Here is a 45634-nt window from a genome sequence, read left to right as displayed (position 1 = left end):
GCAAGGGTCGAAATCGGCATAAATACATCTGCCTGACATGGCTACTCGATTGCTGAGGTGCAAGCTGCAATACCATCATGGCAGCTACAGCGCGCGGTAGCTCTATCTATAAATCTCGACAGCTTCGAGTCACCGAACGCTTCATGCTAGCTTCATGCTAGTCTTCTCAACCAATGTCAGCTTCCAACCCGTCGTCCAATCCCACTAGGCCCAAACCCACTCGCAGCCCTAGCCAGCGGGCCGGCACAACGCCGACCTCACCCCAGGTTGCAATTCGCCCGATTCAACGTCCGCCAGGGGCCGAACAACCCCTGCATCGGCTCGACGATCTGCTCACACGGCTCTATCGCCATCGCGGGCTCGACGGCGGCCTGGATCATCGCCTCAGCGCCCTGCATCCGGTCAGCCAACTGCTCGGCGTCGATCCCGCTGCCGCCTTGCTGGCCGATCACATCCAAGCCCAGCGCCCACTGCTCATCGTCGGCGATTACGATGCCGATGGTGCCACTGGCACCGCGGTGGCCCTGCTCGGCCTGCGCGCGCTCGGCGCCGGTCCGCTCGATTTTCTTGTGCCGAGCCGCTTCGCCCAAGGCTACGGACTCAGCCCCGCCGTGGTGGATATCGCCGCCGAGCGCCGGCCCGATCTACTCATCACCGTCGACAATGGCATCGCCAGCCATGCCGGCGTGGCACGCGCCCGCGAACTCGGTCTGCCGGTATTGATCACCGACCACCACCTGCCCGGCCCCGAGCTGCCCGAGGCCGCCGCCTTGGTCAACCCCAATCAGCCCGGCTGCCCCTTCCCCAGCAAGCACCTGGCCGGGGTTGGGGTCATGTTCTACCTGCTCATCGCCACCCGTGCTGAACTGCGGCGTCGTGGCTGGTTCCAGGGACATCGCAGCGAGCCCAATCTTGCTGAACTGCTTGACCTAGTCGCCCTTGGCACCGTCGCCGATGTGGTGACGCTCGATGCCAATAACCGCATCCTGGTCGAGCAGGGTCTCCGCCGCATCCGCGCCGGGCATTGCCGACCGGGTCTGCGCGCGCTGCTCGAGATCGCTGGTGTCGATCTAACGCGCACGAGCGCCCGTGATCTCGGCTTTGCCGCCGCACCGCGCCTGAATGCCGCCGGTCGTCTCGAGGACATGAGTGCCGGCATCGCCTGCCTGGTCACCGATAAGCCAATCGAGGCGATGCGCCTTGCCCAGCGGCTGCAGGCCCTCAACCAAGAACGCCGCGCCCTCACCCACAGCATGGGCCTCGACGCCGCGCGTCTCATCGCCGAGATCCTCGCCGAGCAGGACGCAATGCTCGCTGTCGAGACGGGCGACGCCGATGCAGCGAATGCCGATGCAAAGCATGCAAGCGAAGCAAACGCCGACGCCGGGAGCGCCGATGGCGCCGGCGCTAGGCATGCTGATCGGCCTGCAGCTGAACACTCGGAGCGAGCGAGCGCCACGCGCGCAGGCGGACGCCGCAAAGGCGGACTCGAGGCCGGCCTCTGCCTGTTCGCTGAGGACTGGCACGAGGGCGTCGTCGGCATCCTCGCCGCGCGCGTGCGCGAGCGTTGCCAACGCCCGGTGATCGCCTTTGCTGTCGGCGGCGACGGCCTGCTCAAGGGCTCCGCGCGCTCCATTGAGGGGCTGCATCTGCGCGACTGCCTGGCCGCTGTTGATCATGCCCATCCCGGACTCATCACCCGCTTCGGCGGACATGCCATGGCCGCCGGCCTGAGTCTCCCGCGTGAAGCACTCGAGCCCTTCAAGCAGGCCTTTGCCGACGCGGTCAGCGAAGCACTCGGACCCGAGCCAACCATCCCAGTGCTGCACTCCGACGGTGCCCTCGGCCCAGCACTGCTCACCCTACCTACTGCCGAGGCCCTACGCCTGGCCGCGCCTTGGGGCAAGGGTTTCAGCGAGCCGCTGTTCGACGGCCTGTTCGAGATCAGCGCCCCGCGCCTGCTCAAAGACCGCCATCTCAAGCTCCGCGTGCGCCCGGCCCAAGGCCCACCGCTCGAGGCCATCGGCTTCAACCTCGCTGATCAGCATCCGCGCGGAGCCACCCGCGCCCAGATCGCCTACCGCCTTGATGTGAACGACTACCGCGGCCTGCGCAGCCCGCAACTGCTGATTGAACAGCTGGTGCCGATTGCCGAATGACAGACGAGTGGTGAGTAGTGAGTGACTGGTGAAAACGTGGATGCGCGCTTGGGCTGACTTAACGCATACTCAGACGCAGCGTCTCGGGGGTACAACAAGGCACCCTTTATCACCGCTCTGACCATCGCCCTCTCTGCAATGTCTGAACAGCCCGCTGCCGCCTTCCAAGACCTCGACCCTGAACTGCTAGGCGACGGCCCCTCCAAAGGCCTGCGCGAGACGACGCTGCTCAGCCGTGATGCGCGCCTGGCCGGGCGGCCGAAGTTGTGCAGCGACTGCGGACTCTGCGACAGCTTCCTGAAACCCGAGATGGCGCGCACCTGCGTCTTCGTGCGCAACCAGACCGAGGCCATCGAGCAACGGCTGTTTGGGCGTCACCGCCGCGACGGCGACGAACTGCGCTTCGGCGTCTATCGCGACATGCAGATCGCGCGCATGAAACCGCCGGTGCCGGGCGCACAGTGGTCAGGCATGGTCACCACGCTCGGGGCACGGCTGCTCGAACGCGGCGAGGTCGAGGCGGTGATCACCGCTGCCACCATGCCCGGCACCCGCTTTGCCCCGCGCCCGATCCTCGCCCGCACGCCGAATGAGGTGCGCGCCAGTGCCGGCAATAAACCGGCCCTCTCGCCCAACCTCGCACTGCTCGATGAGGTGCGCGCCAGCGGCGTCAAGCGCCTCGCCTTCATCGGCACCAGCTGCCAGGTGCACATGCTGCGCGCAGCCCAGCCACAGCTCGAGACCGAACTTGGCCTGGAGCGGCTCGACGTGATCGGCATCCCCTGCAGCGACAACGTCGCCTATCCGGATCTGGTCTATTTCTTGGATCAGGTCTCCAAATCGCCGCAGACCATCGTCCACTACGAGTTCATGCAGGACTACAGCCTGAAGATGCGCCATGAGGACGGCCAGATCGAGCAGCTCAACTTCATCGACTTCCCGATGGACAAACTCGACGGCGTCTTCCCCTCGGCCTGCCTGTCCTGCTTCGACTATCCCAACAGCCTCGCCGACATCACCATCGGCTACATGGGCGCACCGCTCAGCTGGCAGTGGGTACTGGCACGGACCGAGCGCGGTGAGGCGCTGTTGGAGATGCTCCGACCCGACCTCGAATTCAAGCCCGCAAGCAGCGCCGGCGATCGCCGCCGCGGTATGCCGCGCTACCTGCAGATGCTGGCCAATCCACCCGGCAAGCCACCGAAGCCGATCCGCATGCTGATCGCCTGGCTGCAGCGCAACCGGGGACCGCGCGGACTCGAGTTCGCCCGCGCCATCATCGAGATGAAGCTGTTCCGCAACCTGCAGCATGTGCGCGAGCGTTTCGGCCGCTTCGAGCAGCGCATCGTGCCCGCGCATGTCTACCGGGCACTCGCCCCCTACGCGAACGACTACGCTGAGACCTTCGGCCGACCGTTGGCGCCATCGCCAACCACAGCTGCTAGGCGGCGCAGCGATGAGACTCTATCCGACGCATGAAGCTCCGGTCGACCAGGTGGCGTTCGGCAGCGCGATCAATCGCTGCGTTGTTGATGTGCTGGGCCACAGCGACGACCGCACAAGGGTTACCAACACCAACCGCCGCCCCAGATGCCCCGGCCGCAGCCCCCCAGGCCATCAACAAAACCGCGCCGCTGGCTGAGCAGATCCAAGTCGAAGCCAGCACCGACCGACAGCAAACAGTGGTCGGTCAGCAGATCGTCCTGCGCGTTCTCGTCATCGGTAACGGCCCGTTACCACCAGGTCGGCTGATCCCGCCGAACCTCGACGCTGTTGACCTCCTGATCTTGGGAGAAGACCGCCGAATCGCTCGCCATGCCAGCAGCACCAAGCGTGCTGGCGATACTGATCGCGCCAAAGACAGCGCGAGTTCCGAAAGCAGCAGTGGCAGCAGTGATAGCAGCAGCAACGCTAGGAGTAGCAACAGCAACGGTATAGACGGCCTGCACGAGCGCTGGATCTACGAACGTCGCTATGCGCTGTTTCCTCGCAGCACCGGCCGTCTCGAGATCCCTCCCTCGGTCTATTCAGCCTGGCGCCCCGGCACTGACGCACCCGAGGCACTTCGTTCTAAGGCCCTCAGCATCGAGGTCAGGCCGGTGCCACCGCGACCAGCGGATGTCGCTGCGGACAGTCCCTGGCTGCCAGCAACAGCGCTGAGTCTGAACGAGGCTGGCGCAAGCGCCGTGCGTTTGGCCCCCGGCCAGGTGATCGAGCGCATGCTGACCATCGAGGCCGTTGGGCTACGCGCCGAAGATCTGCCGCCGATTCGCCCCCCAATCCCCTTGCAGCTAGAGGTGCGCAAAGACGCACCAAGACTCTGGAACAAGCGCGAACCTCAAGGAGTAACCGGATATCGAACCGAGCGTATCACCCTCAGCAGCACCGAGCCTGGCCTCTACCAACTGCCCGCCGTCACCCTCGACTGGTGGGATGTCGACACCCAGCGCTGGCAGCAGGCAAGCACGCCTGAATGGCAGCTTCAGGTCGCAGCGTTCGAATCAGCCTCGCGCCGTCCCGCCCCAGACTGGCGTCGTGACGCGGCCGACAGCCAGCCAGACACAAACAGCAGCCAAGCGCCAGTGGCATCAGTGCCCCAGCAACCCTGGTTGGTCGCCTATTTTCCTTGGATCATCGGCACGTTTGGGCTGCTACTCATCGCCTGGCTGTTATGGCGGCTCTATCATCGCAGCACCCCAGGGCCAAGCCATCCGGCAGGACATCGGACAAGGCCTTCTTTAGCCCAAACCCGATCGACTGGTCCTCGGCACCCGTCGCCGAGCGGCTCAGGGACTTAGAACTCAGGCGTTAGGGCGCCCATGCTACCGCAGGACATTTTGCGTTGAGCTCACCGAGAACACTCCTCGACAATGCCGCTCAGAAACTGCCGAGTCCCAACGGGGTCGCACTGGCGATCATGGAGCTTTGGGAAGACGAGCAGACCAGCGTCGAGCAGCTCTCGCAGCTGGTCAAGTCCGATCCTGCCCTCTCCGGGCGGTTATTGAGACTCGCCAATTCCGCTGCCATGGGCACGTTCACCAAGGTGAGTTCTATCCCAGCGGCCATTGTCAAGGTGGGCATGAAGACGGTTGGGCAGCTTGCAGTGGCGTTTTCTCTGATCGATCAATATCTTGATGATCATTGCAAGTCATTCGACTACAACAAGTTTTGGTTGCAGTGCGTACTCACGGCGCTGATTTGCAGAGGGCTTGGTCAACAAACCGCCCTAGCGCCACCAGATAATCTCTTTTCCTGCGCGCTGATGATGCGCATCGGTTTGCTCGCCTTCGCAACCATCTATCCCGACGAATATTCCAGTCTGCTCGATAGCCAGCCAGAGAACCTCACCGCGGCAGAGTGCGATCAGTTCGGCTTCGATCATAATGAGCTCTCACTCGAGATGCTGTTGGATTTCGGGGTTGCCGAAGAGCTAGCGGAACCAGCCCGCTTTCATGAACGTCCAGAGGCGTCTGGTTTCGCCGAAAAGTCGCCCGAATACAAGCTCACTCAGCTTTTCCATCTCGGGTTTCGCCTCTCCGACTCGGTGCTGCGAGTGGGAGCGGAGATCACCCAGAAACGCCTGACAACCTGGCCACAGGTGCGCCGTTTCGGACTCACCGCCGCCCAGATCGGCGAGGTGCTCGATGAGAGCGTGACTGAGTGGGAAGACTGGTCAAAGCTGCTCCGGTTACCCGCCCCAGAAGGCCGCCTACCCTCCGGCTCTCCAGGCGAGACACCCAATAGGGTCGAGCTCAAAGAGCCACAAGCAGATCAATCGCACATCGTCCAAGCGGCGATCGACTCAGCCCTCAACGTCGTGCTGATCAGTCGCACCGGCAAGCAACATCCGCTGAACAAGCTCTTCGACGAGCTCAACGTGGTCGCCTGGGTGTTTGAGGATCAGAAAGAAATGCTGCGGCTGTTAGTCGAGATGAGGCCACATTTGCTGATCATGGACGACTACGGTCACGCTGAGCTGCATGCGAAACGCGAAAAGCTCTGCCGGCTGATCCGTTCGACCGAGTGGGGGCGAGCGATCTACATCATGGCACTGTTCGGAGACCATGAGCGCGATCGGATCGCCGAGGCATTTCGTGCGGGTATCGATGCCGCCTACATGCGAACTGACCTGTCATCACAAGAGCTTGACGCGCGCCTCGAGGCGGTGCGCCGATCCGCGGACGCGCATCTCCAGTACCAAAAGGATCGTGTCGAACTGCGTCGCATCGCCAACCAGTTAGCGATGAGCCAGCGGCGCGCTGAGGTGCTCTCCCTCACCGATCAGCTCACCGGATTGCCCAATCGGCGCTCGGCCCTCGACGCCATGGAACAGGCCTGGCATCAAGAGGCTCATCCAGAGCGACCGATGTCGGTGATCATGATCGATATCGACCACTTCAAGCGCATCAACGATACCTTTGGGCATGCGGCGGGCGACAAGGTCTTGGTCGACGTAGCGGCAACGCTGAAACTGGATCTCAGCCAGCACGACAGCGTTTACCGCATGGGTGGTGAGGAATTCCTGTTCCTGAGTACGAGCAGCACCTTTAAGCAACTGGTCCTGAATGCCGAGCGGCTCCGGCGCCGGGTTGCGGCCTTAGCGATGAGCGTCGAAGCAGAGACCATCAAGGTGACCATCAGTCTCGGCGTCGCGCAGCGTTCTGAGGAGCATGCGCGCTACGATATGCTGCTGGTTCATGCTGATCAGGCCCTGTACGCGGCCAAAGCCATTGGCCGGAACCGCATCAACGTCTACCGCAACAAGCAGATCATTCCGTTGCCGCGCCCTGGTGAGCAGGCATCCTGAAGCAAACGCTGCATCCCAAGATGAACGACGGGCTTACAGGCATCCTCAGGCTGCGGCCGGCTCTTGCTCAGCCTCGATGAGGCGTTTCAGATTCTGCACGGTGCGTCGCGCACCGTCCTGAACCGCGCGTCGGATCAGTTTTTCGAACGGCCGCATCATCAAATCCAAGCGCCTCAGCTCAAAGGTGAAGGTCAGCTGGGTGCCGTCATCCTGATTTGGAACAAAGCGATAATCGACAAGAAAGCTCGGTGACTGACTCTCGAAGGTCAACCTTGCCGCCGGCTGCATCTGCGTGATCCGGAAAAGGGACTCGGTGCGCCGGCCCTGGTCGACACGGACTTGCCGGCCAACACTGCCGACCCGCAACGGACCCTCGGTCGCGATCTTCAGCTCCTTGACCTCAGGCGACCAGCGCGGGTAATTCTGCGCAAAGTCTTCGGCAATAAAGCGGTAAACCGACTCTGGAGAGCGTTCGATCTCGATCCTGACTTGCGCTTTGACCATGGTTGCACCTCCGCTGAGGTTCTTGGCGCCTCACCCCTAGCGATGGAGCGCTTGTTTCACGGTGACCAGTCTCGGATGATGGGCACTGCGACCCCAGTTTAACCGGTTGAGTTCCTTTGATGAGCGCCCGAGCTCAGACCATGAGGATGTCTTCCGCCGTACCGCAAGGCACTGAACCCGATGAATCCACAGGCCATCGACTCGACACCAGGCTCGACCCATTCCAAGCAGCCACGCTCACGCCTCGACAGCCTCTATGATCTGGTCACAGGAGACGAGGATGCGCGCGTCTGCAAGGATATCCCGAGCGCATCCTGTCACGACCAGCCGCGCAACTTCTTCGCCTATCTACTCGCCAACCTGCTGACCAAGGTCGCTGACGAGCTAGCCAGCGCCAAGCTGGTGCTGCCCTGGCTCATCGGCTGGCTCGGAGCCCCGGCATTGATTGTCGGACTCCTGGTGCCGATCCGCGAGGCCGGGGTGCTCGTCCCTCAACTCGCAGTTGCGGCCTATATCCGTCGCCTTCCAGTGCGCAAGTGGGTCTGGATCATCGGCTCCCTGGCATCGGCCATCGCGCTCGGGCTGATGGCAGTGGCCGCGGCAACCACCACCGGTGCCCTCGCTGGCTGGCTGATCGTTGGACTGCTCATCGTCTTCAGTCTTGCGCGTGGGCTCTGCTCGGTCTCGGCCAAGGATGTGCTCGGCAAGACCGTCTCCAAGGCGCGGCGTGGCAACCTAATGGGACTCTCAGCCGGCATCGCCGGCGCCCTGACCTTGGCGCTCGGCCTTTATCTCAAGCTGCTTGGCAATGGCGCCACCGACGACATCCTCTTCGTGCTCTTGCTCGGCGGCGCGGCGCTCCTCTTCGTGCTGGCGGCCGCTGTCTTCGTGCTGATCCGTGAGCAGCCTGGAGCCACTGCAGGCGGCGGCAATGCCCTCGCCGCGGCGCTCGAGAGCATCGGCCTGCTTGGTTCCGACGCGCTGTTTCGTCACTTCGTGCTGGTTCGCACCGCGCTCCTGAGCGTCGCGCTCGCACCACCCTTCTACGTGCTCCTGGCCCAGCAGGAAAGCGGCAGCGATCTTGGCGCGCTCGGCCTGCTGATCATCGCCAGCGGGCTCGCCAACAGCATCAGCGCGCCACTCTGGGGCCGCTTCAGCGATCGATCGGCGCGGCTGGTGATGGTCGCCGCAGCCGCCCTCGCTGGCCTGCTCGGCATCCTGACCTGGGCCTTGGTGCAGTTCAACCCCAACTGGCTGTCCGGGCTCGGATTCGCGGCACTCTTTCTGGTGCTGGGTATCGCCCACGCCGGGGTCAGACTTGGGCGCAAGGTCTACCTGGTCGACATGGCCAGCAGCGAAACCCGGGCCTCCATGGTCGCCGTCAGCAACACCGTGATTGGCGTCGCGATGCTCGCCGGTGGCCTGATCGGCCTACTCGGCGATCTCTACGGCACCGCCTTCGTCATCCTAGCGCTCGGCATCGTCTCCATCGCCGCTGCCCTCTCCGCCCTAAGCCTGCGCGAAGTCTCAGAACCGGGCTCATGAAGCTTCAGAACCGCACTCGTATAGATTGACTGCTATGACCACTCCCTCTCAGGAAAAAGACTGCTATTTTTGCAAGGTTTCGCGCGGCGCAGCCGACCCTTTCATCTTCGAGAACCGATCATTTCTTGGCATCTTTGACGCTCATCCTGCAAACCCCGGTCACGCCTTAGTGATCCCGAAAAGGCATGTCGAGTCCATCTTTAGCCTGAATGACGCAGAGCAGGCGGACTATTTCGATGCGATTCGCGGAGTCAAGCGCGTCATTGAAACAACCGACCTGACCGACCTCTATCAAGAGATGCTCAGGCGAGACGACCTGAAAGATCGCCCCAAAGATCACATCGAAGCCATCCTGCGCCTGGATTTCATCGGCCGCAAACCCGACGCCTATACCGTCGGCAACAACGACGGACGGGCAGCAGGCAGAAGCATCGACCACCTGCATCTGATCATCTTGCCCCGCTATCGAGGCGATGTCGACAATCCCAGAGGCGGCATTCGCAACCTCATACCGCACAGAGCGCATTATCAACGACGATAGCCGCACAGATGCCGAACCCGCCCATTGGACGATGGGTCAAGATACTCAGATGTGTAAAGACACTCACCGGGTCTGCGGAGCCAAACATGATGCCTTCGCGGGTTGACCCATGGTGACGATGCGCCGAACGAAGCCAGGCCCAGTTTCATCCTCTCAACAGACCGACCAGTCGGACCAGTCGGACCAGGCAGATCGGCAATCGATAGCGGCTCGGTATCCTCTGCTTCAGCCTCGCCCAAAGGATCAGCTCAGTCATCCGCGCAATCGTAGCGGCCGTCAGACCCTGAAGCGTCGCGGCGCTTGGAGGCACCCGATCCTGCTTAGCCTCGTCAGCGTCGGACTCTTGGCCGCTGGCCTGTTCCTAGGCGGCTGGTGGCTCGCGGGTAAACCCTGGCCCTTGACGAACTGGCGCTGGCTGGACTCGCGCCTCGCCGATACCGAGCCAGCGCCGCTGCGCGCAGCGCTCGATCGCTCCGCCTTCGCACGTGCTGAGAGCGAGGATACCGAGGCTGCTTACCAGACCTATCTTGAACGCTGCGAGACGCACAGCTGTGCCTATCGTGGCGCGGCCGAGGCGCGGATCGCTGCGCTGCATCACTCCGCCGCCCAAGCCGCGCAAACGGCACAACTGCAGCGCAGGGCAGCCGACCTGGATGCCTACAGCCAAGCGATCCGCGCCGATACGAAAACCGCCTACCAAATCTATCTCGACCGCTGTGCCACACACGGCTGCCGCTTTCGGGCACAGGCGGAACAACAGCTCGACGCCTTGCAGAGCAGGTCCGCACGCTTGGAACAGCAATCAATACTCGCGCGCGAAGCGGCCGAACAGGTGGCACGCGCAACCGAGCTTGAGCAGCAGATCGAGCAGCTCACGGAGGCGCTCGACCGAACCGCGTTTGAACGCGCCAAACGCGCCGACACCGAAACTGCCTATCGGAGCTACCTGGATCAGTGCGATGCCACCGGCTGTTGGCACCGCGAGCCAGCCGAAAACCGCCTGGCTCAATTGACCGCGCAGAGGCGCCGCTTTGCCAACGAGCCCGAGATGGTGGCGCTTGCAGCAGGTTGCTTCGAAATGAGTCACCCGATGGGCAGGGCCAGCAAGAGGGCCAGTCGCTCACAACAGGTCTGCGTCGATGCGTTCAAGATCGCCAGACACGAGATCACCTTTTCACAATACGACCTGTTCGCGCGCGCCACCGGTCGTGATGCACCGGATGATGAAGGCTGGGGGCGAGCGCATCGGCCCGTCATCAACGTCAGCTGGGAGGACGCTACGGCCTATGCCGCCTGGCTGGCTGAGCAGACCGGCCGCGGCTATCGCTTGCCGACCGAGGCCGAGTGGGAATATGCCGCGCGCGCGGGGACCGAGACGACGCGCTTCTGGGGCAACGCCCCCAACGAAGCCTGCACATACGCCAATGTGCATGACCAGGTCTCGCGGCGCGAGAACGGGCTATCGTCGCCCCATCATGCCTGTGACGACGGTTACGCCACGACCGCTCCTGTCGGAGGCTTCAAGCCCAATGCCTGGGGACTCCATGACATGTTGGGCAACGTCTGGGAATGGACCTGCTCGGTATACAGCGGCGAGTTTGACGGCATCGAGCAACGCTGCGCGAGCGCAGGCCATGCCGGATTCCGATCAATCCGCGGCGGCGCGTGGCATAGTGGGCCGAGACAGATCGCCTCCGCTGCGCGCAGCGGAGCCTTACCGGACAAGATGTACGGTGGCCTCGGCTTTCGGGTGGTGGAAGATTAGGTTGCCTGCAGCTAGAACACCGCGTGCGAGCGATGCACGTACTTGGTCAGCTCCACGTACTGGGCATTCATCCGACGCAGGATATCTTGGCTGACCTGGATGATGTTGCACATCACCCGATAGACCAACCAAGGGTCTTTGTCGATCAGGCCTTCAAAGGCCTCGCGCTCAAGACTGCACACTTGGGTGCGCCCGAGCGAGCGTAGCGTGGCGGTATGCGGCTGCCCGCTGATGAACCCCATCTCACCGGCGAGATCACCCGTGCGCAGGACGTGGATGGTCGTGAACTCGCCCTTGCCCAGGTCGCGGGTCACGGCAATGGCGCCCTCAGCGATGATGTGTAGGCTGTCCTCGACATGGCCCTCGGCGATCAGCAGCTGCTGGTCGGCAAGCCGTCGGCAATAGGCAATGCCAGCCAGTACCTGCACCTGATCATCCGTCAGCCCGGTCGTCAGCGGCGAGTGGCGGAGGTAATTGAAGTCGCTCTCTTCGGTCATCGATCCTAATCCTCGTTACAGTCAAATCCGGTCGTACAGTCAAATTCGGTCGGCGTGCGATTCGCGCGGGGCGCTTCGAGACCGCCGCTTCCAGCTCAGTGCCGATGCGCGTTACGGCAAGCACAACCCATCTTCGCTCTGGCCTTGGCGGCGCGCCAGGAAATACTGCAGTAGGGCCTCGGTCGAGGCGTCATGCGTCGCGGTGATCTCACCTGCTTCAAGCTCGCCGATAATCACGTTGGCGAGCTTCTTGCCCAGCTCGACGCCCCACTGATCAAACGAGTTGATCCCCCAAACGATGCCTTGGGTGAAGATCTTGTGCTCGTAGAGCGCAATCAGCGCGCCCAAGCTGTGCGGCGTGAGCTGTTCCATCAGGATCGTGGTCGTCGGCCGGTTGCCGTCGAATTGACGGTGCGGCGCCAACCGCTCGGCCTCGGTCTCTGACAGTCCAGACGCCATCATCTCGTCCTTCGCCTCCTGCAGCGTGCGCCCACGCATCAGGGCCTCGGTCTGCGCCAGGCAGTTGGCGATCAGCAGCTCGTGATGCCGGCCGAGCGGGTTATGGCTCTTGATCGGCGCGATGAAGTCACAGGGGATCAGCTCGGTGCCCTGATGGATCAGCTGGTAGAACGCGTGCTGGCCATCGGTGCCGGGCTGCCCCCAGACCACCGGACCAGTATTGTAGTCGACCGGCTGGCCGTCGCGGGTGACGTGCTTGCCGTTGCTCTCCATGTCGCCCTGTTGAAAATAGGCCGGGAAGTATTGCAGGGACTGATCATAGGGCAGGATCGCTTGGGTCTTGGCACCAGCAAAATCGACATACCAGATCCCGAGCAGGCCCATGATCACCGGCAGGTTCCGCTCCAACGGCGCCGAGCGGAAATGTACATCCATCTCATGGGCGCCAGCCAACAGCTCGGCGAAACGATCGAAGCCCACCGCCAGCGCGATCGGTAGCCCGATCGCCGACCAGAGCGAATAGCGCCCGCCGACCCAATCCCAGAATTCGAACATCTGATCAGTATCGATGCCAAACTCGGCGACCTTCTCCGTGTTGGTGGAGACGGCGACGAAGTGATTACGCACCGCGCCATCGTCACCCAACGCATCGACCAACCAGCGCCGCGCGCTCTGGGCGTTGGTCATGGTCTCTTGGGTGGTGAAGGTCTTGGAGGCGACGATGAAGAGCGTCGTCTCCGGGCTCAGACCACGCAGGGTCTCGGTCAGATGAGTGCCATCGACATTGGAGACGAAGTGCGGGCGCAGCTGCGCGGACTGATACGGCTTGAGCGCCTCGCAGACCATCTTCGGCCCCAGGTTCGAGCCGCCGATACCGATGTTGACCACATCGGTGATCGCCTGGCCGGTATGCCCCTTCCACTCGCCGGAGCGCACCCGCTCGCTGAAATCTTGCACCCGCGCGAGCACCTGATCGACCGCGGGCATCACGTCCTCGCCGTCGACCAGCGTGCGCAGGTCGCTGCGATTGCGCAAAGCGGTGTGCAACACAGCGCGGTCTTCGCTGAGGTTGATGTGCTCGCCGGTGAACATCTGCTCACGCCAGTGCTCAAGGTCAACGGCTCGGGCCAGATCGAACAGCAGCCGCAACGTCTCCTCGGTGGCGATCTGCTTGGAGAAATCCAGGTGCAGACCCGCCGCATCCGCGGTCATCCGCTCGGCACGCGCTGGATCATCAGCGAACAGATCGCGCATGTGCTGCGAGCGCATCTGCTGCCAGTGCTGTTGCAGTGCCTGCCACGCGGGGGTTGAGCTTACGAGTGCCATCTGTCGGACTCCCTCGGCTGAGTGGATGGTCGATGGGGTGATCAATGGACTGATCAATGGACTGATCAATGGTCCGCGATTGTACGCTGGCAGCGTTCAGTATGCCGCCACGGCTGCAACTTTCTCGGCGCCAAGTTTCTCAGCACTCAGTTTCTTGGCACTCAGTTTCTTGGCACTAGGGTCGCGAAGGAACCTCAACCACAAGGTCTGCTTCAAGGACGGCACTCGGGACGGCACTCGGGACGGCACTCGGATAGCCTGCGCCTTAACAAGTCTTTACATCTCTTCGAGCTTACCTGATGTAGGCTACACCTCAGATTCGGGGCTGTACAAACCCGGTCAGTTTTCAATCATCGATCAGGAGCATCCTCATGAATCAGCCTCAACCTGTGCAAGCCTCGGGCTCAGTCCAGGCCATCGTCATTGATGAGTTGACAGCTGCCGTTGTCCCCGTCCTGCAACGCCGGCTACGCGACGCGCTCACAACGAACGGCCCCGATTTGGTTGTCGATTTAGAACAGGTCCAAGTCATCGACACTGCTGGCATCGGATTGTTGATCGCAGCAAAAAACAGTGCTGTCGAGCAACAGGGGCAGCTTCGCCTGGTCAACGTCCCCAGCGCCGTCTTTAATCTCCTTAAGACCATGCGCTTGGCCGGCTGCCTCAACGCCGAACCCGCTAGCAACGACTCGGACGAGGATCTCGAACGCTACTTCGAGGAAGCGCGAGCCGCTTGATCCGGTAGTCTGGGTCAGGGAGACTCAGCACCAGCAGGCTCATAAGAAGCGGCGGACCTCAGATACTGGAACGTGCACGCCACTGATCGGCGAACGAAGGTCTTCAGGCTAAAGCGGTCGTCAGTCTAAAACGCGGACGGTCCGAAACAGTCGCTGCTGCGCGCCGGGCAACGGAGTACCGGTCGCGTACCGCATCCGTCCAGTGTGACTGCAGCGACCGCTCATCGCTCTTTAACCCCCAGCGCCACCCTCACTACGCCCGAAGACTGGCGTTGAGCCCCCAAAGAGCAGCCTCCAGCTCAGCCTGCTATACCCTCACCTATCCGTTCGTTTCAAGCTCCTATCCGTTCGTTTCAAGACTCTTTGCGACGGGTCACTTCGTCAGCGATACAGGCGCTCTATCATTGTGACTCCTGATCATTGCGGCTCCTGCGCGCTCCTGCGCCCCCTCCGCGGCAACGGTCGCACTTAGGGGACTAATGCTCATCATGACGCGGCGCCACCGCCGGACAATGAATCCTGTGTGATTCACGTCAACGCAGGACCAGCCGAAAACCGAGAACCAGACGATGGATGAGCTGCTACAAGAGTTCATTAACGAGGCGCAGGAGCATCTTGCTACCATTGAGGAAGATCTCCTCACCATCGAGGAGGATGGCGCCAGCGCGGATAAAGAGCTGATCAACAAGGTCTTACGCGCCGCCCACTCGATCAAGGGCGGTAGCGGCTTTTTCGGCCTGGTCCAGGTGAAGGAGTTAGCGCACGGGGCCGAGACCATCTTGGACATGCTGCGCAGCGATACGATGACGCCTAACGCGGAAGTCATCAATCTATTGTTGAATGCCTTCGACACGCTGCGCACGATGCTCGATGATCCGGCCAGCAGCGAGCAGGCCGACAATGCAGCGCTGTTGCAGAGCCTAAACGACCTAGCGTCGTCCTATCTGCCCCAAGCGCAAAAGGCCTCGCTCAACGAGGATCAGATCTTCGACTCGCCGCTCGGCCCGCTCAGCTTGCCCAAGGTCGATGTCGATCGAGTGGTCCGCGATGCCCATTCCATCTACCTGGTGGAGTTCGACCTGGCTGAGGATATTGAAGGCAAGGGCAACGACATCTTCCACTTTTTCGACAGCCTGTGGGACAGTGCTGAGCTGCTCGACTGCATCGTCAATACCCAAGTCGTCGGCACCTTAGAGCATGACCTGGTCCGCCCCCTCCCCCTGCAGTTGGTGATCGCAACCCCGCTGGAGAAAGCGCCGATCAGCCACCTCTTTGCTGACATTGACCTGAACCGCATCCATCAGCTGCTCGGGCCAGCACTGGCACCAGCGCCGGAGAGAGCGTTTTCCACCCAAGCGCTCACTGATCCCACGCCCACCGCACTCGCGCAACCGGCAGCGCAGCAGCCCCCGGTGCCAACATCCGAGCGGGCGTCGAAACCAGAGCCAACGGCGGATGCCGAGCGCTCCAAAATGAGCGCAGACGACACCCTCCGAGTCAGCGTCAAGCTCTTAGAAGACCTGATGAATCTAGCCGGAGAACTGGTGCTAAGCCGCAACCAGCTGCGCACCGCGGTGGCAATGGATGATCGCCTGTTGCTCTCGAGCGTGGATCAACGCATCAACCAGATCACCGCCGAACTCCAGGATGTGATCATGCAGACTCGGCTGCAGCCGATGGGGAATGTCTTCGCCCGCTTTCCTCGGGTGGTGCGGGATCTCTCGCAGACGCTCGGCAAACAGGTCGATCTGCAGATCATCGGCAAGGAAGTAGCCCTGGACAAGACCCTGATCGAGGGGCTATCCGACCCTTTGACGCACATGCTGCGCAACGCGGTTGACCACGGCTTGGAGAGCGAGCCAGAGCGCCGCCGCAAAGGCAAGCCACCCATCGGCCAGCTGCGCATCGAGGCCCGCTACGAGGCTGGTCAAGCCATTGTCGAGATCGCCGACGACGGCAAAGGCCTCGACCCCGATGCACTCGCCGCTTCAGCGGTGCGCAAAGGGCTGATTGCGCAGGAAAGCATCCAGGGCATGTCGATGCCAGACAAGCAGGCCTTGATCTTCCTGCCTGGCTTTTCGACCGCTGAGCAGGTCACCGATGTCTCAGGTCGCGGCGTCGGCATGGATGTGGTCAAGACCAACCTCGACCGACTCGGCGGGCAGGTCGAGATCCACTCCGAGCTTGGTCAGGGCACCAGCTTTCGCATCAAGCTGCCACTCACCCTCGCGATCATCCCCTCGCTGATCGTCTCGGTGGAGCAGGAGCGATTCGCCATCCCGCAGGCCAATATCGAAGAATTGCTGCGCCTGCGCCCGGAAGAGGTCAGTAAGCGCTTGGAGATCGTCGGTGATCGCGAGGTCTTGCTGCTCCGTGATCGCGTCCTGCCACTGATTCGTTTCACCGATGTGCTGGGTATCCTGCCAACCTATCAGGTACCTGGTAGCGATCAGCGCGAGATCGATCGACGCACTCGCATCGCTGACCGACGCGCGCCGAAGCTTGGACTCGACCAAACCGTCTCAGTGCAGCCGCCGGAGAACAGCGCGCCTGCTGAGCCTGCATCCTCAAGGGCCGAGCAGGTCTTGCCTCGCCAAGGCCGCGAGCGTCGTCGTTCGGCGGCCTCTGCGGTTGAAATCGCCATCGTCACGACCGGAACCCTATCCTACGCCCTCGCCGTCGGCGCCTTCCACGACACCGAAGAGGTGGTGGTCAAACCGCTGGGCCGTCGCTTGAAGCACCTGCACGAATACTCCGGAGCCACGATTCTCGGCGACGGTACGGTGGCTTTGATCCTGGACATCGCTGGCCTGTCGGCCAAGGCCGGCGTCACCTCCGTCTCGGGCTCAATGCGTGCCGCTCAATTGGCGGCCCAAGCCGAGACCCGACGCTTGCGCGATGTCTATTGGCTGCTCCTGTTCCACAATGCACCGGATCAGCCCTGCGCCCTGCCGCTCGACACGGTGCAGCGTATCGAGCGCATTCGCCCTGAGCAGATTCACCACTTCGGCAACCGCCGAACCATGCACTATCGCGGTGGCTCTTTGCCCCTGATGGCCATTGCCGATGTCACCGGCTCTGGTTCGATCGAGACCTCCTCTGATCTCGTGGTCTTGGTCTCAAGCGTCGCGGGCCGCGAGGTCGGCCTACTCGGGACACTGCCGGTCGACGTGGTCCAAACTGAGGCCGCGATCGATCAACGGACGCACCGGCAGCCTGGCATCACCGGCTCGACCATCTTCCAAGAGCGAACCGTCTTGATCGCCGACATGCACGAACTGGTCACCGCGGTCCAGCCTGACTGGCATGAGACAGCAGGCGAAGACACCCAGGAACAGGTTGGCGATGGCGTCAACGTGCTTCTCGCAGAGGATTCCGACTTCTTCCGCGCACAGATGAAAAAATTCCTCGAGGAGTCTGGCTACAACGTCTGGGACGCAGCCGACGGCGAAGCGGCTTGGGCGCTCTTGCTGGACAAACTCGACACTGTGCGCGTGGTGATCACGGATATCGAAATGCCACGCTTAAATGGCTTTGAGCTCGCCAGCCGCATTCGAAACGATAGCCGCACCGCAGCACTGCCGATCATTGCCGTGACCTCATTAGCGGGCAACGAAGACCTCGCGCGCGCTAAAGCCGCAGGCATCGAGCACTATCAAATCAAGCTTGACCGAGAGCAACTGTTGGCCCAGGTCGGGCAGCTCAGCCAATAGGCTGCGATCCATATCACCACCTCATTCACCAAAACACCGAAACACCATCAAGGCAGCACTACCGATGATTGGCCTCAACAACATTAGCATCAATGCCAAACTGCTTACCGGCTTTCTGTTTGTCGCCACGGTGACCATGATCGTTGGTGGAGTCGGGATCTATGGCAAGAACCAGATCCAGCAAAGTCTGAGTTATGTCGTCGATGTCCGCATCCCTGATCTTGATGCCTTATCCCAGCTCAATACTCAGCGCATGAGCATCCGCGCTCAAACCCTGGACGTTTGGATCGATGAAAATGCTGAGCAGCAAGTTGCCCTGAAATCCTACAGGCGTATTCAGAAAGAGCGTAACGAGAGCTGGGAGCTTGTTGACTCGGCCTGGGAGCGTTTACAACAGACACCGCGCGTGACTGAGCGTACTCAACAACTCATGGAAGAGCTAAAAGTCACCTATCAGCAATGGCGTGATCACTACCAAGAGCTTGACCGCTATCTCGACGGTTTTGTCAATAGCAATAACGACCTTCAGCGCGCATCGCTTTATCGTCAGTACCGCACCGCAGTCGACCACATGATCCCCACGTCGGAACGCCTGGGCTTACTCTTCGAACAACTGATCGCCGCTGAAGACGAGTACTTTTCCGAGATGACAACGGCTTCGGTGGCGTTTGCGAAGCAGCTCGAATTCGTCATGCTCATCGTCACCGTGATTGGCGTCTTGTTAGCGATCAGCCTGGGACTCCTGCTCAATCGTCATATCGCTGGACCAATGAAGCGAATCTCCTCACTACTGGCAACCATGGCAGAAGGGAATTTTTCCGCTGCCGCCGACAGCAACGATGTTCGTCGTGGCGATGAGCTTGGAGATCTCGCGAAAGCGGCCGCGACCTTGATCGCCAACATCCGCCAGATCATTAGTGACATCACCGGTAATGCGCAAACCGTGGCATCCTCGGCAACGGAACTGGCCAGCATCAGCACCCAATCTGAGCAAAGTGTGCAAGAGCTCTCGAGCAGAACCAATACAGTTGCTGCTGCGGCCGAGGAGGCCAGCGCCAACACCGCTTCGGTCGCCGCTGCGATGCAGCAGGCGACAACCAGTCTCTCTTCAGTGGCCAGCGCGACCGAAGAGATGAGTGCGACCATTGGCGAGATCGCCTCCAGCTCAGAAAAGGCGCGCTCTATTAGCACACAAGCCGGCACCCAGGCCAGCCAAGTCTCACAACTGATGCACAAGCTCGGCGATGCCGCGCAAGAGATTGGGCAGGTGACCGAGACCATCACCGACATCTCTTCGCAGACCAATCTCCTCGCGCTGAATGCCACCATCGAGGCCGCTCGCGCCGGCTCTGCTGGCAAAGGCTTTGCCGTCGTCGCCAATGAGATCAAAGAGCTCGCGAAACAGACCGCCACCGCAACCGAAGACATCAAGCTCAAGATCAGCGGTGTCCAGAACAGCGCCGGCAGTGTGATCACCGACATCGAGCAGATCACCGGCGTCATTGGCGAGATCGGTCATATCGTATCCAGCATCGCCTCGGCGATCGAGCAACAGGCAACGGTCACCCAGGACGTCGCGGGCAATATCGCGCAAACCTCAGAAGGCGTGCGCATGGCCAATGATCAGGTGAGTGAGATCTCGACCGTATCTGGCTCGATTGCCCGCGATCTGGCAGCAGTGACCATCGCCACCGACGAGATCCGAACTGGCGGCGAACAGGTCAGCGCGAGTTCTGCAGAATTGTCGCGCTTAGCGGAAGAACTCCAGAGCATGGTGAAAAAGTTCTCGATGTAATGCGACCCCTGATTTAATGGGCGCTTTTACCGAACACTTTTGGCGGGCGCTTTTTCCAGAGGCCTTTACCCTGCGTTTTTACCAGATACTGTTGCCGGATACCCTGACCAGATGGATGAGAACCGCCACGCTTTAAAGGCTATTTCCATGAACGCTACCAGCCCACCAAAAGAAAAACAATTAGTCACCGCGTTCAGACTCTGTGGCGGGCTTTTCGCCATCAATGCCCAACTGGTGCAGGAGGTGATTCGAGTCGGAGAGTTGACGCAAGTCTATGGCGCACCCGACGAGGTGGTGGGCATCCGTAATTTGCGTGGGCGCATCGTCACGGTGATTGACGCTGCTGCTCACCTGAATCTTGGTCGCGTCGAGATCAGCCCGGAGGCTCGGCTATTGATCATTGAGCACCAGCAGGAACACTATGGCTTTCTTGTCGATCAAGTCATCGAAGCCCTCGACCTGGATCAGGATCAGATCGAGCCAGTCCCGAGCAGCCTCGAGCCGGCACTGCGCTCCCGCCTGCTCGGGATCTGGCGCCACACTGACGAGTTGACAGCGATCCTTGATCCAGAGGTGCTGTTCAGATGGCCAGAGAAACAATGAACGTGCTGGTGGTCGATGACTCCAGCCTATTCCGCCGAGTCATCACCGAGGCGCTGAAGACATTTCCAGAGGTCGAGACCATTAGTCAAGCGCCCAATGGACGCCAAGCGTTGCAGAAACTGCAAGCGCTGCAGCCAGACCTGATCACGCTGGATATGGAAATGCCAGAAATGGATGGCTTAGCGGTGCTGGAGGCGCTGAAGACGCTGCCGAATCCGCCGATCGTCATCGTCTTGAGCACCTTGACCCACAAAGGCGGCCACCTGGCCATCAAGGCGATGAAGCTGGGCGCCTTCGACTTCATAACCAAGCCGAGCGCGACCAACGCTGAGCAAAGCCTCAACCTCCTGCGTGAAGAGCTTGCGCCGCGCTTGAAGGCGCTCAGGGTGCGCGTCAATGTGCGCCAGATCCTGCATGCGCAGCCGCAACGTCCCCCATCGAGCCCGCCTAGCCCAGGCGCAACGGCTGCCAAACCACCAGCAACGAGCGCCGGTTTGCCACAGGCCGGCCCGGCGGTCAAGAGCACTGACCCAGCAGCATTCCGCAACTCGGCACCGCAGACTGAGGCAGCGCCAACCCCGGCTCGCCAGACTCGATTGCCTCCGCCCGAGATGGTGTTGATTGGTGTGTCCACTGGCGGCCCCAATGCCCTTGATTGTTTGATTCCAGCATTGCCCGCGACGCTAGCGGTACCGGTCCTGATCGTGCAGCACATGCCACCCATCTTTACCAAGTCATTGGCCGAGCATCTCGCTGAGCGCAGTGCGCTCAAGGTCTACGAGGCCGAGCACGACAGGGTCGCCGAACCGGGCTCGGTCTATATCGCGCCAGGCGGGCGCCACATGCGACTTGCGCGCTCAGAACAGGGGCAGAAGATCATCCAGATCACCGATGCAGCGCCGGAAAATCATTGTCGTCCTTCGGTCGACTATCTGTTTCGCTCGGCCGCCACTCACTTCCCCGGCCGAGCCATCGCCTTGATCCTGACCGGGATGGGCAGTGATGGCACCCTCGGCTTACGTTTATTGAAACGCCAAGGCTGCTTTGTCATCGCACAAGACGAAGCCAGCTGCGTGGTCTATGGCATGCCCAAGGTTGCGATCGAGGCTGGCGTGGTAGACAGCGTGTTGCCCCTCGACGCCATTGCTGATCGTGTGATCGCCCGTGTATCGGGGCGCGATCGGTGACCATTCCACCCCTCCAGGAGGATGAGCTATCCGCTTGGAGTAGCTATGTTGCCAGCCTGTGCGGCGTGCGACTGGATGCCAGCAAAGGCTATCTGATCGAGTCCCGTCTGGGTGCCTTATTCCGCGAGACCCAGTCGCGCGGATGGCGAGAACTGCTGCAGAAGATCAAGGCCGATCCGAGCCGGCAGTTGCAGGCCAAGGTCATCAGCGCCATCACCACCAACGAGACCTCGTTCTTTCGTGACCAGGCACCCTTCCAGCTCTTACGCCACAAATTGCTCCCGGAGCTGATCGATCGACGCAATCGCGAGCGGATCAAGCCAGTCCCGATCCGTATTCTCAGTGCCGCCTGCTCGACCGGCCAGGAGGTCTACACGACCGCGATCGTCCTCAAAGAGGTGATCGGAGACCTCAGCGGCTATGACATCCGCCTGCTCGGGCTCGACGTGTCTCAGGAGGCCATTGCCGCGGCCAGCTATGCACATTACACGCAGCTCGAGCTGACCCGAGGGATCTCGCCACTGCAGCTCAGCCGCTATTTTGAACCATCAGGATCGCACTGGAAGGTGCGTGACGAACTGCGCGCAATGGCCAGCTTCCGTCAGGCCAACCTGCTCGAGCCGATCTCGATCCCGGGCCGTTTCGACATCATCTTTTGTCGCAACGTCGCTATCTACTTCGATGAGCCGAACAAGATCCGCCTCTTCAAGACCCTCGGCCGCCTCCTCGCACCAGAGGGCGCACTGATCATCGGCAGCACCGAGTCCATCTCCGGCCTCTGTCCAGAATGGGAGCCGCAACGCTATCTGCGCACGCTGTATTACACAAAGAAACAGTGAAGCCAGGCGCCAGCCCGTTGCGATCAGTGCGCAGCCGATGTCGATCGATTTGCGCAGCCAAGCGGCCGCTCAATCGCCGCCTCTCGGTTGAGCGCTGGCGCTGGGCCAATCAGCGGTTGCGCCGGATGAGACCTGTTGCTGAATCGCGTCTTTCAGAGTACTGAACTCGATCGGCTTGCGTAGGATGAGGGTCGGCTCGCCCCAATGATTGAGGGGCGAATCCCAGAGCGCCTGCTGGCCGGTCATCAAGATCACCGGTAGTTTCGGATACTGCCTGACCAAGCGTGCGTGCAGCTCCAGGCCGTCCATCACCGGCATCGCGATATCAGAGAGCACCAGATCGACGAGCGTCTTCATCTGCGCCAATCGCTCAAGGGCAGCCTCGCCCTGATCCGCAGTCTCGACCTCGATGCCGTTGGCCCGCAACACCCGCGATAAGGCATCCCGCACGCGACGATCATCTTCGACCAACAGGATGTGCAGCCTCCGCCTGTCTAACGGCGCTGCCTGAACGTCAGGGATGTCTGATGGCTCGACCAGTTCGCTCGTGACTGGCTCGCTCGTGACTGACTGGCTTGCGACCGACTGGCTTGCGACTGGCTGGCCCGCGACTGGCTGGCCCGCGATGGAATCTGGCCGAGGATGCTCAGCCTGAATCGCCTCGCTGACTCCCGGCTCATCACGATGCCGCTTCGCGGACGCTGGCGCACTGGAGGTGACTGTGGCTGGTGCCTCAGCAGGAATCAAGAGCCGGAAGCAACTGCCAGCACCCAGCGCAGAATCGACGTTTAGGGCTGACTGGGTCCGCAACACGAATTCACGCACCATGAACAAGCCAAAGCCATGCCCCCGACTCTTGGTCTTGGTGGTGAACAACGGCCGAAAGATTTTGCTGATCAACTCCGGTGACAGGCCCGTACCGTTGTCGCAGACCTGAATCTCGACACAATCCTGCATCGGCAGGTCACCAATGATCAGCGGCGTCTCCGCATCGCAGCGCCGGGGCCGGGCCGCGATCGTCAGGGTGCCTTCTGCATGGATAGCATCACGCGCATTCAACGAGAGGTTCAGCAGTGCCGACTGCAAAAAGGCACGGTTACTGAAGGCCTGCAATCTGGGTTCGAGGTCTAGCACAAGGCGGATGCGCGCCGGCAACACCTGCTCGATGATCTGCGCCAGCTCGGCAATCGTTTCCGTGATATCAAGCAGCTCAAGGGGGATCTTGCCGGAGCTGCTCATGGTCAGCATGCCAGAAGTGATAACCTTGGCTTGCCCCAAGGCACTGAGCGTCTCGGCAATGACTTGCTCGATCTCCGGGTCAGCATCCTGCTGATCCTTTAAGGCGCTCGCAACGTAGAAGAGATTGGCGTCGATCACACCGAGCAGATTGTTGAAGTCGTGTGAGACGCCACTGGCGAGATGACCAATGGTCTCGCGTTCCCGTGCTTCAACCAGATTTTCCTGCAAGTGCTGACGATAGCGCACCGCAGCAATGCGCTGGGCCATCAGGCGTAACAACTGGCTTTGTCCGAGATCCAGCTGAGCGATCGCCGCGCTGCCATCCAGGCTGAGTAACAGGCGCTCTGGATGGCCGTCTGGCGTCAGTGAATCCAGCATCAAGCCGACCATGACCCGGCCATCCTGCTCCGGCGTTTGTCGCACCCTTCTCGTCTCGCTTCTCGTCTCGCTTCTCGTCTCGCTCCTCGTCTCGCTCCTCGCCTCGCTCCTCGCCTCGCTGCCTGAGATCAGGACTGGGCTGCCCAATTCCGCCTCGGCCTTGGCGACCAGAGCCTGCGGCAATGACGTCATCACCGGATCATCGTCCTGAGACACCCGCAACAGGGGCTGATCGCCGCGACCATGATCGCCGATCAGCCAGACCGCGGCCTCCTGCAGTCTGAGGATGCGACGTGCCATCCGCAGCACTGACTCGATCTGGTCCTTATAGGGCTGTGACAGATTGACCACATCGATCATGTGTTCGAGCTGCTCGGCATAATCCGACAGCTCTTGCTCGGCCGCACGCTGGCGAGTGCGGGCGTCATGCAGTTCGGTGACGTTCTCGAGGATCGCCAACGCCAAGGGTTCGGCATCCAGCGTCGAGGATAACAACGAGAGCCTGAGATCCCCCCATAGCATGCTGCCGTCGCTACGCCAGTAGCGGCTCGTAAAGCGATAAGCGGGTTGTTCTTCGGCAAACAAGGCCTGAAACGCGCCCAGCGTCTCGCGCAGATCATCGGGATGGGTAAAGGCGTCAAAGCGCATCTGCGTCAGCACCTCGGCCTTGGTCCCGAGCAGCTGCAGCAGGGTCTGATTGACCAGTAGCGGACGGCGACCTTGATCCACCAACGCGATCCCCAGCGGGGAATGTTCAAAGATCGCGCTCAAGCGTGCCTCGCTTTGGGCGAGTCGCTGCAGTGCCCGTTGGCGCTCAGTGACGTCCCTTGTCGTGCCGCGATAGCCGAGCAGTTGGCCATCATCGTCAAGCACAGGCGCACCATCGATGGCCAGCCACAAGCGCTCGCCCGCCTCAGTTTGAAAGGGCACGATGAGGTCTTCGAGCCGTTGTTGACGAGCCATGAGGCTGGCCAACTCAGCGTTGCGCTCCTCGGCCTTATGCTGGCCCAGATAGTCGCTGTAATGACGCCCCAACAGCGCTGCAGGAGGATCGCCGAGCACGGCCTCGGAGACATCACTCACATAGGTAAACCGCCCCTGGGCATCGACCTCCCAAGCGATGGTCCGGCTCTGTCGGGCCAGGGTGTCATAACGCACATTGCTCTGGCGCAGCGCCCCCAGTGAACGCGTACGTTGCTCGCTCGCGACCAGGATGTTGGCGAACAGCTGCAGGAATTGCGTCTCGACGGTGCGCCACTGGCGCGGCTGCTGCACCATCTCGACGCCAACAAATCCGAACAGCTGCCCCTTGAGCTGCAACGGCACCAAGACCAGGGCACAGACCGTCTGTGCTTCATTTTTATACCGCTCCTTGACCCAAACGCTGGCACCGAATTCCGCAACATCGGCAATCACCACCGGCTCGCCAACGGCAAGCTGCGCGAGCATCATCGGTAGCTTATCGGTGGCTTGGCCTGCGTACCGCTGCAGCATCGGAGCCACACCCTCAGCCGTGCATTCGAGGACCTTATCCACCTTGAGACCATCCGCACTGAATGCGAACAGGTAACTGCGGTCGGCACCGATGAAATCACCAACCCGCGCCAGCGCCTGCTCGGTATTGGCATGATTGGACTCATCGGACTCGCTGACAAAGCCGGTTGCCAGCGCCAGCAGTTCACTGACCATGGCCTCACGGCCGGCAAGCGCGGCCTCTGCCTGCTTGCGCTCGGTGACATCGCGACCCACCCCAGTGATCGCCACCACATGACCCTGGGCATCGCGAATCGCGGTGCTCGACCATTGCAGCCAGCGCCAACCATTCACGGTCTTCTCGCGCTGCTCGATGTTGTGGGTGTACGGCGGAACGAGCAGGCGTTCAAACTCTGCCGTGGCAGTACCCTGGTCGTCAGGATGCACGAGCGGCAAGAAGCTATGGCCAAGCAGCTCATCTTCGCGATAGCCGAAGGTGCGGCAATACGACGGGCTGACAAATTCGAAGCGTCCCTGTAGGTCGATACGCACAATCAAGTCTTCGACATTCTCGACCAAGAGCCGGTAGTGCTCCTCCTGCCGACGCAGCGAGGCCTCACTGTCACGCAAGCGCTCCAGGGTTTCGAAAGCCTCAGTCACATCCTGCTGCACGCCGATGTAATGCGTGATCTGTCCCTCATGGTCGCGCATCGGTGACAGATGCAGCGAGTTCCAGAACCGACTCCCATCCTTGCGGTAATTGCGCAGGATCACGCTACAGGCGCTGCCATCTCGCAGTGCATCACGCATCTGCCCGCGCGCCTCTTGCGCGCGATCCGCACCCTGCAGGAAGCGGCAGTTGCGCCCGATGGTCTCAGCAGCGGTATAGCCGGTCATGGCCTCGAAGCCAGAATTGACGTAGCTCACCAGATCGTCGCCATCAACCCGCTCGCTGATCAGCACCCCTGTCTGCGCCTGCGACAGGGCCTCGATCAGCACCTGATGCTTGTAGCGCAATTGCAGTGCGTCGAAGGCGACGCCGGCAAGCCGAGCCGCAACCTCCATCACATCGTGGGCAAAGGCGGCATCGACCGCATCCTGCTGCGGCCTGGCAACCGGCTCCTCGATCGCGATCAAGACCCGCGTATGACCGGCTATCGGCAACACCCGTCCCTGTAGCACAGGGGCTTCGAGCTGTGTTGAAGACCCTGCAGCCGAGGCCGTCGCTACAGCTTCGATATTTGTCACCTCCACTGGGCAGCACGCAGAGGTGCGCAACGCTTGCTCGCAGCAGGCAATGAACGCTGGATGGGTAGCGATGCGAGTCAGATCGATCCCAGCGACCGAGGTTCGCTCAGGTCGCATCGATTTGAACTCACCATTGGGTGCCTGCCTCAGCAGCAGACAGGCGTAGCCGGGCAAAACCTTCTCCAGCTCAGCAGAAAGCGCCTCGCTAAACCTGACCTCATCGCTCTGTTGCTCAATCAACTCAGCGAGCAACTTGGCTTGCAAGCTGGCAATCGCCTGCTGCTGGCTCTGGCGCTGTCTCTCTTGCTCGATCTGCTGAAAGCTCGTGCGCAGGGAGCGCGCCATCCCGGCAATGGACTCGGCCAGCTCATCGGCCTCGCGGATGGGTGTCTTGCTCAAGCGTCCAATCGGCTCTGTACCAGCAATCATCTCTGGCAGATGCTGGGTCGACGCGATCAGCTGGTGCAACGGCCGCGTTAGCCAAGCGCTGAGCCAACGGGCGATGGCGATCGCGAACAACGCCAATGCGAGCAAAACCGAGAACAGTTCTAACAGCCGTTGTTTGACGTGATCAGTTAAGGGTGAGGCAAACACGGCAGGATCGAGCGACAACTCAGGATCGAGGGTAAACGTGGACACCAAATCCTGGTTCTGCCAGACGCTGAGCGACAAGGCCGGCAACAGCAGTGACAGCACGAGCACGTTGAATGAGATCCGATCGAAGGTGATGGCTCGGCGCAGATCCCAAACCAGCGCGACCGCCAACGTCATCAGCCCAGCGGCGGCCGCGTTGATGATGCCGTTGAGCGCCTGCTTGAGCGCGATCAGCCAGATCGCAACCCACTCCAGCCCAAGCGCGACATGGTATAAGGCCAAGCTCAACGGTATGCCGAGGGTCACCCAGAACAAGGCATCGGCCGCCGCGAATGCGGGTTGTTGACGACAATGGCGTGCCTCACGCAGCCGCAGCCAGGCCACGAAGGCGATCTCGACCACCTGAATGACCATGGCGTAAGGATGCCCCCAGAGCACCCAGGTTGCACTGCCAGCGAGTGCGGCCACCAGCAGCCCCGCACCCGGGCCAAGCCAGAACATTGCCAGGAACGCGGGGATAGAGCCGAACAGGAGCCCGAAACCGAAAAACAACGGTAACGTGATCGTGTTACCGACAACAGCCCATATCCCTAGCAGCAGGAAGATCGCAAACCGAACCGAAGGGGACACACTATGAAGCAAAGGCGCAGCCGGATCGCAAGCGAGGCTGATCGTAGATTCTCGGGACAAGAAGACCTCGCAGAAGAAGGTGGGTCGAATTTGGATCGGGGCCTAGGAACCTGCTCGCCGCTCCGCTAGCATGTAAGCCTAGCCTGACAGCCCTAAGTCGGTCAGATCTTAAGCGCTGCGCTGTGATCTGGCTCACAGCGCAGCGCGATCAATGTTCAAACAAACTGTAGAACCTCTCAAATTGCTGTCAAAGACTGGGCTAGAATCAACGACGATTTAGAAAAAGCGTGAGGGTTGGTGCCAAGGCGCGCCTAAACCGCCATCACAGCCAACATTCCCCAGGGCATCTAGCATTCGCGAACTGCGACACATGAAAACGCTATGATTCTCACCTGCTTGGATGATGATCCACGGATGGAGCGAACCCTGCGCCGGTTTGCCGGCTCGCTTGGCCACGAGGTCCGTTTTCAGACCACCAGCCAAAGCCTACGCGAAGACATGGGACACCAGGTGCCAGATGTCGTGGTACTGGACTTGGGCTTGGGCACCGAAACCGGTGTCGACGTCCTCGGCTGGCTCGCCGAGCATCACGTGAACGTTCCGGTGGTCTTTCTATCCGGGCACGCTGACGAGTTGCTGGATACCGCCAGGCGCATTGCTCAAGGTAACGGGCTGGCGGTTTACGGCGCCATCAATAAGGCCAACCTGGTGCGCGAACTGCCTGAGGTGCTTGCACGCTGTCGGCCACCGGAACCTCGCCAAAAGACGCCCGCGATGCCGCAGAAAGCGCTCGATGTTGACGCTCTGCGTCAGTACCTGAGCGCTGGGCGCATCAAACCTTACTTCCAGCCGATTCTGTTGGCGAGCAGCCTGAAACCGGTTGGCGCTGAAGTCTTGGCTCGTCTATCCCTACCCGATGGCAGCGTCCTCGGCGCTGGCGCCTTCATCCCACTCGCTGAACGCTCAGGGCTGATCATGGAGTTGACCCACGTCCTCAGCGAGCGACTGATCGAGCTCGAGCCACGCCTGAGGCCGCTTGGACTCGACTTCATCTCGGTCAACCTGTCAGCGGCCAACGTCGAAAGTACTCAGGCCGCAGCGATGGTGAAACACCTGGTCGATGCCTTTGCAGGCAGCAGCCGCATCATGATCGAGCTGACCGAAACCGCCGTTCTGCCGGACCTACAACAGATGCGTGAGCTGACCACGCAATTGCGACTCGGCGGCGCCTCCTTGGCGATCGATGACTTTGGCATCGGCTACTCGAGCATCCGCGCCCTCGCCGAACTCCCTTATGACGCTTTGAAGATCGATCTCTCGTTCGTTGCCGAGATGTTCGACTCCGAGAAATCCGCTAATCTGATCGCTTCAATGGTGCATATGGCCCACAGCCTGCACCTGAAGGTCGTTGCCGAGGGCGTTGAGACCGAAGCGCAACGCGATCGGCTCATCGAGATGGGCGTCGATCGCTTGCAAGGCTACCTCTTCGGTCGGCCCGTACCGATCGAGCAATTTGTGCTCTGATACCGATTGGTCTGCTTAAAAGCGTTACCACTATGGGCGAAAAGGCCAGCATTATCGTCGTCGAAGACGATCACCGCATGGGCTCCGCACTCCAGCGTAACCTGATCAAGGCCGGTTACCAGGTCATCCTCAGCGACAGCAGCCAATCGCTGCGCCTGGCCTACCGCAAAACCAAAGCCGATCTGGTCTTGCTCGATCTCAATCTCGGCAACGAGGATGGCATCGACATCGCGCGCGAGCTGGTCACGACCACCTCGGTCGCGGTCATCATCATCACCGGACGCATGGAGCTGGAAGACCGCATCGAAGGTCTGGACGCCGGCGCTGACGACTACATCGTCAAACCCTTTGCGACCGATGAGCTGCTCGCCCGGATTCGTGCTGTCTTACGTCGGCGCGCGCTCGAGCAGACGCCTGCGGGGGTGATCGAGCTGGGCCCGTTTCGCCTGGATACGACCAACCAATCCTTGAGCCGCGAGGGCCTAACAACCCCAGTCATGGCCTTGACCGGAACCGAGGCTCGCATCTTGGGGATCTTGCTTCGACAGCATAACCGCGCCGTGAGTCGCGAACGGCTCAGCAACCGCGGCCCACAAGACCCTGGCGATCGCAGCATTGATGTCCATGTCGGCAATATCCGCCGCAAGCTCCGCGAAGCAGGTGTCGATGAGCTGGTCATTGGCCCGGTACGCGGCTTTGGCTACCGCTTGCGGCTCGAAGACAAGAACGGCCTCCCGAGCCAAGAAGACCTCAGCTGACATCCTCGATCGATATCCCCGATCGATATCCTCGACCGATATCCTCGATCGATATCCTCGATCGATATCCTCGATCGAGCCCCTCGACTAAACCCTCCTCGACGAACGGACTCGGCCGCTGTCATCACGACAGCCAACCCTCTCAGCCCGCTCACCACCTCCGAGCAACTTAACAACTCTTTACCAAACCCATGCCCGGATTGTTCTAGCATCTTCATCAACGGCAAGTCCGCGGGAGCAAGCCTCCCCGCTGCATGCTGCAGGCGGCGCAAGAACTCCGCCGCTACAGGCAGAAACAGCTCATTTTGGATGATCATTATGCTGAATACCCAGAAGATCAAAGTGCTTTGCATCGATGACTCGGCCAGCGTCCGCGAGCTGCTCTGCGAGATCATCAACGCTGAACCGGATATGCAAGTGATTGCCGTCGCCTCTGACCCACTCGAGGCACGCGAATTGATCAAGATCCACAACCCGGATGTGCTGACCCTCGATATCAAGATGCCGCGCATGGACGGCCTCGACTTCCTCGAGCGCCTGATGCGTCTGCGCCCGATGCCCGTGCTGATGATCTCCTCGCGCACCCAGCCCGGTTCCGAGGAAACCCGACGCGCCCTAGCGCTCGGCGCGCGGGATGTGGTCGCCAAGCCGCAGATCGGCATTCGTCAGGGCCTTGAGGCCGAGCGCACGGGGATCATCGCCAAGATCCGGGCCGCCGCGCGCTCGCACGCCCTGCTGCCCAAACCCCGCCCGATGTCAGCCCCGATTCGATTGCCCCATCCGATCCCTGCAAACGCGGCCGGTCAGACAGCGAGCGACGAGCTACTCTTTATCGGCGCCTCCACCGGCGGCACCGAGGCGATTCGCAGCGTGCTCGAGCAACTGCCAGCCAGCAGCCCACCGGTATTGATCGTGCAGCACATGCCGGCCGGGTTCACGCGTTCTTTTGCCGAACGGCTTAACCGCACCAGTCTGCTCTCGGTGAAAGAGGCCGAGGATGGCGAGCCCTTGCTGTGGGGACATGCGTACATCGCCCCGGGTGATCAGCACCTCAAGGTCGAGCGCCGTGGCAACCGATACTTCACGCGCCTCGATGCGGGCCCGGAAGTGAACCGCCATCGACCCTCAGTCGACGTGCTGTTTTATTCCGCTGCTGAACAGGTCGGCAAGCGTGCTCGGGCCGCCCTCTTGACCGGCATGGGCAAGGATGGCGCTGCCGGCCTGCTGGCGATGCGCGAGGCCGGTGCACTGACGATCGCTCAGGATGAAGCCAGCTCGGTCATCTTTGGCATGCCGCGTGAAGCCATTCTGCAAGGCGCCGCGAGCGAGGTCGCCGCGCTGGAACAGGTACCGCAACGGTTGATGAGCAACAGCATCGCTCTCGGTCAGCAGCGAGCGCTCAGCAGCGAGCGCTCAGACAGCCGAGGCTCGAACACCCTGTGCGGCAAGCACCTGGGCTCATGCCTGGGCTCAAACCCACTCACAGGTTTGTCCAGCCACAACAGGGGTCCGCACAGGCGCGCCTCGCTGCAGCCCGATAGTCACTAACACAACAACGGCCTCCACCCTGCCGAGGCCGTTTCTCAAAATAGCCATCCATCGATCCAGCAAGGTTTCACCGCCCCCGGACTTTCGGTGATACTAGGCGCATATTGTTGCTAGGTTGTGCGCGCATGTGGGCCGACTCTCTCTTGGCCCAACGGCTTTGCCGATCCGCCGACAAGCAATGCCGTCTCAAGGGGCCGCGCTGATGGCTCGATGGTTCCGGGATCAGACATCCAGCGAACACAAACAACCGTCGTCTCTGCATCAAGGCGTGCAGTCACTCAGCTTGCTGCTGGTCTTAGCCGCCAGCGCGGCAGCGGGTAGCCTGCTTTACCTGCCCTTTTTTTACGGCCTGCACTTCACATTCGGGCTCGTCCCTCTGCTTTTGGCCCTCGTCTGGCTTGGCCTGCCGGCGGCGTTGATCACGGCCGTCGCCCTGGCCAGCGTGACTTCAATACAGTGCGGCCATCCGTTTGTTTTTGTGCTGACCGGAGTTCAGGTTGTTTTCCTGTCCGCGTCCCTCGCCTGGGCCCGGCGAGCCGGGCGCGAGCGGCCTGCCCTGCCCCTGTTGATCGGACTCTTCTGGCTGCTGCTCGGCACACCACTGACCCTTGCTTGCACGTTGATCGGGCGCGAACTCAGCATCGATACCGCGCTGTTGTACTTAATGACGCATATCGTCAATGACATCATCAATGCGGTGCTCGCCGAACTGGTGCTGATCCTGGTTGCCGTGGTGCCGAGGCGTCCAGCCAGCATCTCCCATCGCGATCTCTTGTTTGCGCTGATCAACGCCTGCACGCTGCTGCCGGCGGCAACCCTGATCTTGATCGGCACCCGCGATCTCCAATACCGGCTCGAGTCCGAACTCACCCAGCAGCTGCAACTGTTTGGCGCCGCGGCAGAAGAGATGCTGATCGCAACAGCGGCCCAGTCTCCAGCCCAAAGCGCGCTGGCTCAAGCCACTGAGCGGCTCCAAGCCCGACTCGCCCAGCAGCTACCGCGGGCCGCGGAGCCATCGATTCACAGCCTGCCGTTGGTCGTGTCTGAGGTTCATGACTTGGCACAGCCCTTCGCTCAACGCGACGGTCTGCAGTTGATCAACGCCACCGGTGAGCCACCCATCAACCTCAGCAATTGGCAACAGGTGCGTTACCGTTTCAGCCTGTCGTTACCGGCTCTCGAGGGTATCAGCGGACTCCGTATCGAACTCAGCAGCGCGCCCTTGATCGACAAGGTGCATGCGTGGCTGCGGCTCTGGTTAGTGATGCTGACGGTTTGGGCGGCGATTGCTCTCATCGCCGCCGCTTGGCTGAGCCAGCGCCTGGCAAAGCCGCTACAAGACCTAATCGCTGCGGCGGAATCACTCCCCGCGCTCATCGACTCCGGCGCCCCAATGCCAGCGTTGCCACCAAGCCGGATCAAGGAGCAGGTCTTGGCCGCGCGTGCCCTGACCGTGATTGGCGAACGCCTCCAAGCCAGCTTCCAGCGCTTGGTCGCGGAGCGAGATCAGGAGCGCGAGCAACGTGCACTGCGCCGCGAGCATCAGTTTATGCTCGATGCGCTCTCTCAAGCCGAGACCGGCATCGTCATCGCCGAGCGCACCGGCGATGGTAACCATCCGGTGCGTTTCGTCAGCAAGGGCTTCGAGAGCCTCACCGGTTATACGTCCGAGGAGATGCTCGGCCAAGACTGTCGGATCCTGCAGGGCAGTGATCGCGATCAACCCGGACGCCAGGCGCTACGCGCTGCGCTCGCCGAAGGCAAGCCCTGCCGAACCACACTGCGCAACTATCGCAAGGACGGCAGCCTGTTCTGGAACACCGTCAACCTGACCCCAGTGATCGATGCTGAAGGCAAGATCACCCATTACATCGGGGTGCAGCGCGACGACACGCAACGCCGCCAAGCGCTCGAGCGACTCAGCGCCAATGAGGCGCGGCTGCTGGAGCTGACCGAGACCATCGAAGAGGTGTTCTGGGTCTATGAGCTCGAACAGAATCGGCTGACCTATGTCAGTCGTGCCTTCGAAACCATCTGGGAGCGGCCGATCGCCGCCGTCTGCGCAGATCGTCATGTCTGGCGCGAGAGTATCCATCCCGCTGATCGTGAACAGGTGCTCCTAAGTCGCGAGGAGCTGGTGAGAACCGGCCATCTCGATACCGTCGAATACCGGATTCTGACCCCGGCTGGCGAGCTCAAATGGATCGCGGACCGTCGCTTCCTGGTCCGCGATGCCACCGGCCAGCCCTGTCGCGTCGTCGGCGTCGCCGCCGAGATCACCGACCGCAAGGCGGTCGAGAAAGCGCTCCGGGAGCAGCGCCAGCGCCTCGAGCAGATCATCGAAGGCGCCCGTGTCGCCACCTGGGACTGGCGCTTGCCGAGCGAAGAGGTCCGCTGCAACGATCGCTGGGCCGAGATACTCGGCTATAGCCTGACTGAGCTGCAGCCAATCAACCGGACCACTTGGAAAGAACGACTCCATCCTGAGGATCAACCAAAGGTCGAACAGCACCTGAAGGCCCATCTCGACGGCGACACAGTGCTCTACGAGTGCGAGTTCCGGATGCAGCACAAAGCCGGCCATTGGGTCTGGATTCAGAGCACCGGCCGCATCGTCGAGCGCGGCCCGGATGGCCAGCCGGTGCGCATGATTGGTATCCATCTCGAGATCAGCGAACGCAAGCAGGCCGAGCTCGAGCTGATCGCACGCGAACGGCTCGAGCGCGAGCTCGTCGCCCTCACCACGGCCTTTGTCGGCCCCACAACGCTCGCGTCTGGCGAGCTGCTCCAACAAACGCTGGCAAAGATTGGGCAGCTGACCAACGCGGATCGCGCCTATCTATTCCTGGCCGATAGCGGCGGCGACTCCTTCAGCAACACCGACGAATGGGTCGCACCTGGCGTCACTGCCAGTATCGACAGCCTGCAAGGAATCCGCACCAGCGAATTAGGCCCGATGCTGAGCCTGCTCACTGAAGCGGAAGCCGTTGTCATTGCGCGTGTCGCCGACCTTGGCGAAGACTGGGCTCTGCTGCGCAAAGACCTCGAGCGGCAGCAGATCCAATCGTTGCTGCTGGTGCCGCTCATAGACAAGCAAGGCTTGATGGGCTTCGTCGGTCTGGATGCCGTGCGTCAACAGCGCGACTGGGCAAGATCTGATTTGCATTTGCTCAGCGGTCTGGCCGGCGCCTTGGTTGGCGCCCTGCAACGTGAACGCGTCCTCGCCGATCTGCGCAGCAGCACCGAGCGCTACGATGCCCTGGCACTGCAGAGCCGGATGATGACCTGGGAGATCGACAGCGACGGCATCTACACCTATGTCAACCCGGTCGCCAAGACCCTGCTCGGCTATGCGCCTGAAACGCTGATCGGTCACAAGGCCTTCTACGATCTCATCCCTGAGTCCGATCGCGCGGCACTCAAGGCGGAGGCTTTCGCGCTGATGCAGCAGTCCCAGCCCTGGAGCGCGCTGCTGTGCCCGCTACTCAAGGCCGATGGCCAGCGACTCTGGACCAGCGTCGATGGTCAGCCGATCCTTGGCGCCGATGGCAGCCCGCGCGGCTATCGCGGCAGCACGCTCGATGTCACCGATGTGCAGCAGGCCGAGCGCCAGCGACGCAAGGCCGAGCAGGCCCTGCAACACTATGCCGACAATCTCGAGCGCCTGGTCGACCTCAGCAACCGTGGACTCGAGCCCATTGATGAGGTCGCGGCGCTGCTCGAGATTGCCAACGAGGCGCTGGACATGGCGATCTCGGAAACCGGTTGGCGCCGGCCGAACAAGCCCTATCACCGCTTGATCCGCCTCCCGACCGACGCCGCCGAACCCTCGGGGCTCGCCGCGCGTGCCGTCACTGAGACACTGTTTGCCGATCCTGATCAGTGCTCCGATCAGCCACAGCTGATCGGCGGCGATTTGGTGCCAAAACCGATTCGCGCTCAAGGCTATCGCAGCCTGATTCTGCTCGCCTCCCGTTGGCCGAACGACAGCTCGCCACCGAGATGGCTCTTGACCCAACTCTGGAGCGCCAGACCGCGCACTCATCTCAGCAGCGCGGAGCGCGAGCTGTTGCGCTTCATCAGTCAGCGCATCGCCACCATTCAGCACGAAGCCCAGCTCGCTCAGGATCTCGTCAATGCCAAAGAACGCGAGACCATTGGTCATCTCGCCAGTGGCGTTGCCCATGATTTCAACAATGTGCTCGCCGTACTCGACGCCAATCTCTACTTTCTGCGCGGTTTCGTCAGCTCCAAACCGGCGGACGACGAAAGCCATCAGGTCATCGACGAGATGACCAGCGTCCTCGGCCAGGCCAAGGTCATCACCTCGGGCATGCTGGCCTTGAGCCGAGCCGGTGGTGTACCGCTGCGCCCGACTCCGCTCGAGCCGCCACTCACAGAGCTCTCGGATATTCTGCGCATGATGCTGCCTGAATCAGTGCATTGGCAGCTTGAGATCGAGCCGGGGCTGAGCGCCAAGACCAGTGCCGGCTTTCTGCAAGCGGCCTTGCTCAACCTCGCCCTGAATGGCCGCGACGCCATGCCCGAAGGCGGCGAGCTCAGCATCACTGCTCAGCGCAAACATTGGCCGGGCTATCCGACGCTGATGGTGGGCGAGCTCAGCGCCGGCGACTATGCCATCATTCAGGTCAGCGATACCGGGAGCGGCATCCCCGAGCCGGTAGTTCAGCGCATGTTCGAACCCCTGTTCTCGACCAAGACGCAACAACGTGGTCACGGCCTCGGCCTCTTCATGGTGCGCGAGTTCGTCTTGCGCTCCGGCGCCGGCCTGACGGTTCACTCGAGCCTGGGTCGTGGTACCCAGATGCAATTCCTGTTGCCCCTGGCCTAGCCTGATCGCCGTAGCCTGATCGCCGTAGCCTGATCGCCGTAGCCTGATCAACAAGCGATCGGCCCAGGCGATGAACAAAAGGCGGCGCTGACCTCAGCAAAGCCGACAAGCGCAACATCAGCAGCCCCATGCCTTGGCTGGCCAGAGCCTGCACGCGCGGCCGAGCGCCTTCTTCAAGCATTGTCCGCACAGGGTTCAATAGACACAGAGACGCTCCCCAGAAGATGCCGATATACTCAGCCCATGAGTCTCGACGACGCCATTGATGTGTATGACCCCAAGCAACTCGACAGCCTGACCAAGGACGAGCTTGAAGCGCTGCCGTGCGGCACCATCCGGGTCGATGAGACCGGCGTCATCCTGTTCTACAGCCGCACCCAAAGCGCCATCACGCAGCGCGAGGCACCGGCCGTGCTCGGCCGCAACTTTTTTACCGATGTCGCACCCTGCACCGTGGTACCGGAATTCTATGGCCGCTTCCGGCGCGGCGTGCTGAGCGGGGACCTCTGCGCCAGCTTCGAGTTCGTGTTCGATTTCGAGATGGAGCCGGTGCAGGTGCAGATCACCATGCGCGCCTCAGAGCGCCCGGGGGAGTTCTGGATCATCGTCGAACCGCTGCACAAGCTGCGCAGCCACGACACGCAAGCCGCCGAACGGCTGCTCAGCGACAAATACGGCGAGCAACAGGTCCGGCTGTCGGCGGCCTCGTTCGATTTTTCCCAGTGCGACCGCGAGCCGATTGCCACCTGCGCGACCACTCAGCCGTTCGGCGTGCTGCTGGTCCTCGATCCGGCCAGCTTGCGCATCGAGGCCTGCAGCGCCAACAGCGCGATGTACCTGGGCATGGAGCCTGATGCCCTGCTCGACCAGCCGCTGCAGCATTTCTTGGCGGCAGATGCCGTCGGCCTTGCCGCTGCCTTGGGGCTCAAGATCACAGAAGACCCGCAGCGCAGGGCGACAGACAGCGCTGTAGGAGACAATACTGCAGCAGACAACGCTACAGCAGACAAAGCCGCAGAAGAGAGCGCCGCAGCAAGCAGCCCGGCCGCTCAGACGGCAGCGCACCCAGCAGCGAGCGAGGCCGAGTCCGCGCGGCTGCTAGCGCCCTCCCAGTTCCGCCTCAGCTGGCCGGGCATTGAGCTGCCATTGGACGTGCGTGTGCACTATTGGCGCGAACGCATCCTGCTTGAGCTGGAGCCCTATGGCGAGATGGCGATGGATCGCCGGATGCGCGGTTTTGACTTGGCCGCCTTCCAGCGCCTGCTACGCAACAGCGAAGAGGCGGCGCCAGCCTGCCAGCTCGCGGTCGAGTCACTGCGTTATCTGACCGGATTCGAGCGCGTGGTCGCCTATCGCTTCGAGCCCAACCAAGATGGTGTGGTGATTGCCGAAAGTATCCTGCCGGGCAGCTGGCCCTCGATCCTCGGGCTGCGCTATCCGGCCACCGACATCCCACGCCAAGCCCGCGCCCTCTACGCCGAGACGCCACTGCGCTATGCGCCGAGTCGCGATCATGCCGAGGTGGCGCTACTGAGCCGGTCGCTCGAGCCCAGCCGCGTCGATATCGGCATCGCCCAACTGCGCGCCCAATCACCGATCCATCGCAACTACCTCAAGCGCTTTGGCGTCAACGGCTCGATGTCGCTGTCGCTGATGGACGACCAGCGCCTGTGGGGGCTGATCATCTTCCACAACCGCGCCCCGCATCCGGTCACGCCCACTGTGCGCAAGCGTCTGATCGAGCTGGCCGGCTGCCTCTCTGGGCGACTATCACTGATCGAGGAGCGCAGCCAGAATCGCGCGCGTGAGCAGGGCATCGCCAAGGTCAATGCCATCGTTGGCGAGATCAACATCGAGCAGCCGTTCCCGGACAACCTGGTCGGCAAGGCCGACATGCTCCGCACGCTGGTCGGTGCCGACCTGGTGCAGGTCTATCACCATGGCCGCCCGCTGTTCATCGGCCAGGACTGTCATCTCACCGCAGAACAGATCGAGGCGCTGCTGCGCTTCTTGCGCACCCGACCCAGTGCCACCTGGAGCACCGACTGCCTGTCTGCCGAGTTCGAGCCGGCCGCGGCCTATCCCGAGCAACTGGCCGGGGTGCTGGTGATCTACCTCGACGAGCAGCGCGAGCACTGTCTGCTGTTTGGCCGCAAACGCCTGCACTATACCGTCGACTGGGGCGCTGAGCCCGGCTCGCTGCCCTTCCTCGATGAGGCGCGCGCGCGACCGCTCGGCTGGCCCAACCGCACCTTCCAGACCTGGCGCGAGGAGCGCACCCATCATGCGCCCGCCTGGTCCGCCACCGAACTAGCCACCGCCAAGGCCCTGAAGACCCTGCTGCAGCAGGTGATCGTGGCGCATGTGGCGCACTTCGAGCGGCTCGCGCAATCGCTCGCCAGCCAGCGCGACGCCCTGCAACGCTCGCGCGAGGAGATGCGCCACCGCGCCCTCCACGACAGCCTCACCGGACTGCCCAACCGCGCCTATTTTCGCGATGCGCTGTTGCAGCAGATCGAGCGCTGCTGGACTGACGGCCGCCTGTTCGGCGTCGCCCTGCTCGATATCGACCATTTCAAGACCATCAACGACACCCTGGGCCACGATCAAGGCGACCTACTGCTGTGCGCGGTGGCGCAGCGGCTGGGCGACAGCCTGCCACCGACGGCGCTGATCGCCCGGCTTGGGGGCGATGAGTTTGCGCTGCTGCTGCCGCAATCCGATGCCAGTGAGGCCTTGCGCCAAGCCCAAGGCTTGATCGAGCAGCTGCGCCAGCGGATCGATGTCGACGACGGCAACTTCTCGATCACCGGCTCTTTGGGGCTGACCATCGGCGACCAGCACGCCGATCCCAGCGAGCTGCTCAAACAGGCCGATCTGGCCCTGTATCGAGCCAAAGAAGCCGGTCGTAACTGTGCCCGGCTGTTCGACAGCAGCCTGCAGACCGAGGCCTTAGCACGGCTGGCGATTGATCGCGCCGTGCTCGGACGCTCGCCCGCGTTGGCGATCGAGCTGATGCTGCAGCCGCAACACCCCGTCTGCAGCCGCGAGCGCGGCCAGCGCTTCGAGGTGCTATCCCGCTGGCGCAACAAAGACGGCGAGCTGATCATGCCAGGGGACTTCATCCCCGCCGCCGAGCGCAATGGCTTGATCCGCGCCGTCACCGGCGTGGTCGTACGCCAGACCCTCCGGCTGCTGAAGGCCTGCCTAGAGCGTGGCGAGGAGGACGTGGTGATGGCGGTAAACATCTCCGCCAGCGACCTCGAGGCGCAGAACTTTGCCCATCACCTGATCCAGGATCTGCATACGCTGGATGTGCCACCGGAGATGCTGACCATCGAGATCACCGAATCGATGCTACTGCGCATGACACCGGGCGTGAAGGCCGCGCTCGAGCGGCTCGCGCGCAGCGGCGTCGGGCTAGCGCTCGATGACTTCGGCACCGGCTTCAGCTCGATGCTCTATCTGCGCGAGCTGCCGATTAGCGAGCTGAAGATCGATCGCGCCTTCATCAAAGGTATCGAGCAGCCGCATGACCGCAATCTGCTCGCCGGCATGATCGCGATGGCCCACTCGATCGGCAAGACCGTTGTCGCCGAAGGCATCGAGACCCAAGCGCAGCTGGAGATCCTGCGGGATCTTGGCTGTGATTGGGGGCAGGGGTATCTGTGGTCGAAGCCGGTGCCGCCGGCGTTGGCTGCGGATTTTTTTAAGGCCTGAGTGGTGAGTGGTGAGTGGTGAGTGGTGAGTAGCGCGCAGCAGCGTCCGCAGCCATTCGCCAGCCGCCCTTGGTGGAACCGCAATACCCTGTTGCGCGTGCTGGATGATCTGCTCTGGGCGGAGCTGAACCGATTGCGCCCGGGTCAGCTTGGGCTCAGAACGAGCACGCAGTCCGCTGTAACGAATGAGCGGCGAGGGCCGATGTCTGATGCTGCGCTTCGACCTGATGCCGCACTCGAGCTGGACAGCCTGGGGCTCGACTCGCTGGAATGGCTGGATATCACGACCCTGATCGCGGTGCAGTTCCATCTGCAACAGACCGGACTCGACAACCAATTGCTGCAGCAGCGGCAGCTCGGCGCTTGGGCGCAGATCATCCTCGACAGCCGCGCGCGCTGGGATGAGGCGCTGAGCTTTCAGACCTCCGGCTCAACCGGCCAGCCCAAGCTCTGCGCGCATCCGCTGTACCGACTTGAGCAAGAGATCCACTGGTTTGCCGGACAGCTCGGCGATCGGCACCGCGTCTTGAGCGCCGTGCCGGCGCATCACATCTACGGCTTCCTGTTCAGCGCCATGCTCCCCGCGCTGCTCGGGATACCGGTGCTCGACCTGCGCACCGGACTGCCGAGTCGCGCCCTCGCGCAGGCGCAGCCGGGTGACCTCATCGTCGGTCATCCGGCGTTCTTCGAGCTGGCGACGCGCGGCGACTGCACCGTTGCGGACGACGTCATCGCGTTGACCTCCACCGCCCCCTGCCCGCCAAGCCTGTGGCAGCAGCTGATCAGTGCCGGCTGCGCGCGGGTGATCGAGATCTACGGCAGCTCCGAGAACGCCGGCATCGGCGTGCGCGAGGCCGCGGATGCCCCGTTCAGATTGCTGCCCCATTGGTCGCGTGTCGGCACGACAACTGACCGTTTACAGCCTGTTGAGGCGCCGACCGGGGATCAGGCGCATCGCATCGAACAGGATGCGGAGACCGCGACGGTTTCGGCATCGGCATCGGATACTGATACGGCCTCGGTCAGAGCTGCAGCGTCGGCCTTGGATACTGATGCGGCCTCGGCTTCAGATACTCATTCGGACTCGGATTCGTGCTCGGAAACGGCTGCGGCTGCCAATACGGATATGGCTGCGACCGCAACTGCGCGCCGCGTCCTGACATCTGTCGAGCTACAAGATCATCTGGATTGGCTGGACCATGAGCGTTTCTTCGTCCTCGGACGCCGCGATGGCGCGGTGCAGATCGGCGGGGTCAATGTCTTCCCGCAACGCATCGAGCGGCTGCTCTGCACGCATCCAGAGGTGGCTGAGGCGGCCGTCCGCCAAGCCAACGCCGAGCAAGGTGATCGACTCAAGGCCTTCGTGGTACCCGTCGCCGACTGCATCGAGCCCGGGCAACTCGCGCATAGCCTAGATGCCTGGCTCGCCAGCCTTGTCACGGCCCTGGAGCGGCCACGGGCCATCCGCATCGGCAGCCAGTTACCACGCTCGGCCACAGGCAAGCTGATCGACTGGCCCGCTGAGGGCCCTGCAGAATCAGGCTAGGCCGCTTGCCTAAGCCAGAGTCAGACGTCACCTGAGTCAGACCAGAGCCAGGGCCTGCGCCAGACGTCACCAAAGCCAGCGCCAGACGTCACCTGAGCCGACCAGCACAAGTCCGTCGCCCCGCTAAACCAGCGTCTGCCGCACCCGAGCAACCAGCGCGTGTCGGCCGCTTGAGCATTCAGGCAGACGCCGATCACAACTCCCAGCATGCTCACTATCCACGACAGAACACCGGATTCAGCTTGACCAAGACCCAAGACACCAGTCTCCATCAGCGGCTCAAGGCCAACACCAGGGCTTGGCACAGCCGGCTCGACAGCACGCCTGGATTGCGCCAACTCATCCACCCGGAGTTGACGCTGACGCAGTACGTCGCCGCGCTGCGGGGCCTGTTGGAGGCTCATCGCGCGGCAGAGCACCAGCTACAGCAGCTCGCCAATCGCCATCCCGGTGTCTGTTCGGACGGACTGCCAGCCTATCGCCCACGGGTTCCGGCGCTGTTATCGGACCTCAGCCGCCTTGCAAGCAAGACCATCCCAACGAGTACGACCGCACCCATCAGCGCGTCCTCGGCTATCCGGTCTGCGCCAAAGCCAGCGCCAGAGCCAGCGCAGTCGCAGCCATCGCCGACGGCATCCGCGCTCGCCAGCGCTCATTCAGTGGTGCAAGCTCAGGCGCGGTACCTTGGCATGCGCTATGTCCTCGAGGGCGCAACTCAAGGCGGCAAGATGATCTCGGCCCGGGTCACAGCGCAATTGCCGCAGTTGCTCACCGAGCAGGCTTGTGCCTACTGGACACTGCTCGACGCCGCAAGCGCCGATTGGACGGCGCTGGCCCGCTCGCTCGCTCGTCCGGCCGAGGACGATAAAGAGTTGGCCGCCATCACTGCCGGTGCCGTGCAGGCGTACCACTGCTTCCTCGACGTCTTTGATCCATCGGCACCGCCCAAGCCGTCGTAGCGCAGTAAGCGCTCACCACTCCTCACTCCTCACCCATCCAAATCATTCCGCCAATCCTGATCCTCCTTGTCGAACAACCGAGTCGCCTCAGCCGGCCCCCAGGAGCCAGCGGGGTAGGTGTGGATGAAGTCGCGCTCGGTGGCCCAGAGCTTGAGTACCGGATCGACGATGCGCCAGGCGTAGTTGACCTCGTCGTAGCGCAGGAACAGCGAGTGATCACCCTCGATCGCGTCCAGTAACAAGGCCTCATAGGCATCGATCTGCTCGCTACCGATGTGGCAGGTGTTGGCGTCCAGATGTTCGGTGACGGTGCGCATCTCAAGCCCAGCCTGCTTCACCTGCAGTTCCATACGGATGCACTCGTTCGGCTGGATGTTGATCATCAGCCAGTTTGGCTTCAACTGCTCGATCGGCGTGTCCTTGAACAGCTGTTGCGGCGGATGCCGGAAGCGGATGCTGACCAGCGAGTTGGTCTCGCCCATGCGCTTGCCGGTGCGCAGATAGAAGGGCACATTGCGCCAGCGCCAGTTGTCGATATAGAGCTTGAGCGCGGCATAGGTCTCGGTCGCGCTCTGCGGATCGACGCCCGGCTCGTCGAGATAACCGGGCACCCGCTCGCCATCAACCTCGCCGGCCCGGTACTGGGCGCGAAACGCCTGCGCATGCACCGCCTGACGGCTGATCGGGCGGATCGAGCGCAGCACCTTGACCTTCTCATCGCGCAACGCCTCCGCATCCAGACTCGGCGGCGGCTCCATCGCCACCAGGGTCAACAGCTGCAGCAGATGGCTCTGGATCATGTCGCGCAGCGCTCCGACCCCATCGTAAAAACCGGCCCGAGAACCGATGCCGCGCGCCTCGGCATGGGTGATCTGCACATGATCGATGTAGTTGCGGTTCCAAAGGGGTTCGAGTAACAGGTTGGCAAAGCGGAACACCAGCACGTTCTGCACCGTGCTCTTGCCCAGGTAGTGATCGATGCGGTAGATCTGGTCCTCATCGAAATGCCGGCGCAGTTGCTGGTCGAGAATCTCGGCGCTTTCCAGGTCATAGCCAAAGGGCTTCTCGACCACCAGCCGCGCCCAGCCGTCGTCTTGCTGGTTGAGCCCCTGTGCGGCCAGACCATCGACCGTGTTGCCATATTGACCCGGCGCGATGGCAAGGTAGAAGATCAGGTTGCGTGGAAAGCCTTCGTCACCCCGCAGCCGCTGCGCCAGCCGCTCGAAGCCTGCGACATCGGTGAGATCCCCTTTCACAAAGTAAAAGCGCTCTTGCAGGCGCTGCAGCGCAGACTCATCGAGTTCGCCGCGCGCCGATTGCTTGACCCAGCCGTACACCTCATCGCGCCAATGCGCATCAGACCAGTCGCGCCGCCCAAAGCCGACCACACGCATCGATGGGGCCAGATGGCCGGCCAGTTCCAGGTGGTAGAGCGCCGGAATCAACTTGATCTGGGCCAGATTTCCGGTCGAGCCAAAGATCACCAGTGTGCAATCGTCCCGCATCAGGTTCTCCTAGAGTCAAGAGTTTTGTGCTAGTTTCAGTTGGAGAGCCTCATCAACAACACAAGCGTTGGACCCGCCCATGCCCCTTTCTGTCGCTCCCGGTGGCCAAGCCGTACTGTTCGCCAGCAGCGAAGCGCACCCCTTGATCAAGACTGGCGGCCTCGCCGATGTCGCCGCAAGCCTACCAATGGCGCTGCGCGAACTCGGCCATGACGCCAGGCTCATCATACCCGCCTATCCACAAGCCAAACGGCTGGTGCGTGAATTGCGCGTGCTCAGCGAGGTGGGGCTGAAAGGCACACAGGGCCCCGTCTCACTGCTCGGCGGTCTCTTACCAGACCGCGATCTCCCGGTTTACCTGGTCGAAGCACCCGCCTATTTTTGCCGCGAAGGCAATCCGTATACCGATGTCAGCGGCCGTGACTGGGGCGACAATCCCGAACGCTTTCTGCTGTTTGCCCGAGTGTTAGCTCGGGTCGCGCTCGGGCTACCGACCATCGACTGGCGCCCCGACGTGCTGCACTGTAACGATTGGCAAACGGGTCTCGCGCCCGTCTTCCTGAGTCGCTATGAGGAGCGACCGGCGACCGTGTTCACGGTCCATAACCTCGCCTACCAAGGGGTCTTTGATCGCGCGACCTTCGATCGTCTGGGCTTGCCCCCCGCGCTCTGGTCGATCGGTGGCGTCGAGTTCCATCAGCGCATGTCCTTCTTAAAAGGTGGCATCGCCTTCTCCGACCGAACCAACACCGTCAGCCCGACCTACGCCGAGGAGGTTCGCACCGCCGAGTCAGGCTGCGGTCTCGATGGCCTGCTGCGACAGCTTGGAAGCCGCTTCCGCGGCATCTTGAACGGGATCGATTATCGGACCTGGGACCCGCTGCACGACGCCAGTCTGGCCCAGAATTACGATCTCGACAGCATCGAGCTCAAGGCCGCGAATAAGCATGAGCTGCAACGCCACTTTGATCTGCCACACGATGAGCACAGCCTGGTGCTGGGCCATATCGGCCGCCTGGTCGAGCAGAAAGGGGTCGACATGATCCTGGACCTGGTCCCGCGCCTGCTCGAGCGGGGCAACATCCAACTCGTGGTCCAGGGCGAAGGCGATCGTGTCTTGGAGCAACGTCTGCTGGAGCATGCCGCTCAGCACCCAAACCAATTGAGCGTGCGGATCGGTTATG

The 45634-nt window shown here is 62.0% G+C and carries 26 protein-coding genes and 1 pseudogene (1 of these 27 only partly in view); 22 read left to right on the top strand and 5 right to left on the bottom strand.

Features of this window, described 5'->3' with window-relative positions; genetic code table 11:
* Positions 1 to 173: 173 nt before the first annotated feature.
* The 4 genes from CCR96_RS05695 to CCR96_RS05680 all read left to right on the top strand — a co-directional run bounded on the left by CCR96_RS05695 (position 174) and on the right by CCR96_RS05680 (position 6966).
* Positions 174 to 2159 carry a DHH family phosphoesterase gene (locus CCR96_RS05695; protein ID WP_201218710.1) on the top strand — a complete coding sequence of 662 codons (1986 nt, stop codon included), beginning with the start codon at positions 174 to 176 and terminating at the stop codon, positions 2157 to 2159.
* 138 nt (positions 2160 to 2297) lie between these two features.
* Positions 2298 to 3638, top strand: a complete 1341-nt coding sequence (locus tag CCR96_RS05690; protein WP_201218709.1) for a Coenzyme F420 hydrogenase/dehydrogenase, beta subunit C-terminal domain — start codon at positions 2298 to 2300, stop codon at positions 3636 to 3638.
* Between the two features lie 53 nt (positions 3639 to 3691).
* Positions 3692 to 4957 (top strand): BatD family protein, encoded by a 1266-nt coding sequence (locus tag CCR96_RS05685; protein ID WP_201218708.1) that lies wholly within the window; start codon positions 3692 to 3694, stop codon positions 4955 to 4957.
* A gap of 44 nt (positions 4958 to 5001) precedes the next feature.
* The gene (locus CCR96_RS05680) at positions 5002 to 6966 is read left to right on the top strand and encodes a sensor domain-containing diguanylate cyclase (protein WP_201218707.1); all 1965 of its coding nucleotides are present in this window, start codon (positions 5002 to 5004) and stop codon (positions 6964 to 6966) included.
* Positions 6967 to 7011: 45 nt separating this feature from the next.
* Here the strand turns inward: CCR96_RS05680 and CCR96_RS05675 are convergent, their stop codons facing one another.
* Positions 7012 to 7470, bottom strand: coding sequence for an SRPBCC family protein (locus CCR96_RS05675; RefSeq protein ID WP_201218699.1), 459 nt, complete (start codon positions 7468 to 7470; stop codon positions 7012 to 7014).
* Positions 7471 to 7650: 180 nt separating this feature from the next.
* Here CCR96_RS05675 and CCR96_RS05670 point away from each other — a divergent pair, with 180 nt between their 5' ends.
* The 3 genes from CCR96_RS05670 (at position 7651) to CCR96_RS05660 (ending at position 11321) form a co-directional block, all read left to right on the top strand.
* On the top strand, positions 7651 to 9015 hold the full coding sequence (locus CCR96_RS05670) for an MFS transporter (protein ID WP_201218697.1): 1365 nt from the start codon (positions 7651 to 7653) through the stop codon (positions 9013 to 9015).
* A gap of 34 nt (positions 9016 to 9049) precedes the next feature.
* Positions 9050 to 9556, top strand: coding sequence for an HIT family protein (locus CCR96_RS05665; RefSeq protein WP_201218729.1), 507 nt, complete (start codon positions 9050 to 9052; stop codon positions 9554 to 9556).
* A gap of 343 nt (positions 9557 to 9899) precedes the next feature.
* Positions 9900 to 11321 carry an SUMF1/EgtB/PvdO family nonheme iron enzyme gene (locus tag CCR96_RS05660; protein ID WP_201218695.1) on the top strand — a complete coding sequence of 474 codons (1422 nt, stop codon included), beginning with the start codon at positions 9900 to 9902 and terminating at the stop codon, positions 11319 to 11321.
* Positions 11322 to 11332: 11 nt separating this feature from the next.
* Here CCR96_RS05660 and CCR96_RS05655 read toward each other — a convergent pair whose 3' ends face one another.
* Positions 11333 to 11818, bottom strand: coding sequence for a cyclic nucleotide-binding domain-containing protein (locus CCR96_RS05655; protein WP_201218687.1), 486 nt, complete (start codon positions 11816 to 11818; stop codon positions 11333 to 11335).
* Positions 11819 to 11929: 111 nt separating this feature from the next.
* Positions 11930 to 13603, bottom strand: a complete 1674-nt coding sequence (gene pgi, locus CCR96_RS05650) for a glucose-6-phosphate isomerase (protein ID WP_201218685.1) — start codon at positions 13601 to 13603, stop codon at positions 11930 to 11932.
* Positions 13604 to 13974: 371 nt separating this feature from the next.
* Between pgi and CCR96_RS05645 the strand changes: the two genes are divergently transcribed.
* From CCR96_RS05645 to CCR96_RS05620, 6 genes are all read left to right on the top strand, one after another.
* The gene (locus CCR96_RS05645; protein WP_201218683.1) at positions 13975 to 14340 is read left to right on the top strand and encodes an STAS domain-containing protein; all 366 of its coding nucleotides are present in this window, start codon (positions 13975 to 13977) and stop codon (positions 14338 to 14340) included.
* 569 nt (positions 14341 to 14909) lie between these two features.
* On the top strand, positions 14910 to 18053 hold the full coding sequence (locus CCR96_RS25305; protein WP_201218681.1) for a chemotaxis protein CheW: 3144 nt from the start codon (positions 14910 to 14912) through the stop codon (positions 18051 to 18053).
* A 64-nt stretch (positions 18054 to 18117) separates the two neighbouring features.
* Positions 18118 to 19848: a methyl-accepting chemotaxis protein gene (locus CCR96_RS05635; protein WP_201218679.1), complete on the top strand. Its 1731-nt coding sequence runs from the start codon at positions 18118 to 18120 to the stop codon at positions 19846 to 19848.
* Between the two features lie 39 nt (positions 19849 to 19887).
* Positions 19888 to 20451 (top strand): chemotaxis protein CheW, encoded by a 564-nt coding sequence (locus tag CCR96_RS05630; protein WP_201218676.1) that lies wholly within the window; start codon positions 19888 to 19890, stop codon positions 20449 to 20451.
* Positions 20433 to 21638: a protein-glutamate methylesterase/protein-glutamine glutaminase gene (locus tag CCR96_RS05625; protein WP_201218675.1), complete on the top strand. Its 1206-nt coding sequence runs from the start codon at positions 20433 to 20435 to the stop codon at positions 21636 to 21638. Before CCR96_RS05630 ends, CCR96_RS05625 begins: the two co-directional genes overlap by 19 nt.
* A complete protein-coding gene (locus tag CCR96_RS05620; protein ID WP_201218673.1) occupies positions 21635 to 22477 on the top strand; it encodes a CheR family methyltransferase in 843 nt (280 codons plus the stop codon). The genes CCR96_RS05625 and CCR96_RS05620 overlap by 4 nt, the downstream gene beginning before the upstream one ends.
* A gap of 69 nt (positions 22478 to 22546) precedes the next feature.
* On the opposite strand, the gene CCR96_RS05615 is transcribed toward CCR96_RS05620, so the two are convergent.
* Complete coding sequence (locus CCR96_RS05615) at positions 22547 to 27961, bottom strand: PAS domain S-box protein (protein ID WP_201218671.1); 5415 nt, start codon at positions 27959 to 27961, stop codon at positions 22547 to 22549.
* A gap of 459 nt (positions 27962 to 28420) precedes the next feature.
* Here CCR96_RS05615 and CCR96_RS05610 point away from each other — a divergent pair, with 459 nt between their 5' ends.
* The 8 genes and pseudogenes from CCR96_RS05610 (at position 28421) to CCR96_RS05575 (ending at position 42945) form a co-directional block, all read left to right on the top strand.
* Positions 28421 to 29563: an EAL domain-containing response regulator gene (locus tag CCR96_RS05610; RefSeq protein WP_201218669.1), complete on the top strand. Its 1143-nt coding sequence runs from the start codon at positions 28421 to 28423 to the stop codon at positions 29561 to 29563.
* Positions 29564 to 29595: 32 nt separating this feature from the next.
* On the top strand, positions 29596 to 30321 hold the full coding sequence (locus tag CCR96_RS05605; RefSeq protein ID WP_242518583.1) for a response regulator transcription factor: 726 nt from the start codon (positions 29596 to 29598) through the stop codon (positions 30319 to 30321).
* Between the two features lie 315 nt (positions 30322 to 30636).
* The gene (locus tag CCR96_RS05600; protein WP_420827252.1) at positions 30637 to 31869 is read left to right on the top strand and encodes a protein-glutamate methylesterase/protein-glutamine glutaminase; all 1233 of its coding nucleotides are present in this window, start codon (positions 30637 to 30639) and stop codon (positions 31867 to 31869) included.
* 1549 nt (positions 31870 to 33418) lie between these two features.
* Positions 33419 to 34165: pseudogene (locus CCR96_RS25505) on the top strand (PAS domain-containing protein); the annotation flags it as partial.
* Positions 34145 to 36721: a PAS domain-containing protein gene (locus CCR96_RS25500; protein WP_420827251.1), complete on the top strand. Its 2577-nt coding sequence runs from the start codon at positions 34145 to 34147 to the stop codon at positions 36719 to 36721. The pseudogene CCR96_RS25505 and the gene CCR96_RS25500, both read left to right, overlap by 21 nt.
* 243 nt (positions 36722 to 36964) lie before the next feature.
* Entirely contained in the window at positions 36965 to 40441 is a 3477-nt protein-coding gene (locus CCR96_RS05590) for an EAL domain-containing protein (RefSeq protein WP_201218657.1), read from the top strand.
* Between the two features lie 24 nt (positions 40442 to 40465).
* Positions 40466 to 41986 (top strand): AMP-binding protein, encoded by a 1521-nt coding sequence (locus CCR96_RS24450; RefSeq protein ID WP_338035817.1) that lies wholly within the window; start codon positions 40466 to 40468, stop codon positions 41984 to 41986.
* A gap of 242 nt (positions 41987 to 42228) precedes the next feature.
* Entirely contained in the window at positions 42229 to 42945 is a 717-nt protein-coding gene (locus CCR96_RS05575) for a biliverdin-producing heme oxygenase (RefSeq protein WP_201218655.1), read from the top strand.
* 29 nt (positions 42946 to 42974) lie between these two features.
* Here CCR96_RS05575 and zwf read toward each other — a convergent pair whose 3' ends face one another.
* Complete coding sequence (gene zwf, locus CCR96_RS05570) at positions 42975 to 44450, bottom strand: glucose-6-phosphate dehydrogenase (protein ID WP_201218654.1); 1476 nt, start codon at positions 44448 to 44450, stop codon at positions 42975 to 42977.
* 79 nt (positions 44451 to 44529) lie between these two features.
* Between zwf and glgA the strand changes: the two genes are divergently transcribed.
* Positions 44530 to 45634 carry the 5' portion of a glycogen synthase GlgA gene (gene glgA / locus CCR96_RS05565; protein ID WP_201218652.1) on the top strand. Its footprint extends 407 nt past the window's final position, so the window shows 1105 of its 1512 coding nt (coding positions 1-1105); it begins with the start codon at positions 44530 to 44532; its stop codon lies beyond the right edge, outside the window.

The sequence above is a fragment of the Halochromatium roseum genome, assembly GCF_016653315.1.
GTDB lineage: Bacteria > Pseudomonadota > Gammaproteobacteria > Chromatiales > Chromatiaceae > Lamprobacter > Lamprobacter roseus.
The sequence above is the reverse complement of the archived record's forward strand: the minus strand, read 5'-3'. Positions and strand labels throughout refer to the sequence as shown.

What these genes read in the sequence shown, in the direction of transcription:
- CCR96_RS25305 (WP_201218681.1), top strand. Translation starts at nt 14,910, where the DNA reads ATGGATGAGCTGCTACAAGAGTTCATTAACGAGGCGCAGGAGCATCTT.
- CCR96_RS05670 (WP_201218697.1), top strand. Translation starts at nt 7,651, where the DNA reads ATGAATCCACAGGCCATCGACTCGACACCAGGCTCGACCCATTCCAAG.
- CCR96_RS05655 (WP_201218687.1), bottom strand. Translation starts at nt 11,818, where the DNA reads ATGACCGAAGAGAGCGACTTCAATTACCTCCGCCACTCGCCGCTGACG.
- CCR96_RS05695 (WP_201218710.1), top strand. Translation starts at nt 174, where the DNA reads ATGTCAGCTTCCAACCCGTCGTCCAATCCCACTAGGCCCAAACCCACT.
- CCR96_RS05690 (WP_201218709.1), top strand. Translation starts at nt 2,298, where the DNA reads ATGTCTGAACAGCCCGCTGCCGCCTTCCAAGACCTCGACCCTGAACTG.
- zwf (WP_201218654.1), bottom strand. Translation starts at nt 44,450, where the DNA reads ATGCGGGACGATTGCACACTGGTGATCTTTGGCTCGACCGGAAATCTG.
- CCR96_RS05605 (WP_242518583.1), top strand. Translation starts at nt 29,596, where the DNA reads ATGGGCGAAAAGGCCAGCATTATCGTCGTCGAAGACGATCACCGCATG.
- CCR96_RS05635 (WP_201218679.1), top strand. Translation starts at nt 18,118, where the DNA reads ATGATTGGCCTCAACAACATTAGCATCAATGCCAAACTGCTTACCGGC.
- CCR96_RS05675 (WP_201218699.1), bottom strand. Translation starts at nt 7,470, where the DNA reads ATGGTCAAAGCGCAAGTCAGGATCGAGATCGAACGCTCTCCAGAGTCG.
- CCR96_RS05610 (WP_201218669.1), top strand. Translation starts at nt 28,421, where the DNA reads ATGATTCTCACCTGCTTGGATGATGATCCACGGATGGAGCGAACCCTG.
- CCR96_RS05625 (WP_201218675.1), top strand. Translation starts at nt 20,433, where the DNA reads ATGGCCAGAGAAACAATGAACGTGCTGGTGGTCGATGACTCCAGCCTA.
- CCR96_RS05685 (WP_201218708.1), top strand. Translation starts at nt 3,692, where the DNA reads ATGTGCTGGGCCACAGCGACGACCGCACAAGGGTTACCAACACCAACC.
- CCR96_RS05645 (WP_201218683.1), top strand. Translation starts at nt 13,975, where the DNA reads ATGAATCAGCCTCAACCTGTGCAAGCCTCGGGCTCAGTCCAGGCCATC.
- CCR96_RS05665 (WP_201218729.1), top strand. Translation starts at nt 9,050, where the DNA reads ATGACCACTCCCTCTCAGGAAAAAGACTGCTATTTTTGCAAGGTTTCG.
- CCR96_RS05590 (WP_201218657.1), top strand. Translation starts at nt 36,965, where the DNA reads ATGAGTCTCGACGACGCCATTGATGTGTATGACCCCAAGCAACTCGAC.
- pgi (WP_201218685.1), bottom strand. Translation starts at nt 13,603, where the DNA reads ATGGCACTCGTAAGCTCAACCCCCGCGTGGCAGGCACTGCAACAGCAC.